This window comes from Streptomyces sp. P9-A2, assembly GCF_036634175.1.
Taxonomy (GTDB): Bacteria; Actinomycetota; Actinomycetes; order Streptomycetales; family Streptomycetaceae; genus Streptomyces; species Streptomyces pratens.
The window spans coordinates 6,184,600-6,239,937 of sequence record NZ_JAZIFX010000001.1; the positions used below are offsets into that span (position 1 = coordinate 6,184,600).

The following is a 55,338-nucleotide window of genomic DNA, read 5'->3' on the forward strand; positions in this document are numbered from 1 at the left end:
TTCCGCCGCGCAAGCTCCGTGACCTCCAAGTCCGCGTCCGGGACGAGCAGCAGACGCCTGAATGGAAGACCCGCTACGCGGTCCGCTCCGGAGTAGAGGGCACGGTCAACGAGTTCGCCCACGGTCACGGCATGCGCCGCTGCCGCTACCGCGGCCAAGAGAAAGCCCACGTCCAGCACGTCCTGACTGCCATCGCCGTCAACATCGAGCGCCTCAGCAGACTGCCACCGACCACGCAAGCGCCCCCGTCCCGCCAGCCGACCGCCTTCCAAAACTACCTCGACCAGCACAAAATCCCCCGGCCGAAGTCCTGGCGAAAACTCGGCAGTTAACCCCGGAAGTTCCAAGATCCCCGACAGAGTCAAGAGTAGGGTCGGGGGCTGGAAACGGAGCGGAAGCCACCGCGCCAGTCCCCGACCCTACTCAGGTGCCGGTGAGGGATGCTGTGCATGCGGGGTGCCTCGCTGCACCCTCACCGGCCTCAGCCGCGCTGCCGTCGTGTGTCGTCGACCAGAATCAGCCGCGGCGGTCGGCCCGTGGCGGCGGCTTCGGAGCCCTCAGCTTGGGAAGCTCGGGTTTTCCGGCGGTAGTTGCTGCGCTGACCTGCGGCGGATCGGCGTTGGAGCTCTGGTCGCTCCGGTGGCCGGTCCCCGTTGTTCCCCGTGGTTCACCGCAGGATCTGGCACGCCAATGGTATGACCCGTTCGCTCTGCCGCTCTCAGGGCTGAGGCTCGGGTTCGGGTGTCTGAGCCTCAGCCCACGAAAGTCAGCCACGATGATGGGTGCGTCGACGAATCAGGCGCGCGTGTGTCTCGCTGCACCCCCACCGGGTCTCAGCCACGCTGCTTGATGTCGTCCGTCAGGGCAAGCGGCGCCGGCGGAACCGTTGAGGGGGAAGGCATTGAGCAAATGACGTAGTTGTCCGCCACTGTTCGTCTGGGTCATCGTTGAATTAAAAGGCAACATTGCCACTGGTAAATCATTGCTGATTCTATCAATGAGTCTTTGCCAGTAACGGATCATGACGTTGCGTGATCGTTCAGATGGTGCGGTCGTACTCGAGCTGGAGCAGGACGAGGGCTGCAGCGGCGATCTGCGTGATCCGGCTGGGGTCGGGCTGACCCTGCGCAGGGCCTTGAAGGTGGTCTTGAGCAGGGAGTTGGCGCGCTCGCAGACGCCGTGGATGTCGCGGATGACCTTGTTGTAGGTCTGCTGGGTCTCGGTCGGCTTGCCGCCCGCGGGCTTCTTGTGCGGGTGGCGGAAGCCGTCGCCGGCGTTCTCGTAGCCGAGGTCGACCAGGGGCGGCATGTCCAGTTCGGCGGCGATGCGGCCCAGAGCGTCGATCAGGCCGTGGCGGCGGGCGCAGGTGGTGTCGTGCTCGCGGCCCGGCCGGACCGGTGAGACCCAGATCGGCCAGCCGTCCGGGGTGGCGATGACCTGCACATTTCCTCCGTGGTGCTTGTGCTTCCCGGACCACCACAGGTCCGCGCCGTTGGGGCCGGGGGCGGCGACGCGGTCGGTGCGGATGACGGTGCCGTCGAGGTTGAGATGCGTCAGCCCGGCCGCCTTCGCGCGCTCCAGCGCGGTCGCGAGGTCCGGTGCCCCGGCGGACAGCACGGTCAGTCCTTCGTGGAGGTAGCAATAGGCGGTGGAGGTCGACAGTCCGTTGTCGCAGGCGAGTTGGGACAGGCGGGTGCCGTCGATGAACCAGCGCAGGATGAGCACCGCCTGCTTGAAGCACCCCGGTGCACGCCGTCCCTTGCGGGTCCTGGCCGCGATCCGGTGGCCGTGCAGCAGTCGGGCCAGGTGCTCGGCGGTGGACCGCTTCACATCGAGCACGGCGGTGTATGTGACACTGGTCGGCACGTAAGGCCCCTCGGTCGGATCTTTCTGTCGCAAGATCGTTCCTACCAGGGGCCTTATGCCTGCCCGGACTTGGGGATGCCATGGGCCGCAGTGCCGGCATTGCGATCACAGCGAGCAACCACCGCTTACCGGGAAGGGCTCAATGCTCGCCGATGTGCTGATTGGTCCACCAGCGAGTAGCCTTAGGAATGCAGGTGCTAATTGCCGCCGCACCCAGCTGCCATCCACCCCTGTGAAAGTGACTTTCCTGGGTAGGATTGTGGTATACGACATGGCGGGCGAAAGTCGAGTGTAGCAGTTGGCTAGCGCCGTACCGCCATTGAATCGTAAACGCGATTTCCCGCAGGTTCAGGTATTTCATGGGCTCACTCGATTGGATGCAATATATCCATGCGAAGCCTGCCCTGGAATCATGTGGTAAGGAGAGCGTCATGGGCTTTACTCAACTCGCTTCGGGTGACATCGGAATTATCTATGGCATACATAACGATGGGCGTCTGCTGTTCTACAAGGACGAGTCGCGTGACGGAAGCAACGCAGCCGACGGGTCGACTGGATGGTCTCGCAACACCGGCCACCAAATCGGCCAGCACTTCGAAGGTGCCAGGCTGCTCACCGGCAGTGGCGACGGAACCCTGTACGTGGTGCACCAGGACGGGCGTCTGCTGTTCTACAAGGACGAGTCGCGTGACGGAAGCAACGCAGCCGACGGGTCGACTGGATGGTCTCGCAACACCGGCCACCAAATCGGCCAGCACTTCGAAGGTGCCAGGCTGCTCACCGGCAGTGGCGACGGAACCCTGTACGTGGTGCACCAGGACGGGCGTCTGCTGTTCTACAAGGACGAGTCGCGTGACGGAAGCAACGCAGCCGACGGGTCGACTGGATGGTCTCGCAACACCGGCCACCAAATCGGCCAGCACTTCGAAGGTGCCAGGCTGCTCACCGGCAGTGGCGACGGAACCCTGTACGTGGTGCACCAGGACGGGCGTCTGCTGTTCTACAAGGACGAGTCGCGTGACGGAAGCAACGCAGCCGACGGGTCGACTGGATGGTCTCGCAACACCGGCCACCAAATCGGCCAGCACTTCGAAGCGATCAAGCAAATCGTTGGCGGCGGAGACGGAGTTCTCTACGCCGTGCACCAGGACGGGCGCCTGCTGTTCTTCAAGGACGATTTCCGCGACGGGAGTAACGCACCCGACGGCTCAACAGGATGGTCGAAGGGCTCAGGAAACCAGGTTGGACAAGGTTGGGCTTAACATGGCCTTCGAGGTCGGGGCCTCCCGCCCCGGCTTCGACTGTGCCTTCGAACTGCCATTTCAACCGATGGCCTCTGTCGCGATGTAACCCCTCGATGGCATCAGGCGGCTGATTGTTGAGAGCGCGGCCCGGACGCCGGCCGGGCAGGAGCGGGGCGGAGACAGGAGTGCAGGCCTGGCCGGGGGCCGGGCCGCGCGCGGGGAGCGGAGCGAGCCGCCTTGAACCCGTAAATAAGGTTGTAACTCAGTCGTCGGATGTGATGCGCCACAAGGGAGCTGCGTACTGCTCCGGACGGTTGCTGATGAGCAGTTGGCGTAGGGCGTCCCTGTAAGAGCCACTGAGGTTCAGGGCCTCGGTGATGTGGCGGAACGTCGTGTGGGTGACTCCGCGGGTTCGGGCCTCGCTCTGGAACTGGTCGAGCCGAGACAGCGCGTCGTCGGGGTCCAGCTCCGTCGGTGGCCGCTCAGTGAGCCAGGATGCCTTGTTGCGTTCGTAGTCGATTTCCGAGAAGCCGCAGATCTCGCGGCTGTATGCCTCGGCCTGATCCAGGGTGGCGGTCGTCATGATGGCGCGGGCCAGGCTGTTGCGGCTCACCGCGTCGTCCAGGTCGACCTCGTGGACCGTGGGTCCTTCGTCGGTGAGGGAGACGGGAAGGCCGGCGTCGCGCACCTCGCAGATGCCGCGGGCTCCTCGGGCTGTTGCGGCGAGCATGGCGGTGGCCTCCGAGGGGTGCCACTCCAGGATGCTGCCGATCGCCTCCACGTCCTCGGCCGTGAAGGTATGGACGAGGGTGCCGAGCAGGGGGCGCAGATCGTCGGGAGGGATTTCGCCGTCCAGCCCGGGGCCTGCGACCAGGAGCCGGATCGGGGCGTTGACCTGGCAGCAGGCGGCGAGGGTGAGGGCGTCGGCGAGTGGGCTTTTGAGGGTGGGTTCGTCGCCCTGGGCGAGGATGTCGCCGCCGACGTCGAGCAGATCGATCGATGCCGGTGCGAGGTGGGACACCAGCTCTTCGAGTTGGCGGGTGATGCCCTCGACGCCGTGGTGAGGGTCGAGCAGGGCCAGCGTGTGCGGGAGCTCTGCCGCGAGGCGGGGGAGTGTGGAGCCCGCCGGGGCGATCGGTTGGGCCTCGGCCGGCACCGACCAGACGGACTGAGTGATGGGCTCGAGCCCTGTGAAGCTGTCGGCTCCTCGCGGTCCCGGGAGCGGGTCGATCAGGAGGCGGTCCCATGCGTACGTGAGGATCACCGCCTGGTCCTCGGCGCCGTAGAAGGCGGCGTGAAGCATGGAGGCGGCGACTGCGTCGCCCCCTCCTCCTGCTGCGACGATCAACCGCGTCATGCGTTCAGAGTACGGGTTCACGGGTTGGCCACTCACCCTATAGTGGCCAAAGGTCATAGCCACTTGGACGAGGAAGGGAGGGGAGATGCCTCAGATCGAAGAGGCTCAGCCGAAGTATCTCCAGATCGCCCACTACATCCGCGACCAGATCCTCCGGGGCGACCTGCGACCGGGGGACGAGGTCCCCTCGGAACGGCAGCTCGCCGCGGACTGGAAGGTGTCCCGACCCACGGCCGCGCGATCGCTGGAGGCGCTGAGCCATCAGGGCCTGGTCGAGAAGCGCCAAGGCTCAGGAACGTACGTGCGCAGCCTCGAAGTAAACCGGCGTGCACGCGAGTTGTACGGGCGCGCCCGGCAGACCGGGAAGATTTACACGCCCGGGGAGTACGCGGTGATCACTTCGGCCGGGTGGCTGGAGGCTCCGGAACATGTCGCCGAGGCCCTGGGTCTGGTGAAGGACCGCCGAGCCGTGCACCGCCGGCGCGTGACCAACAACCAGGACGGCCCGATCAACCTGTCCACCTCGTGGTTCGCTGCGGACATCGGCCAGCGCGCGCCCAAGCTCACGGACCCCGAGCGGATCCAGGAGGGGACGCTCATGTACGTCGAGCGGATGACTGGACGTCAAGGCAGTTATGCCGAGGACCGTATGTGTGCTCGGGCCGCCACGGACGAGGAGGCGGCCGACCTGCGGTTGGAGCCGGGATCCGCAGTTCTCATCGTCCATCACGTCGTCTTCGACCTCCAGGACCGCCCTCTGGAGTTCGCCGAAGCCACCTATCCGCCGCACCGCTGGGCGTTCGAGCAGGGCTACCCGCTCACCTGACGACTCGCCAGTTGCGGCGAACCGCTTGCATCCTTGAAGTGGCTAATGCCACTATCCACGAAGTGGCTAAGGCCACTCGGAGGGGAAGGGGGCACGACGTGACGAGTCGGCGGCCGGTGCAGGACGCGCGGTTAGCTTGCCGGGGGTGTCGGGGGCGCGGTTGGAAGCGCGTCGGTTCCCGGACGGCGCTGGCGCTCTCCACGGCCAACGACCGCAGCCGTGCCACGTCGAAGCGGCGCTGTCTCGACTGCGACGGCAGCGGCAAGGAGTGAGCACGCATGGCCTACACGATCGACCGTCACCCCTGCGAGGACTCACCTCGGCTCGGAGCGATGACCTTGCATCCGGAGCCCGAGTCCGTACCCCGCGCCCGGCGCTGGTTCCGGAAGTTCATCGCTCCCTACAACCCGGCCTGCTCGGTCGACGACTGCACACTGATGATCTCGGAGCTGGTGACCAACGCCATCCGCTACGGGAGGTCGGATGACCCCTGGCTGGTGCGGGTCGAGTGGTACCGCGAGGAAACCTCGCTCCGCGTCGACGTGCACAACCCGGGATTCCCGGCGAACGTACGGCTGCGGCACCCGGACGCCAACGAAGCTCACGGGCGGGGACTGCTCCTGGTCGATTCCATCGCCGACTCCTGGCACTCCGGGCCCAGCTGCCTCGGCGGAACGGTCGTCTCCTTCGTGGTCGCTGATGCCTGGCCGGCGTGATGGGATAGCCCACCTCTGTGAACCGCCCCGGGTTCGGTAGAGATCTCAGTTTGTGGTGATGACCTGTGGTTTTGCGGCTGTGAGGTAGTAAGCGGCCTCGTATTCGACGGGTGGGACGTGGCCGATCTCACCGTGGAGTCGGCGGTGGCAGTACCAGTCGACCCACTCGGCGGTGGCGAGTTCGACCTGGGAGAGCGTTGTCCAGGGGCGGCCGGGCTTGACCAGCTCGGTCTTGAACAGGCCGATCGTGCTTTCCATCAGGGCGTTGTCATAGGCGTCACCGACCGAGCCGATCGATGCCGCAATGCCGGCCCGGTCGAGATGCTCCGCGAGCGCGAACGATGTGTATTGCGACCCCGCGTCGCTGTGATGTATCAACTCGCCCTGCTGGTGCGGGAATCCGTCCCGGCCGCGTTGCCATAGAGCCATTTCCAGGGCGTCCAGGACGAGCCGGGTCTCCTTGGTGGTGGAGGCGGACCAGCCGACGATCCTGCGGGAGAAGGTGTCCACGACGAACGCGACGTAGACGACGCCGCTCCAGGTCGCGACGTGGGTGAAGTCGGCGACCCAGCACCTGTTGGGGGCTGTGGCGACGAAGTCGCGGTCGAGCAGGTCCGGGGCCCGCTCGGCGGCCGGATCGGTGATCGTCGTGACCACCTTCTTACCGCGGACGGCGCCGGTGATGCCGAGCTCGCGCATGAGCCGCTCGACGGTGCAGCGTGCTACGGCATGACCTTGCCGGTTCAGCTCCCGCCAGATCTTCCGGGCCCCGTACACGCGGTAGTTGGACGCGTAGACCTCTTGGATCCGCTCCATGAGTTCCTCGTCGCGCACGGAACGGGCGGAGGGCGTCTTGAGGCGCTTCTTGTGGGCGTAGTAGGTGGACAGGGCGATCTTGCAGTCGTGTTCGGTGAGGGTTCTGCAGATCGGCTCGACGCCGCCGAAGCGGTCCCGGTGCTCGTCGATGAAGGCTACGAGCGTGTGTGTGGCCGGTCGAGCTCGGCCGCGAAGAAACTGGCCGCGGCCTTCAGGATCTCGTTGGCCCGCTTCAGCTCGGCGTTCTCCTTCTTCAGCGCCTTGAGCTGGGCGGATTCCTCCGTCGTCGTCCCCGGACGCGTCCCGGTGTCGATCTCGTGCTGCTTCACCCAGTTCCGCAGCGTCTCCCGTGAGCCGATGCCCAGCTTCTCGGTCACCGCCTGCAAAGCGGCCGTCTCATTCGAGTAGTCGCCCCGTACCTCAGCGACCATGCGCACCGCACGTCGGCGCAGCTCAAGCGGGTAAGAGGAAGGTCATGCCATGACTCGGATCCTTACACGTGTTCGAGTCTCCACCAAACCCGGGGCGGTTCACCTTTCGCCCGCGCTGATCTCGGCGCAGCGTTGCCGTTCACGGGGTGGGAAGCAGCCCTGCGGCTCTCAGCAGTTGACGCAGTTGTTCAAGGGGGTCCGCGGTCGCTCCTGGAACTGTCGGGAGCAGGCCGGCCATGCGCATGGCTTCGCGCAACTGGGCGAGTTCCGGCGTGGCAGCAGTGGTCTCCGGTGAAGTCACCAGGCCGAGTGCCCGCATGGCGTCGGGCAGGCCGGCTCCGGTGCGACCGGGGTCGCCGAAGTCCAGCGGCGTACAGGAGGCGCGGATGAGTTGGAACAGGCGGTTGACGCGGTTGGCGTCTCGCCTGCTGTAGCCGTCGCGGAAGTCGGGGTGGTGGGCGAGTACCAGTGCGGCCAGGCCGGCGACGTGCGGGGTGGCCATGGAGGTGCCGTCCATCGCCTCGTAGTTACGGGCCGGGACCGTCGACACAATCGCCACCCCTGGAGCGCACACATCGACCTCGGGGCCGTGGGAGGTGAAGACAGCGGAGAAGTAGCCTTGCGCGTCCGGTTGACCCCAGACCTGTGTGGCGTGGTAGGTGTCGGGCGGAAACTGGCCGAGCCTGCCGATCGCGGCGACGGTGAGGACGGACGGAAGCTGTCCAGGGAAAGACACTGGGCCACTGGAGTTGCCCGCGGCCACGATGCAGGCGATCCCGGCCTGGCGGGCCTGCTCGATCTTCTGGGCGACGAAGGCGGAGGGTTGGTCGCCGCCGAGACTGAGGTTGACGACATCGATCTCGTTCTGGATGCAGTAGTCGAGGGCTTTGATGATCTCGCTGTACTGGCCGCCAGGAAAGATCCGGCAGGCGTGCAGCTCGGCTTCGACGGCGATGCCGAGCACCCCGATCCCGTTGTCGGCGGCGCCGATCACACCGGCGCAGTGCGTCCCGTGGCCGACGACATCCACCGACCACTGCGTGGCGTCGTCACCGACAAGGTTGATGCCCGCGGTGACACGATCGTGCAGCTCGGGGTGGGACGTCGCAGTCCCGGAGTCGATGATAGCGATCTTGATGCCCTGCCCGCGGTAGGTGGGCGGGATGCGGTCCAGCCCCATCGCCGACAAGCCCCAGCCGCAGACCTGGCGCTGGGGAAACCCGGGGAAGGTCTCGCTCAGGGGGTGCAGGACGATCACGTTGTCGGAGTCGGTGGAGAGCTTGGGACGGGCGATCCAGCGTTCCCAGTAGTCGCCGGCGGGTTTGACATAGACACCGTTCACGGTGGCCGGATCATGCATGGTCAGTGTCACCACCGCCCGCCCGTCCGGACCGGTGGTCGCCCGAAAGGTCCCCTCGCCGCTCAGCACGATGATCATGGCATCTGCGAGCGTGCCGCCATCACTGGCCGAGACCACGAAGGGCACCTGGGTCGGCGAGGCCGCGGCCAACTGCACACCGGGGTTGGAGCGGCGACGCACAGGATCTCCGGCGTACGGCTGCGTGGCCGCCTGCGTGTCGGCCACCGGATACGGAGAGGCCACTCGGAGGTGATGGTTCGGTTCGATGTGCAGCTGGGGGTCCCGGTCCATGGCCGCTGCACGGTGCGACGGCATTTCCACGACAGCCACCTCGGGGAACTGAGGCGTGCCCTCCAGGGAAGGATGCTCGGCCGGAACGATGCAGTCGTGCACGTTCACTTCTGGATCCTGCTGCAACTGGTCGAACAGGACGCCGCTTTCCACGGGCGTGAACCCGGCAGGCAGCAGACGTTCCGGGAGCGGAGCGACCAGGTACTGCTTCGGCCGGTTGCGGAGCCCTAGGGTTTGGCCGCAGTGGGCATCGTGTGGTGTGTCGGACATGCCTAGGTTCCTCCGTCATCTGTTTGCGGACTTCCGCCGCCGGTGTCGTAGTGCTCAAGTGGTTGGTCGGGCTCGATGACGATCTGGTCGGGGTACTGGGCGCGCAGTCGGTCGGCGCGCTCGGGTGGCATCGAGACGGCGAGGACGGAGGGCCGGGCGGGTGTTCCGCTGACCGTGCTGACGGTGATGCCCTCCTCCGCGCCGAGTTCCGCCGCGACGCGTGAGAGGAGTTCGGTGTCCGTTCCGCCCACCATGTACCGCGCGATCCGGGATCGGGGCTGGCCCGATCCCGGATCGCGGTTGCCGGGAGTCACCACGGCGGGAGCACGGGGGCCACGGCTGCGGCGAGAGCGATGCCTTGGCTGACACCGTTCATCACCGCATAGCACTCGGCGTAGTCACCGGTCCGGTAGAGCTGGACCGCTCGTGTCACCAGCGGGACGAGGCCGTTCATCTCAAGCATCTGCGGGACGACTCGCTCGAGCCACGCGTGCGCCCGCACGAGCAGCGCAGCGCACTGGGTGCGACTGACCTCACCCGGTGAGCTCGGCATGCCGACCCCGCCTCCCCATGGAGAGGACGTCGCTGCCTGACCGAACCTGTTGCCGTGTCCGGTGTCGGCGGCGCTGCTGGACCAGGCGCCAAGATCCGTCATTCTGACGTCCTGTTCAGTACTGTCGGCCGTACTGGCCGGCCATGCCGGGCTGCTGTCCGCCGGGGGAGGCGTTGAACATGCCGGCGATCTCGGAGATCGTCTTGATCACCTGGCCGACCTGCTGGACCGTCTGGGCCGCCTGCTGCGGCGAGCCGAGGCCGAGGTCGTCCCAGATGTCCTGCGGGCGAGTCTGCTGTTGGCCGTCCTGGCCGGCCATGCCGGATTGCTGTCCGCCGGGGGAGGCGCTCGCCAGTGCGAGCACGATGGGCAGGTAGGGGGCGACTTGCTTGGCCACGCGCAGGACATCCGGTGCGGCTGAGCTGACCGCCTGGCCGGCCGATCCGAATGCCGAGCCGATGGCGTCCCAGATGTCCTGCGGGCGGGTCTGCTGTTGGCCGTCCTGGCCGGCCATGCCGGATTGCTGTCCGCCGGGGGAGGCGCTCGCCAGTGCGAGCACGATGGGCAGGTAGGGGGCGACTTGCTTGGCCACGCGCAGGACATCCGGTGCGGCTGAGCTGACCGCCTGGCCGGCCGATCCGAATGCCGAGCCGATGGCGTCCCAGATGTCCTGCGGGCGGGTCTGCTGTTGGCCGTCCTGGCCGGCCATGCCGGGCTGCTGTCCGCCGGGGGAGGCGTTGAACATGCCGGCGATCTCGGAGATCGTCTTGATCACCTGGCCGACCTGCTGGACCGTCTGGGCCGCCTGCTGCGGCGAGCCGAGGCCGAGGTCGTCCCAGATGTCCTGCGGGCGGGCCTGCTGCCCCATCGTGGACGGCCCGTACGACTGCGCCTGCCCGTGTGTTCCCTGGCCGATGGTGCTGGCAGACTGGAACGGGGAATTGACCGACAAGGGTTCCTCCTCGGATGACGGCCGGTGCTCGGCGTGGTTGCCTCTGTGGGCACCGACCACGGAGCAAACATGAGCAAAGCGGACATTACGGCCGTCGTGTGACGCCGGCAAGTTGAGGCACCTGCTCGGAGAACAGCCGGAGTTGCCGTTGCGCACTCCGACCCGCTGCACCCCTTCTCCGACATCAGGCGGCTGTTTGCTGTGCGCGCGGCATGGGCGCCGGCCGGGCTGGAGCGGAGTGAGCCGCCTTGATCAGGTAAGAAGCTGTTGTCTTTCCGAGTGTGATCGCCGGGTTTCCGCTGGTCAAGCTGAGAAGCTGTTGTCTTTTCGATCTTGAGCGGTGGTGGTCGAACGCGGGTTCCCGGTCGGGTGATCCTGCCGGGGTGAGGGCATGGGTTCTACCGGTGGCTGAAGGGCGCCCCGGCCCGCATCGAGCGGGCGCGGTCCGATGCCCGCCCGGCCCGGCGGATACGGGAGATCCACAAGGAGTCCGACGGTACCTACGGCGTCCCGCGGATCACGGCCGAGTTGTGGGACGCCGGGATCGAGGTGAACCACAAACGGGTCGCGCGTGTGATGGCCCGGATCGGCCTGCAGGGCGTGCACCTGCGCAAGAAGGTCCGAACCACCGTCCCCGAGCCGTCCGCGACGCCGGTGCCCGATCTGCTGCGGCGTGACTTCACCGCGAGTGAGCCGAACACCAAGTACGTCGGAGACATCACCTACCTGCCCATCGGCGACGGCCAATTCCTCTACCTGGCAACGGTGTTGGACCTGTGCTCGAAACGGCTGGCGGGCTGGTCGATCGCCGACCACATGCGCACCGGGCTGATCACCGACGCCCTCAGATCCGCAGCCCGTACCCGCGGCGGAACCCTTGACGGGGCGATATTCCACAGCGACAACGGCGCCCAGCCCGGACTCAACCGGTCGTTGCAACACCGGCTTCCTGAATCGATAGTAGATGCCCGTTGAGGGCTTCGGCGGGTGTCTTCCAACCGAGGGTCTTGCGGGGCCTGCTGTTGAGTGCGAGAGCAACAGCCTGGAGATCTTCGGGATCCCATCGCGACAGGTCGGTGCCCTTGGGAAAGTACTGTCGCAGCAGCCCGTTGGTGTTCTCGTTCGTGCCTCGCTGCCAGGGGCTGTGCGGGTCGGCGAAGTAGACCTGCAACCCTGTGCCGAAGCGGAGTTGGGCATGCTGAGCCAGCTCCTTGCCACGGTCCCAGGTCAATGAGCGACGCAGCTGCTCGGGCAGCGTGGTAATCGTGGCGGCGATCGCGTCCCTGACGGCCTCGGCGCCCAGGCCTGCCAGCGCCGGCCCGTTCTTCACCCGCGGCTCGATACCGAAGCCTTCCATCCGGGGCAGATGCAGAAGCATCGTGAACCGCGTCGTGCGTTCCACCAGCGTGCCGATCGCGGACTTGCCGGTGCCGATGATCAAGTCTCCCTCCCAGTGCCCTGGGACCGCACGGTCTTCAGCTTCGGCCGGCCGCTGACTGATCATCACCTCGGGCGTGACGTGCCCGCCCGCCCGCCGTCGGGAGCGGGAGCGGGGAACCCGCAGCGCACGGCCGGTGCGCAGGCAGGCGACCAGCTCGCGCTTGAGCGCCCCGCGTCCCTGGACGTAGAGGGCCTGGTAGATCGCCTCGTGCGAGATACGCATGGACTCATCATCGGGGAAGTCCGCCTTGAGCCGGTGGGCGATCTGCTCCGGACTCCACGCCGTCGCCCACCGCCGGTCCTGACGCCGGGGCTTGTTGCGTCCTTTCCACCGCGGCGTCTGCGGCCCGGCCACCGGCGTCCCGTCCGGACGCCGGACCTCTCCGGCGAGCCGGTCCTGCACATACTCACGCAGCCGCTCATTGGCCACCAGCTTCGGCGTCTTGGGACGCCGCGCCATCAGCTCCGCCTTCCACTGCGCGATCGAGGCCCGGTAGGTGAGCTGTCCGCCGCGGGTGGCCGCGTTGCGCCGCAGTTCCCGCGAGACGGTCGACGGATCCCTGCCCAGCCGGCGTGCGATCTCGCGCACGCCCACGTCCTGGGCGTTGAGCAGCGCGATCTCCTCGCGTTCCGCGAAGGACAGGTACCGGCCTGATGGCGGGCTGAGCTGGATCGACGGCATGCCGCCACGCTCACGGAACCACCGGGATCCCACTACCGGGGATACGCCGCACGTGACGGCAGCGTCCTCGCTGGCCATCCCCTCGGCGATCTTCACCCAGAACGCCCGCTCCACTTCCCGACGGATCGGAGGCCGCCCCGGCGAACGCATCGCCGGACGCCCCGTCACCGCCGTCGCCCAGCCCTCTGGTCTTCCCACGCGACACCTCCGTGATCAAGGTGTTGCGACGATCAATTGAATCCGCCCAGTACGCATCGAAGGAGTTCGCGAACGTGTGCCGTGAACTCGGCGTCACCAGATCACGCGGAGCCGTCGGAACGTCGGCGGACAACGCCGCCGCCGAATCCTTCAACGCAAGCCTGAAACGGGAGACCCTGCAGAGAAGGAAACGCTGGTCAGGAGCGCGTGAGGCCCGCCTTGCGGTGTTCCGGTGGGTCACTCGCTACAACACGAGAAGGAGACACTCCGCACTCGGCCAGATCAGCCCGATCGCCTACGAACAACGATCGATTACGCTGACCACTGCCGCATAGCAAACGGTGTCCACGATCCAGGGTCAAGCCCCCCGCACCTTCACCCGCCGCTACGCACACGCGCTCCTCCCCGGTGGCCTGCCCGGCCCGGTCGGCACCACCGAGGTGGCCGACCCGGCGGCCCGCACCAAGCACGAGGTCGACGTCATCGCCCTGGCCCTGGGCGAGCGCCCGCAGGCCCCCCCCCGCGCTCGGATCGCCCTGATCGGCGAGGCCAAGGCCACCGCCGCTCGCCGCGGAACCGGCGATCTGCAACGCCTGGAGCATATCCGCAGTCTGCTCACCGACCAGGGCTACCACGCGACGGGCGCCACGCCGGCCCCGTTCTCCCTCCACGGCTTCCATCCGATCTCGTTGACGCAGCGGCGCGCCGCGATGATCTCCTGTTGGTCAACCTGCCGGGTCTCTACGGGATCGGGTAGGCCGAGCAACTTACTCGCCCCGGCCCTCCGGCGAGCACGTTCGAAGATCGTGAATGTCGCTTTCTGTGCGCGGAACGACGTGATCAATCGCCGCTGACCTGCGGTTTCTCGGTGATGTCGGCGGCCTGACCTGTTTTCTTGGCGGCGTCCCCTGTTCTTGGCGCGGGGGCGCCGTCGGGGGTTGTGGCGGCGCGGAGTGGAGGTCCCGGGGAGGGATTCGAAACCCGCCTCGTCAGAACCATTGACGGGAATATATATAACTTCGTATCTTCCTCGTGGCGCACGCCACAGCGCACCTGATCGCGGGGCAACACCGCGGAGCCGAAGGGAACTGCTATGAGCCGAGGTTCGATTCTGGTTGTCGGTGGAGGCATTGGCGGTCTTGCGACTGCCATCGCCGTTCAGCAGAAGGGCTTCGACACGACGGTCGTCGAGCTCCACTCCGACGTCCACTCGTCTGTCTACGGCGTCGGCATCATCCAGCCGATGAACGCTCTGCGGGCGCTCGACATGATCGGCTGCGCCCAGGACTGCATCGCGGCCGGCTACCCGGCCAAGCGCTGGGGTGGTCTCTACTCGACCGACGGCACCTTCATCAAGGAGATGCCGGGCACGCCCGTCCCCGGTGTCGACCTGCCTCCGATGAACGGCCTCACCCGTCCGAAGCTGCACGAGATCCTGACCTCTCACGCCGTCGAGGCGGGCGTGACCATCCGTTACTCGACGACCTTCACGGAACTCAAGGACGACGGCGCCGGCGTCGACGTCACCTTCACCGACGGATCCACCGGTCGCTTCGACATCGTCGTCGGTGCCGACGGCGTCTACTCCCAGACCCGCGGCTACGTCGTCGAGGGCGAGGTCGCGCCCTACTACATCGGCCAGTCGGCCTACCGCGTCAACATCCCGCTCCTGCCCGAGATCGACAGCATCATCCTGCAGGCCAGCTCCGAGGGCATGGCCGGTCTCGTCCCGATCGGCAAGGACCTGGCCTACCTCTTCTACAACGCCCACATGGAGAAGCAGACGCCTGACTCGGGCATGGACAGCGCCGAGAAGCTGCGCGAGTACCTCGCGCCGTTCGGTGGCTTCATGGGCCGCATCCGCGACGAGTTCATCACCGACGACTGCGACATCGTGCTGCGGCCGGAGGAGTCCCTGATCGTGGACGCCCCGTGGCACAAGGGCCGCATCGTCCTGATGGGCGACGCCGTCCACGCGATCACGCCGCACCTCGGACAGGGCGCCGCCCAGGCGATCGAGGACGGCGTCGTGCTCGCCGACTGCCTCGCCAAGCACGACGACCTCGAGGCGGCCTTCGCGGAGTACACCGACCGCCGCTTCGAGCGCTGCAAGCTCGTCGTCGACACCTCGCTCGACATCGCGGAGTGGGAGATGGGCCGCAAGCCGGGCTTCGACAACATCGCCGCCACCGATCACGTCCTCGAGGTCATGGCCCAGCCGCTCTGAGCTGTGCCGCCGCGCGCGGCGGTTCGTTACGATAAGCGGGATGAGCCTTCCCTCTCACCAGCGTGAGCTGGCCGACGTCCTGCGCGAGCTCGGGTGGACCGTCCACCGGCGGTCACCCGAGCGCGCGGGCGTCGGCCCGATCCCGACCACCGAACTGGCACTGCTCAAGCAGGTCATCGACGCACCGGGATCCACCATCGGCGAGCTGGCGCAGGCGCTGGGACTGCGCCAGCCCAACGTGAGCGCGGCGATCCGGGTCCTGGCCGGTCGCGGCTTCGTGGTCAAGGAGACCAGTCCCAAGGACCGTCGCATCACGCTGGTCAGGCCCACCGCACTCGGGCGTTCGGAGCACGAGGCGATCGCGGACAGCTGGGCAGCGCCGATCCGGGAGGCCCTGGAGGGACTCAGCGCGGATCACCGGGAGGCGATCGAGCGGGCGGCGGAGGCACTGGCGGCTCTCCACGAACGTCTCCGGGTCATCGAGCCGGGCGAGGCGCAGGTCGAGGCCTCGGTCTAGCCGCCGTAGCCACGCCCGTGTCCCGCCGCAGCTCAGGTGGACTCGCCTTGCAGCACGCGCGGTCTGTGCCGGGAGATCGCCGGCTCCCAGCCCCAGGACGGTGCGTGCGGTGTGGCCGTCCATGGGCCTCGGCATCGACGTGCACCGTCGTCAGGGCCGGCGTCGACAACTCGGCGTACTGCGTCGCGTCGTAGCCGATCGCTGCCAGATCTTCCGGCACGCGCAGGCCGAGATCGATCCCGGCCCGGAGCACCCGGACGGAGGGCCGTCTCGTCGACGAAGGCCGCGACCGCGGTGATGCCGCGATCCTCCGACAGCAGGGACTCGAGCGCCCGCGCCGCCTTGCGCCGGGAGGCGGGCAGGAGGAGCGACCGCAACGGAGAGAGTCCCAGGGGCCGGGCGGTCTCCTGGGCGAAGTGGAGCCTGACGGTACTCAACGGCGGGTGGTCGTCGGAGATCGCCATGGCGACGCGAGTGTGGCCGCGCTCGGCGAAGTGACGGATCTGGGTCGCGGTGTGAGACGCGAGTCCGGACTCCCAGCCACCGTCCTCGAGTTCGTGTCCGGTGAGATGGCGCTGGGCGAACCGGATGACAGCCCGAGGTGAGACGGTGTCCTGGATCTGCTTGAGCGAGTCGTCGGTGAGCTCTTGGTGCTGCGCCAGCAGCAGGTGATCGTGGCGTGCCGGAGCGGAGTCCTGGAGAGCCACGGGGTGCGCCGCATCAGCATCGCGGGCTACCCCGAGGGGCACCCCGACATCAGCAGAGAGGTGCTGTGCTCCGCCCCTCGAGGCGAAGGCCGCGGCCCTGCGCGAGGCGCGCATCCCCGGCGATGTCATCACGCAGTTCGGCTTCGACGTCGACGCCGTCCTGGGCTGGATCGCCGAGGCGCGTGAGCGCGGCGTCCACGTGCCCGTCCGGGTGGGCGTACCGGGCCCCGCCGGCGTCCGACGGCTGCTCCGTTACGCCGCACGTTTCGGCATCGGCACCAGCGTCGGCATCGCCAAGAAGTACGGCCTTTCCCTCACCAACCTGGTGAGCACTGCGGGACCGGACCGCTTCATACACGCCCTGGCCGAGCGGCTCCGGCCGGAGTGCACGGCGAGGTGAGGCTGCACTTCTACACGTTCGGCGGCCTGCGAGCCACATCGACGTGGATCCACGACTTGATCGGCCTCGATGTCGGGCAGCACCGCACTCAGGTGGTCGACCGCGAAGACGGTCCGCTGGAAGAAGGTGCCTCCCTCCGGATCGTCGGAGTGCTCTTGCCGAGGCACTGCGAGCCGGGTTCGACCTCGAGTTCACCCTGCGCGACATGTCGGTCCCCAAGCGGGAGGCGATCTCCGCCTCGAGGTCCGACCACTGCCTGCTCGACCTGCTCTGGCGTCACCGCCGCGGCGAGCTGACCGTCGACATCGCGATGGTGATCTCCAACCACCCCGAAACCGCCGAGGAGGTGCGCTCGTTGGGCATCCCGTTCTTCCACGTGCCGTCGGCCGGAGCGGACAGGTCGGCCGCCGAGGCCGAGCACCTGCGGCTGCTGCGGGGCAACGTCGACTTCGTCGTTCTCGCCCGCTACACGCAGGTCCTCTCCGGCGACTTCATCAGCCGGCTCGGCGTGCCGATCATCAACATCCATCACTCCTTCCTGCCTTCAGCGGCGCCGGGCCTTGTGCCAAGGCGAAGGAGCGCGGCGTGAAGCTGATCGGAGCGACCGCGCACTACGTGACCGAGGGCTCGACGAGGGCCCGGTCATCGAGCAGGACCTCGTCCGGGTGAACACGTGCGGACACGGCCGCCGACCTGCGGCGCCGTGGCGTGGACGTCGAACTGGCGGTCCTCTCGCGGGCGGTCGCCCGGCACGGCGAGCACCGCGTCGTGCGCCACCGGAACCACACCATCGTCTTCGCCTGAGGGGAACACCAGGGTGTCCTGACCATCGGGTGGCCCATGACGGGCGGCCCGACGATGGGTGTGCCCCACGAGTGGGTCGGCGCCGAGCCAGGTTCCGGTTCAGGGCTTCACGTAGACCTCCGGGACGTACCACCCGCCGGTCTCGAGCGAGGCGTCCTCGGTCGGTCGGTTCGACTCGAGCCGGCGTCGCAGGTGTCGGCCGTCCGGTCCGTGCTGCGCGTAGTGGTCGAGCAGCAGGTCGTGGCCGAGGTCGTTGTTGAGGTCGCGCCAGATCGCGTGCACGTGCTGGCCTGCGGCCACCGCGTTGTCGGCCTCGACGAGCAGGTCGCGCGTGGAGATCCGGTAGTAGTGGGCGGTGTTGGCCTCGCGTCCGCCGGCCCAGGCGAAACGGAGGTCGCGCGGGTCGGCCGCGAGCACCAGCTCGCGGTACTGCCGGGACAGCTCGTCGGGGCCGGTCTCCACGTAATAAAGGAGCAGGTCGCGTACGGCGTTGAGCTGGTCACCGGTCAGGTCGGCACCGCTGATGCCCGACGGGTCGGCCTTCATGAAGCGCAGGCGCTCGCGGTCCTCGTCGGTCGTCTCGTAGCCGACGATCCCGAGGTCGACCCAGTCGGGCCACTCCTCGGCGCCGACGTAGGGCACCTGGCGGGTGACGAAGTCGGCAGGCGCGACATCGTGGATGACGGCCTGCTCCTGGGCGTCGGGGGACAGCGAGTGCAGGATCGAGAGAGCCCGGCGCTCGTTCTCACCGAGCGCGTCCAGCACGCCGGCGCCGACGGGCTGGGCGCCCATTGCGAGTGGCGTGACGGTGAGGTAACGCTGCGCGACGATCGTGTAGTTGAGGGACAGGTGGTGGCCGATGACCCGCCAGCCCCACGTGTCCTCGAAGCCGGGCCGCCCCCAGAAGCTGAACCAGTAGCCCTCGGGGTCACGGAAGTTGCCGGCGAGGACGCCGAATCCGCGCTCGATCACCTCAAGTTCGCGCAGCATGTTCTCCGTGGCCATCACGGAGAGCGCCTGGCTGTAGCCGCGCATGCTCAGGCCGGCCTTCAGCAGCGAGTGCGCGATGACCTTCTGGTGCCGGTCGAGCGCGTGCATCGGGATGCCGGCCCGGTCGGGCTTCGGGATGAAGTCCCAGTCGACGCGGCCGGGAGCGTCCATGTCGGGCACGATCGCCGCGGCCTTGAGGTCGGGGCGCAGGGAGTCGAGCAGCGCCCAGGTGGCGAAGAGCATCCGCTTGATGGTGACGGGTGCCTCGTAGGTCATGGGGGCAGGTGGTGCGGGGGTGGTCATCGGCGTGTCTCCTCAGGCGAACGGGTTGGGGGTGAGTGTGTACTTCGTCTGCAGGTACTCGTGGATGCCCTCGTCGCCGCCCTCGCGGCCCAGACCGGACATCTTCCAGCCGCCGAACGGTGCGGCCGCGTTGGAGACGGCACCGACGTTGAGTCCCATCATCCCGGTCTCGAGGCGCTCGATCATGCGCTGGCCGCGGGCGAGCGACTCGGTGAAGACGTACGAGACCAGGCCGTACTCTGTCGCGTTGGCCAGTGCCACGGCCTCGTCCTCGTCGCGGAAGGGCGCGATCGCCGCGACGGGACCGAAGATCTCCTCGGTCAGCAGTGCGCTCCCCGGCTGTACGTCGGCCAGCACCGTGGCGGGGTAGAAGTACCCGTGGCCGTCGGCCGGAGCACCTCCGGTGCGGATGCTCGCGCCGCGCGTGACGGCGTCCCGCACGAGTTCGTCGGTCTTCGCGACGGCCCGGTCGTCGATGAGGGGGCCGATGGCGACACCGGGTTCGGTGCCCGGGCCCATGACCAGGTTCTCGACCCGCTCGGTGAGCCGGGCGGTGAACTCCTCCACGACGTCGACGTGCACGAGCATCCGGTTGGCGGCGGTGCATGCCTGACCGATGTTGCGGAACTTCGCGAGGATCGCGCCGTCGACCGCCTTGTCGAGGTCGGCGTCGTCGAAGACGATGAACGGGGCGTTTCCGCCGAGTTCCATCGAGGTGCGGAGCACACCCTGTGCGGCCTGCTTCAGCAGCTGCCGGCCGACCGGGGTGGAGCCGGTGAAGGAGAGCTTGCGCAGCCGGGGGTCGGCGAGGATCGCCTCGGACATCGGCCCCGGTACGGAGGTCGTGACGACGTTGACGACGCCGGCCGGCAGCCCGGCCTCCTGGAGCAACTGGACGAAATAGGTCGTCGTGAGCGGCGTGAGCGTGGCGGGCTTGATGACGACGGTGCACCCGGCCGCCAGGGCGGGCGCGATCTTGCGGGTCGCCATCGCCAGGGGGAAGTTCCACGGCGTGATGAGGTAGCACGGCCCGACCGGGTGCTGCGTGACGATCATCCGGCCCGAGCCCTCCGGGTTGGCCCCGTAGCGCCCGGTGACGTGCGCGGTCCGCTCGCTGAACCAGCGCAGGAACTCGCCTCCGTACGCGACCTCGCCGCGTGCCTCCCCGAGGGGCTTGCCCATCTCGAGGGTCATCAGGAGGGCGAAGTCGTCGGCGCGCTCGGTCAGCAGGTCGAAGGCGCGGCGGAGGATCTCCGCGCGCTCCCGGGCCGGCGTGGCCGCCCACGCGGGGAAAGCCTCGTCGGCCGCCGTGAGGGCGGCCAGACCGTCCCCCACTGAGGCGGAGGCGACGGTGCGGATGACCTCGCCGGTCGCGGGGTTCCGCACGTCGACGGTGGCGCCGTGCGATGAGCCACGCCACTGGCCGCCGATATGGAGGCCGTCGTTCACCGAGGCGAGGAGTTGCTGTTGGGCGAGCGGGAGCGTCATGGATTCCTTCTTCCATCGCTGAGCACGGCGAGCAGGTCGCAGTGGACGACGGCGCCGCGGTCGAGTCGGGCCGCGATCGCCTGCCGGGCGGGGCGGCGGGCCGGGTCCGGGAACATCGCGAGCCACTCGCGGTTGAGGGCTTCGCGGTCGCTCGGGTCGGTGAGGTGGAACGTCATCTTGAGGATGTCGTCCGTCGTGCCGCCGAGCTCGGCCATCAGGGTGCGGACGTGCGCGAAGACGTGCGCGAACTGCTGGTCGGCGTCGGGTGCCATCTCGCCGGTCACCGGGTCGCGGCCGGTGATGACGGAGGTCGCGACGAACGGGCCGATCCGGCTGGCGGCCGGGATCGGGTTGGCGTGGCTGAACCCCGGGAGGTCGATGCTGGTGCGGGTGCCCATGTCGCTCAGCCCTCGGCGATGACGCGGTTCTCGATGTGGCCGAGGCCCTCGATCTCCGCGCGGACGACATCGCCGACCTTGAGGAACTTGCCCTGCATCGCGCCGATGCCCGCCGGTGTGCCGGTGGCGAGGATGTCGCCGGGCATGAGGGTGAAGACCTGTGAGAGATAGGCGATCTGCTCGTAGATGTCGTAGACCATGTCGTTCGTCGGCCAGTCCTGGCGGACCTCGCCGTTGACGCTGAGGGTCATCCGCAGGTCGAGCGGGTCGGCGATCTCGTCGTCGGTGGTCAGCCACGGGCCGATCGGGCCGTGGGTGTCGAACGACTTGCCGAGCGTGAACGTCGGCGACCTCTTCTGCAGCCAGTCGCGGACCGACACGTCGTTGGTGACGAGGTACCCGGCGATGACCGAGCGGGCGTCCTCGACGGACACGTGCTTGCAGCGTTGGCCGATCACCACGCCGAGCTCGATCTCGTAGTCGAGAGCGTCGGAGAGGTCGGGCTTCACGATGCCGTCGTAGGGGCCGACGATGCAGGAGACCTGCTTGTTGAACCACATCTGGTTCTCCGGGATCGGGATGCCCGCGGCGCGCGCCTCCTCGGCGTGCTCCTTGTAGTTCATACCGATGCCGAGGTACTTCTGCGGGTTGTCGATCGGGGCCTCGAGGACCACGTCGGCGAGTGCGTGCGAGGTCCCGTCGACCGCGAGGATCTCCTGCTTCAGCGAGGGCAGCACGGACAGGATCGACCGCAGCGACGTGCCCCCGACGACGTCGGAGATGTCGATGATCCGGTCACCGTCGACACGCCCCAGCCGCGTCGGCCCGTCGGCGGTGTGGAAGCGCGCGATCTTCATTTCTGCTCCTCCTGAGCGATCTTGTCGAGGCCGGCCTTCTCGTCGGCGGTGGGGGTCCAGACGTGCTCGCCGTCCGGGGTCATCTGGAAGCTCACGAAGCGCCAGGCGCCGTCCTCGCAGCGCCGCAGCACCTGGATCACCTGGCCGGCGACCGTGCGCTCGGAGCCGTCCGGGCTGCCGAGGCGGTTGATCAGGCGGCCCGTCATGATCGCGACGTCGCCGATCACACGAATGGTGAGCTCGCCGCGAGTGGCGCCCTTGTAGGGCGCGCGGGTGGCGACGTGCTCCAGGAGCTGGGCCTTCGTGTGGGTCAGGCCGGGCGCGTGGGTGTGGATCAGCGAGTCGTCGTACAGGTCGCGCAGCGTGTCGAGGTCGATCTCCAGCAGCGCCCGCTGACGGCGCTCCTCCACATCGAGGATCGCCGCGCGCGTGGCCTCGTCGGCCAGGACGACAGGGGCGACGGTCATGCCTTGGCTCCGTACTCTTCGAGGTCGTTGGTGCGGTAGCCCGTCGCCTCGCCGGCCTCGAAGCCGGGACGGGGCGAGCCGACCAGCGCGTGGTACTTGCTGAAGATCTCGTCGGCCTCCGCGAGCGGGAGCACCTCCTCGATGTCGCTGAGGGGGGCGCCCTCGGTGCGCTCGGCGACCATGCGGCGGATGACCTCGTAGCCCTCGCCGCGCATGTTCATCACGATCCGGTTGACGCCCTCGCGGCGAGTCGCGTCGTACGCGACGAAGGCCGCGTGCGGGTCGTCCGGGGTCTCGGCGAGCTTGTCCACGATGACGCGGGCGTCGAGCATCGCCTGGGTGATGCCGTTGCCGCCGCGGGGGTACATCGCGTGGGCGGCGTCGCCGAGCAGGACGACCCGGCCGTCGACCCAGTTGTCGAGCGGGTCGTGGCGGATCAGGGGGAAGAGGTAGACCTCGCGGGCCTCGCGCATCATCTGCTGGACGTCGAGGAACGGCAGCTTGACGGTGTCGAAGAGCGGGATGACCTCGCTGATGTCGCCGACCTGGTTCCAGTCCTCGATGGTCTCCTCACCGTTGGTCTCGGCGACCCAGTTGACCAGCGTCTTGCCGGTGCCCTCGAAGTTGTCGGCGATGGGGTAGACGATCATCGAGGCGATGTTGGGGTCACCGATGTGCAGGATCGTGTGGCCGTTGCGGAAGGGTTCCATGACCGTGGTGCCGCGCCACATGGTGATGCCGGAGAAGTGCGGCTCGGAGAGCTCGGGGAACATCTGCTTGCGGATGGCGGACTTGATGCCGTCGGCGGCGATGACCGCCGCGTGGCGCACCTGCTCCGTGCGGCCGTCGGCGTGCAGGAGGTGGAGCGTCACACCGGTCTCGTCCTGCGAGTAGCCGGTGACACCGGTGCCGAGGCGGATCGCGTCCGCGCCGAGCCGCTCGAGCGCGACCTTGTAGAACAGCATCTGGAGGGTGCCCCGGTGCACGAAGCGCTGCTCGTGCAGGTAACCCATGTGTACGCCGCACTTCTCGGCGTAGATCTCCTGGCCGAAGTGGTTGTAGAAGATCGAGTCCTCCGCGTCGACGGAGATCGCACGGAACTCCTCGAGCAGGCCGAGGTCGTCGATCTCGGCCGTGCCGACGGTCTTGATGTCGACGCCGACGCCGAGCGGCTTGAGCTCGGGCACGAGCTCGTAGACGACCGGGCGGAAGCCTTTCTGGTGCATGCGGAGCGCGGTGAGCAGGCCGGCCGGCCCGGCGCCGATGATCGCGATGTCGAGATCGGTGGTGGTCATGTCGTTGTCCTCGTCGTTTGAGGGGGGACGGGTGGGTGGTCAGGAGGCCGGAGCGGAGAGCTCGGCGAGGAAGCCGGTGGTGGCCGCCCAGGCGCGCGCGGCGCTGCGCGCGTTGTAGGCGAACACCTCGGGCTCGGGGGAGGCGGCGACCTTCGGGCTGGTGAAGGCGTGGGTGGTGCCGCTGTAGAGGTGGAACTGGTGGTCCAGCCCGGCGGAGCTCAGGTGTTCCTCGAGCCGGTGCCGCATGTCAGGCGTCGCCATCGGGTCGTCGGCGCCGATCATCAGCAGCACGGAGCCCGATCCCGGAGTGCTCCAGTCCTGGTCGAGCAGGTCGAGCCCGGGGTGCACCGCGGCGACGCCGGCGACGACTGCCCCGGTGCGGAGGTACTCGAGCGCCGAGGAGCCGCCGAAGCAGTAACCGAGGAGGGCCAGCGGACGGCCGGCGAACTCCGGCTGCGCGTCGAGCGCCGCGTGGGCGGCGGCGACGCGCCCCAGCCACCGGTCGCGGTCCTGGGCCATGGCACCGATCAGCGGCCCGATCTCGGCGACCGAGGCAGGCGTGGCGCGCTCGCCCCATACGTCGGCCAGAAACACCGGATGTCCGGCCGCGGCGAGCCGCGTCGCGTGGCCGATCATCTCCTCGCTGACGCCGAAGGCGTCGTGGATGAGCAGGACCGCGGCGGCGGAGGAGTCGCCGGCCGCTTCGCCCTGAGGCGCCATGACCAGACCCAGCATGCGGGTCCCCTCGTGCTGGTACTCGACGTCACGGCCGGCTGCCTGGGTCACGGTTCCCTGCCTCTCTGCGTATGGGGTATGGCATGCGCCACACGGTGATCCGAAACCGTAGGCGAGATCGTGTACGATTTCAACCACGATTTGCGGCCACAGAGGGTCTTGCGTTACAGGCGATTCTGTATATGGTTTCGCACACGATCCTGAAGTGTTCGGCACCACAGCCCGTACGTACCAGCCAGGGAGCGCCCGATCCCATGTCAGAGATGCCCACGGCCGCCCGGCCGACCACCGGCGTGACATCGCCGCCCGCACCGGCCTCCGCCCCGGCCGCCCCTGTGAAGCACAGCAGTGGCGGGGCCTGGTTCGCCTCCCGCTTTGCCGTCATCGGAGTCTGGATCGGGCTCGCGGTCCTCTTCGCGGTCCTCCGTCCCGACGCCTTCATGGCGTCGGGCAGCCTCAAGGTGATCTTCGGCAGTCAGAACCAGGCGGCGCTCGTCTTTCTGACCGCCGCCCTGCTCTGCACGATCATCGTCGGTGAGTTCGTCGACATGTCGGTCGCCTCCAACTTCGGGCTCGCCGCCATCATGCTGACGGTCCTCAACGTCAACCACGGGTGGAGCGTGTGGGCGGCGGCGCTCGCCGCGATCGTCCTGTCCACCGCGGTGGGCGCCGTGAACGGCTGGCTGGTGGTCAAGGTCGGCGTCAACACCATCGTGGTGACGCTCGGCATGGGCACCTTCCTCCTCGGCATCGCGCTCTGGGTCTCCGACCTGATGCCGGTCAGCGGCCTCCCCACGGACTTCAAGGACATCGCGCTCCTGCCGGTCGCCGGCCTTCCCATCAGCTTCTTCTACGGGCTCGCGCTCATGCTCGGGTTCGCCTACGTCCTGCACTTCACGCCGCTGGGCCGCACCATGCGCTTCGTCGGTGAGAGCCGTGAGGTCAGCCGACTGGCCGGTGTGCGCGTGACACGTGTCCGCATCGGGGCCTTCACGACCGCGGGCCTCATCGCCGGCGTGGGAGGAGTGCTCTCCGCAGCGGCCACCGGCGGCTTCGACCCCAACGTGTCGCAGAGCTACCTGCTGCCGATCTTCGCGGCGACCTTCCTCGGCACGGCGATCCTGCAGCCGGGGCGGTTCAACCCGATCGGCACCCTCATCGCCGTCTTCTTCCTGGCCACCGGCGTGCTCGGGCTCCAGCTCCTGGGCGCGACCTCATGGGTCACGAGCGTCTTCTACGGCGGCGTCCTCGTCGTCGCCGTCACCATCTCGACCGTGCTGCGCAGCCGCTCGCGCTGATCACCCGCCGGTCGCTCTCCCGGATCAGCAGCCCCCGCCACCGTGTCATTCTCAGCAAACAACGGAGTTCGCCATGAGACCCGCACGTTCCACCCGTCGCGCCCGCACCTGGGCCGCGGCCGCAGGCGTCGCCCTCCTCGCCGGTTCCCTCGCCGCCTGCGGCGGTGACTCGAAGGACACCGCGTCCGCCGGCGCCGACGGCGCGACCGCCGCGGCCGACGACAAGCTGGCCGCCGCGATGAAGGCGCTGGACGCCTACCCCGTCCCGACGGAGAAGCTCGACAAGGTCGGCTCCGTCGCCGGAAAGACGGTCTACTACGTCCCGATCACCAAGCAGGCGCCGATGTTCACCACCACGGAGAAGACGCTCGCCGTCGCCGCCAAGGCCGCGGGCCTGCGCCTCCAGGTCTGCGACGGCAAGGGCACGCCGACCGACATCGGCGGCTGCATCGGCCAGGCGACGGACGCCAAGGCCGCGGCCATCATCGCGGACGCCATCCCGTACGGCCTGGCCGCCAACGGCTTCGACGCCGCGCAGAAGGCCGGCATCCCGGTCGTCATCAGCAACCAGGTGCCCGACCCCGCCCACCCGGCCTCCAAGACGCTCACCTGGGTGCACGTCCCCGGGACCGAGCAGCAGATCCGCATCTTCGACTGGATCGCCGCGGACGCCAAGGGCAAGGCCAACATCCTGGTCAACCAGAGCTCCGACGGCCCGTCGCCCGCCAGCTACGTCGCCGACGCCAAGGCCGCGCTGAAGAAGAGCTGCCCCGACTGCAAGCTGACGATCAACAAGGTCACGTCCTCCAACTTCGCGCTCGTCCCCTCCTCGACCAGCGCCGTGCTGCTCAAGGACCCGAGCATCAACTACGTCGACGCGCAGTTCGAGCAGTACCTGCAGCCGACCCAGGGCGGTGTCCAGCAGACGTCGCGCACGGACATCAAGGTCGTCACCGGCTCCGCCTCCCTCGGCGGCCTGAAGGCCCTCAAGTCCGGTTCGCTGGCGGCCGTCACCGCCCAGGCCGCGGCCTTCCAGGGCTGGGTCAACACCGATGCGGCGCTGCGCCTGATCCTCGGCCGGCCGGTGCCGGAGTACAACATCCCGACCCGCCTGTTCACGAAGGACAACATCGACGACGTCAAGCTGACCGAGGAGGCGGAGCTCTCCGGCGAGTGGTTCGGCCCGGCCACCTTCACCGACGACTTCAAGAAGCTGTGGGGCGTCGCGTGAGCGGGCTCCACAAGTCGGCCCCGGCGGGAGAGACCGTTCTCCCGCCGGCCCCCCGGCTCGCTGTCGAGGGGGTCTCGATGACCTTCGGCAGCGCCACGGTCCTGCGCGACGTCGCCATGGATGTGCGTCCCGGAGAGATCCACGCCCTCATCGGGCAGAACGGGTCGGGCAAGTCCACCCTCGCCAAGATCCTCACCGGTCTCCACTGCCCCGACGCGGGCAGCCGTGTCACGGTCGACGGCGTCGACCTGCGGCTCCCGATCCGGCCCGACGAGTCCCGTGCCGCGGGGGTCGCGGTCGTGCACCAGAACCTCGGCCTGGTGCCGGACGCCACCGTGCTGGAGAACACCCGGCTCGGCCGGTTCAAGGGCTCGCGCTTCCTGCGCCGGATCGACTGGAAGGCCGAGGCCGCGGCGACGCAGGCCGTCTTCGAGCGACTCGGCCCGCGGAGGATTCCGCTCGACAGCAAGGTCGCGGATCTGCATGAGGACGAGAAGGCGGTCGTCGCGATCGCCCGTGCCGTGCAGGACCTCGAGGACGGCCGCGGAGTCATCATCTTCGACGAGTCGACGCGTGCCCTCGGCCGTGAGGCGCTCGAGCGGTTCTTCGCCCTGCTCGACCGCATCGTCGCGACCGGCACCTCGGCCCTGCTCATCACGCACCGTCTGGAGGAGGTCGTGGAGGCCGCCGACCGGGTCACCGTGCTCCGCGACGGCCGGATCGTCGTGGCCGGCAAGAATGTCGAGGGCATGACGAAAGCCGACCTCGCTCACCTCATGCTCGGGCGCGAGGTCGAGGGCCTCGAGCACCGCACGGCGGCCGGCACCGCGAAAGACGCCGCCCCCGTGGTGGTCGACAGCCTCACGGGACGCACCGTGCGCGAGCTGTCCCTGCGTATCCGACCCGGTGAGGTCGTCGGCGTCACGGGCCTCAGCGGGTCGGGCCACGAGGACGTCCCTTACCTGATCAGCGGCGTCAGCGAGGCGGAAGGCGGCACCGTGACCCTGCCCGCGGGGCAGGTCGCGCTCAAGGGCCTGTCGCCGGCCTCAGCGATCAAGAGCGGCATCGCGCTCGTCCCGGAGGGCCGCGAGTCGGCCGGTCTCGTCGGCGGAATGACCGTGACGGAGAACATCTCGTTCCCGCAGACCTGCACCGCGACCGCCTCCGGCAAGGTGCGGCCGCTGCGGAACGCAGCCGAGAAACAGCTGGCGGCCGACTGGATCGAGCGCCTCGACGTGCGACCCCCGTGGCCGCACGCCGTGCTCAAGAACATGAGCGGGGGCAACCAGCAGAAGGTGCTCCTGGCCAAGTGGCTCGCGACCGACCCGGCGCTGCTGGTGCTCCACGAGCCCACCCAGGCCGTCGACGTGGGCGCGCGCAAGACCATCGTCGAGGCGGTCCGCGGGGCTGCCCGCGAGGGTCGCGCCGTTCTCGTCGCCAGCTCCGACGAGAACGAGCTCGCGCTGCTGTGCGATCGCGTACTCGTCTTCAGCAACGGTGTCGTCGGGCGCGAGCTCACGGGTGAGTTCACGCCGCATGACATCGTCGAAAGCATCTACACCGACAGCTCGCGCACCAAGCTGCGCGAGCGCAGCCCGCAAGGAGTGTCATGACCGTCGTCGACATCAACATCCACCACCTGCCCGAGGACCTGTTCACGAACGAGAAGATCCTCAACGGCTTCCTCAACAGCGCTCCGCGCGGCTTCGGCGAGATCGCCAGCGTCATCACCATGGAGGACGGCAAGAAGCAGCTGGTCCTGGAGAAGCCGAAGGGCTACCCCAACCTCAACTACGTCGAGGGCGACTACTCGACCGAGGCGAAGCTGAAGGCGATGGACGAGGCCGGCGTCGACTACGGCATCATGCGCGTCCCGGTCTGGCAGGAGTGGCTCGGCCTCGAGACCTGCAAGGCGGTCAACGACAACGCCGCCAAGATCGTCGCCGAGTCCGACGGCCGCCTGTTCTCGACCGCCTGCGTCCCGCCGTGGGGCGGCAAGGAGAACATCTACGAGCTCGAGCGCTGCCTCGACAACGGCGCCGTGGGCGTCCAGCTCGCCTGCCACTACGGCCAGCTCTACCTCGACGACGAGGCCTTCAAGCCCTATCTCAAGGTGCTCAACGACAAGAAGGTCCCGGTCATCGTCCACCACACGCCGCTCCCGGTGGAGTGGAAGTCGGTCATCGACTACCAGAACTTCCGTCGTGAGTACGGCCGCATCATGGACCAGGGCATCGCGGTCGGACGCGAGCTCTTCAGCGGCATGTTCGACGAGTTCCCCGACCTCAAGTTCACCCACACGATGCTCGGCGGCAACTGGTTCGCGGCCACGGCTCTGCTCACCCCGCGCGCTCCCAAGGCCGGCGAGGCGATGCAGCGCCTGTCGACGACCGGTGGCGACAAGATCAAGCAGTACCTCGAGAACAACATCTTCTTCGACCTCACCCACCCGCACTCCTGGGGCAAGATCCAGGTCGAGGCGGCACTGAAGATCAACGGCGCCGACCACTACATGTTCGGCTCCTCGTTCCCCGTCTTCCGCTCCTGGATGAGCCAGGGCGTCGACTTCGTCAAGAACGAGCTCGACATCAGCGACGCCGACCGCGAGGCCGTGTTCTACGGCAACGCGAAGAAGATGTTCAACCTCCCGATCTGACCCGCACCCGAGCAGAGTGAGACCGATGAGCGCCATACCTGACGAGGACATCGACGGCTTCTTCACGACCTCCCGCACGACGGGCCGTGAGGAGGCGGTCGAGCTCACCGACGACAGTTATCGCACCTTCCTGCTCGACCTCGACGACCACAAGCTCGCCGAGGTCCGCGGGATGACCTACGAGGAGTTCGCCCAGGACCGCTACCAGGCGCCCTTCCTGCGTGACCTCCTCGTCCACTGGGACGGCCTCTACCGGGAGCCGTTCGTCGGGATCACCTCCGACGGCACGGTGCGCGAGGGGCTCTACGCCCTGCCGGGCACCGCGCCGTCGGACACCGGGAGCGGGCCCTCCGAGGCCGCCGCTCGCTTCCTCGGGATGCTCACCCCCGGTGAGCTGGACGCGGTGCGCTACGACATCGACGCACCGCAGTGGCGAGCATGGAGCAACCCCGAGTTCATGGTCTACCGCGTGGGGCTGAGGATGGAGGTGCTCACCGACGACAAGAAGTCGGCGATCCACGACATCCTCCGCGCGTCGCTGAGCTCCGACGGCTACGCCCGGGTCTCGGGTGCGATGGAGCTCAACGGCCACCTCGGCGAACTGGTCGGCCTGCCCACGGTCATGAACCGGCACAGCTACTGGTTCTCCGTCTTCGGCGACCCGTCGGCGGGAGCGGCGGGTGAGCCGTGGGGCTGGCAGCTCTTCGGCCACCACGTGGCCCTCAACTTCGTCTCCGTGGGGGGCCGGCACGTCATCGCACCGGTCTTCCTCGGCGCCGAGCCCGCGCTCATGGACGACGGCGTCCACGAGCCGCTCTTCGCGGCGCGGGAGCGGCTCGCCCTCGAACTGGCCGGTTCCCTCACGGCCGCTCAGCGCGCCCGGGCCGTCGTCTTCGAGTCCGTACTCGACCCGGCGATGCCGGAGGGACGGCTGCACCCCGCCGACGAGCGGCACGTCGCCGGCGCGTTCCGTGACAACCGGGTGATCCCGTACGAGGGGATCCCGGCGGACGAGCTCGACGACGCCCAGCGCGACCTGCTCCGCCGCGTCGTCGCCGACTTCCTGCACCTGCTGGTCGAGGAGCAGCGCGAGCCGGCGCTGGCGGAGTACGACGCGCACGTCGACGAGACCTGGTTCTCCTGGTACGGCGCGACGGACGGCTCGCAGCCGTTCTACTTCCGGGTGCACAGCCCGGTGCTGATCGCCGAGTTCGACGACCACGCCGGGGTCTGGCTGAGCAACAAGCTGCCCGCGCGGTTCCACGTGCACACGACGCTCCGGCACCCCAACGGCAACGACTACGCCAAGGCGCTCATCGCCCGGTGGCGCGAGCGGGGCGAGTGATCCGTGTCCCCTTCAGAACCGCTGTTCGGGCAGGGTGGCCTCGTACTTCGTGACCGCCTCGATGGTGTTGATCTCGTGCTGCTTCGCGGCCGCCTCGATGGCCTCGGCCGACGCGCCCGACTCGATGAGCTGGAGGATGCCCTCGTGCTCGGCGATGGAGGCCTGGGCGCGGCCGGGGGCGTACCAGAAGGCCGACTTGCGGACGACTTCGAGCCGGGCCCACTCGTTGTCGACCATGTCGACGAGGCGGCGGTCGGGGCAGCGGCACGCGAGCAGCCGGTGGAACTCCCGGTTGAGCCGGCCGAAGCGGGCCGGGTCGAAGTCGGCGAGCGCCTCCTTCATCTGCCGGTCCAGTGTGTGGGCCGCCGTCAGGTCGGCCTCGGTCAGATGGGGCGCCGACAGCGCCGTCGCGTAGCCGCCGAGGCGCGCCACGATCTGCAGGCCCTGCTGCCACGCGTCGGTGTCGAACGTCGCCACCAGCGCGCCGACGTTGGGCACGATCTCCACCCAGCCCTCGGCCTCGAGCCGGCGCAGCGACTCGCGCCACGGCACCGAGCTGATGCCGTGCTCGCGCACCAGCTGATCGATGACCAGGCGGTGCCCGGGTCCGTAAGTGCCGTTCATGATCCGTTCCTTGAGGATCATGAATGCCTGCTCGGTCTTGGTCGCCATGAAGCAGATCCAACCACAATTCCGTACACGATAATTCCGTTCACGATATTGAAGCGAGCCCTCCCTTGAACACCACACCCCCCTCCCCCCTGACCCCGGCGCTGCGGGCGAAGCTCGAGTCGGCGCCCGTCGCCGGACTCTCGGCCCAGCTGCGCCGCCGTGGCCTCGAGGGCGTGTTCATCGACGGCGTCCGTCCCCTGGTGGCGGGACAGAAGTTCGTCGGCACCGCCCGGACGCTGCGCTTCGTCCCCTTCCGCGAGGACCTCTTCGCAAGCCACGGCGGCGGCTACAACGCGCAGAAGCGCGCCTTCGACTCCGTGGCGGAGGGCGAGGTCCTCGTCATCGAGGCGCGCGGCGAGAAGGGATCGGCCACGCTCGGCGACATCCTCGCGATCCGTGCCCATGCCCGCGGCGCCGCAGCCATCGTGACCGACGGCGGGGTGCGCGACGCCGAAACCGTCGCCACCGTGGGAATCCCCGTCTTCGCGGCGGGGCCGCACCCCGCCGTGCTCGGCCGCAAGCACGTCCCCTGGGACGCCGACCTCACCATCGCGTGCGGCGGTGCCACCGTGCAGCCCGGCGACATCCTCGTCGGCGACACCGACGGGGTCGTCGTGATCCCGCCGGGGATCGCGGAGGAGGTCGCCGACGCCACCATCGCCCAGGAGGAGGAGGACGGCTGGATCGCCCGGAAGGTCGCCGAGGGACACCCCGTCGAGGGGCTCTTCCCGATGAACGCCGAATGGCGGGCGAAGTACGAGGCCGAACGCTCCGCCCGGCCGGAGACGGCGCCGTCGGACACGGCGCGGGCCACCTCGTGACCCGGACCCGGCCGGCACCGGCCGCGAGCAAGTCGCGGGTCGCCTACGAGTGGATCCGGGAGCGGATCACGTCCGGGGCATTCGGTCCCGGCTACCGCCTCGTCCTGACGACGCTCGCCGCCCAGCTCGGCATGAGCGTGGTGCCGGTCCGTGAGGCCATCAGCCACCTCACGGCCGAGGGCCTGGTGACCTTCGAGCCCAACGTCGGCGCGAGCGTCTCCATGGCCGACCCGGACCGCTACATCCACGCGATGGAGGTCATCACCGTGCTGGAGAGCGCGGCGACGGCGCTCTCGACGCCGCACCTCACCCGGCGGGACCTGGCGCACGCCCGGGAACTCAACGCGGCGATGCGCGGCGGACTCAGCGACTTCGACTTCCGGCGCTTCAGCGCGCTCAACCAGGAGTTCCACCACACCCTCTACTCCAGGTGCCCCAACCCCCGGCTCCTCGAGATGGTCGACGCGGAGTGGTCCCGGCTGGGCCACATGCGCGACTCGATCTTCGGGTTCGTCCCCCACCGGCCCCAGGAGTCCGTGTGCGAGCACGACGACCTGCTCGACCTCATCGAGGGGGGCGGGACGCCCGACCGGATCGAGCAGGCCGTGCGCCGGCACCGCACCGGCTCCCTCGACGCCTTCCGCACCCACAAGACCCACGGCGCCCACGGCCCTCACCGCAGTGACAGCGTCAACCAAGGAGCCTGACGATGCTTTCCGACCAGACCCTCGCCGACCTCGCCGCCGAGCTCGAGCGGGCACACGCCGATCGCGCCGTGCTGCCGCGCATCACCGCCCGGTACCCCGAGGCGACGGTGGAGGACTCGTACGCCATCCAGGGGTTCTGGCGCGACCGGCGGATCGCGGCCGGCCGCCGCCTCGTCGGCCGCAAGATCGGTCTGACGTCCAAGGCCATGCAGGCGGCGACGGGCATCACCGAGCCGGACTACGGCGTGATGTTCGACGACACCGTCTGGGAGAACGGCGCTGTCGTGCCGTTCGACGAGTTCTCCAACGTCCGCATCGAGGTCGAGCTCGCCTTCCTGCTCAAGGCGCCGCTGAAGGGCCCCCACTGCACCGTCTTCGACGTGCTCCGTGCGACGGAGTACGTCGTCCCGGCGCTGGAGATCCTCAACTCGCACCTGGAACTCGAGGGACGCACGATCGTCGACACCATCGCCGACAACGCCGGCTACGGCGGCCTGGTGCTCGGCGGCACCCCCGTCGCACCCGACGCGGTCGACCTGCGCTGGATCTCCGCGCTGCTCTACCGCAACGAGACGATCGAGGAGACCGGCGTCGCCGCCGGTGTGCTCAACCACCCCGCCACGGGCGTCGCGTGGCTCGCCAACAAGCTCCACCAGCACGGCACCGGCCTCGACGCCGGCGAACTGATCCTCGCCGGATCCTTCACCCGGCCGATGTGGGTGTCGCGCGGCGACACGGTGCTCTGCGACTACGGAACGATGGGAACGATCTCGTGCAGCTTCCGGTGAACCTTCCGCCGACCTTCCGCGAGGCGCTCGCCGCCTCCGACCGCCCCCTGATCGGCATGTGGGTGTGCAGCGGCAGCCCGCTCGTCGCCGAGATCTGCGCGGGCAGCGGCCTCGACTGGCTGCTGATCGACATGGAGCACGGGCCCAACCAGCTCGAGTCGGTGCTCGCGCAGCTCCAGGCGGTCGCCGCCTACCCGGTCAGCCCGCTCGTCCGGGCGCCGGGCCTGCTGCCGGTCATGATCAAGCAGATCCTCGACCTCGGTGCCCAGAACATCCTGATGCCGATGATCGACACTCCGGAGCAGGCCGAGGCGGCCGTGCGGGCGGTGCGCTACCCGCCGCGCGGCAACCGCGGGGTCGGATCGGCCCTCGCGCGGTCGGCCCGGTGGAACCGCGTCGACGACTACCTGGCCAACGGGGACGACCATGTCTCGCTCTTCGTCCAGATCGAGTCGGTCACCGGAGTCGGGAACGCCGCCGAGATCGCCGCGGTCGACGGCGTCGACGGTGTCTTCGTCGGTCCGTCCGACCTCGCCGCGTCGATGGGCCTGATCGGCCGTCAGACCCACCCCGACGTGGTGGCCGCGGTCGAGCGGGCCTTCGAGGCCGTCCGCGGCGTCGGCAAGCCCGTCGGCGTCAACGCCTTCGACCTGGCTGTCGCGTCCGCCTATCTCGACCAGGGCGCGTCGTTCGTCCTCGTCGGCGCCGACGTCGCCATGCTCGCCCGAGGCTCCGAAGCCCTGGCCGAGCGGTTCATCGGCGCGCCCGGTCCGGGCCGCGCCGGCAAGTGAAGGAGCACCCCTTGTCCCTCCCCCCGAACTCCGGCCGCCCCCGAGGCGAAGGCCGTCCCCGAGGCGAAGGCCGTCCCGGTGGCCCGCGCCGCCGGCCGCCGCGCCAGGTCGAGGTCGTCGACGTCAGGCCGCTGACCCCGCGCATGGTGGCGGTGGTGTTCGCCGGCGAGTCCCTCGCCGGCTTCGCCGAGCCCGCCCCGACGGCGCACATCAAGCTCTTCCTGCCCGACGCCGAGGGCAACGTCGCGCGGCCGGTGGTCGGCCCGGACGGCCACCTCGAATGGCCCGACGGCCGGCCGACGATGCGGACGTACACACCCCGGCGTTTCGATGCCGAGGCCGGCACCCTCGAGGTCTGGTTCGTTCTGCACGGCGACGGGCCGGCCGCGCGGTGGGCCGCGCAGGCCGAGCCCGGCAGCCGTGCCGCCATCGGCGGCCCGGGCGGCCGCTTCTCCGTCGATCCGACGGCGACCTCATGGTGGATCGGCGGCGACGAGAGCGCCCTGCCCGCGATCGCCACCCTGCTCGAGGCGCTGCCGGACGACGTCACCGGTCAGGTGCACCTGGAGGTCGAGGGCCCCGAGGCCCGCATCGGCCTGCCGGCACCTGCCGGTGTCGAGGTGACCTGGCACGACCGGGTGGGCGAGCCGGGCGCCGCCCTCGTCGACGCGCTCCACCGGGCCGGCCTCGGGGACGACACGCACGTCTGGATCGCCTGCGAGGCATCGGCGGTCCGCAAGGCGCGGTCGTACCTCCTCGACGACCGGGTGCTGCCGCGCCCGCACGTAACCACGCGTGGCTACTGGCGCGTGGGCGAGGCCAACCACCCCGACCACGACTTCGGCGAGGACTGACGGACGTGCCCGTCGTGGGCCGGCGGGTGAAGCCGTCCGGCCCACCCGCTGATCGCACCCGGCCGCCCTGGCAAGGCCGTGCGAACAGTGAGGTCAGGCGCGTGCTGCCGGTGGCGCACCCGCTCGTCGAGCTCGGCGGCGGCTGGGATGCCCCGCCGGGCGATTCACGGTCCGCATGACGACGTCAGTGGGCGCGCGGCCGTGACGCTCATATGACGCTCCGGCCCGGTGCAGGCCGTTCCGATACCGGGGAAGTAGCCTCTGAACTGCTGTTTTTCCCGCCTGGAAAATCCGGACGTGTTCCCGATGACGCACCATGTGGAGTGCGTGGCGATTTTGGAGCCTCTCGCAAAGCGGGCCTGACCTGCGGTTTTGCGGCCCGGGTCGGTCGCCCGACCTGTTTCCCTCCATGTAACGGGTCGAGCGGACCGACTGACAGTGATGATGTTCGTGGTGACGCTGCGGGTGGGCCCACACCACTGTTCAGGTGGTTCCCGTCGCCGTGGTCGCTCAGTGGTCGGAAGAGCTGAAGTCGCCCACGGTCCAGGCGCTGACGTCCTCGATCGCAACCCGGTACATCCCGCCCGTCTCCGGGATCCCCACCGTGCCCTGCAGGATCCGGGCGACAAGGAAGTGCAGAGGAGTGGCTGCTTGAGCGGTGACGCTACCGGGTAAGGCAGGCGCTCACGGTCTTGCCGCCGGAGGCCCGGCGGGTGACCGCGGTGGAGCGGGCGAGGCGGTTGACCATGGGCCAGCCGAAGCCACCAGTGCCGCCGTTCAGGTCAGGGGTGCGCATCCGCGGCACATGCCGGCTGGGGTCGTGAACGGCCACCTCGATACTGTCGGGGTGCGCAGTCAGGTCCAGAGTGCAGGTGCCCCCGCCGTGGCGCAGGGCGTTGGTGACGAGCTCGGACACGACCAAGACCACAGTGTCAGCGATTTCCGGCGCCATGGCCGGCTGCCGCAAACCTTCGAGGAAGGCCCGTGCCGTATCGCGTGCGTCGGCAACGGCTGTCGTGAAACGGACGGTTGTGGCATTGACGGTCATCATGTTCATCAGGGTCACCCTGGTCTCTGCATCGTCGATGCCCGGCCTTTGCCTACCCGACCTCTGTGCCCCGCTCCTCCAGCTGCCAACCCGGCAGAGCCGTAGTGCTTGCCGGAGAAACTGACGACCACGGTCGACGTGTGACGGCAAGCTGCCGTGTGCCCGCGTCCCGCCCGTGTCAAGGTGCCGGCCCATGGCCTGATCGAGTCGGGTCCGCGCCGGGTTCGATCAGGCGGTCCATCCGAGGCGACGCCACCGGTCGGGCGAGCACGGGCAGCCGGGCGAACACGAGAGAGTGCCCGCGGGCTGAGGAAGCAGATCCCCGTTGTGGCGCTGACTCGGCAGCAGGAGCGCCAGTCTGCGAATCGTGGCACCAGCACCGGCGTGCACCGCTTCCACGAGCTGCTCGGTCATCGGGCCACGCCCGTCAAGACCGGCGCAGGCCCTCGTGCCACGCCCGTCACCGGCCGGCCTGTCGGTAGATACGGCCGGAAGCATGAATGCCCAGCGGTGGCCGGCACCTGCCGACGGTAGCCGTGGCGCAGTCGGCGGCGCCCCGGGAAGCCCGACGGGCTGCGCGGCTGTGGGTCACTCCGAGCGCCGGACCTGAGCTTCGGGGCTGCCCCGACCATCAAGAGACCGGTCGAGGCGGGTTACCTCATGTTCGAGCACGCAGAAACCTATGCCCGCCAGAGTAGACATTGGGTGGTGGTGTGGTTATGGTTTCTCTCGTAGCCGAGATCGAGCAGGGCCCGGCAGAGACGAACTGCCGGGCAGCAGTACACGCAGGTGCAGTGCGCAGGACGGTGCGGTGGTGGAGTTCCGAAGCCAGAGCGGTTGCAGGACGGCGACGGGACTGACGACCGCACCGGGTGGCCCGCAGTGATCAGGGGCCGCCGTGAGCAGGGCCGCGGTCAACGCGGTGGCAGTACCGGTAAGTGCAGTTCGCGGTACCCAGCAGTGAAGTCAGTGAGCAGCACCTCGGTGAAGGCGTCGGCTGCGGGCGCGCGCACCGGGAGGTTCGGCAGTGGGGTTCCAAGCCAGAGCAGACGCAGAACGGGCGACGGGGCTGGCTGCCGGAGAGTGGCGCTTCACGAGGCCACGGAGCAGTTCGCATCACCAGCAGTACGCAGGAGAGCAGTACCAGCAGTAGGTAAGTGATTGATCCCAGAGGGAAGAACGGAGGACTTCAGCGCCATCAGGATCGCCCGGGCGGAAGCCTTGAACCCGGGTACCGCAGGACATCGATAGTGAGGTGGTCTCCGGTCGAGCAACCGCGATCCCCGCGCCCCCGACAGCATCTCGGTCGGGTCAGCGGACACAGAAGGCCGGCGCAGCACTAGGGCCGGCAGATGGTGTAGCAGTTCCTTCGGGGCCCTGGCGCCAATGGCGCCAGGGCCCCTCCACGCGTTCCGAGAGAGGTGCAAGTGACAGCAGACGACTCGTACGGCCGTCTCGACGACGACTACCCCGCCTACACCATGGGCCGAGCCGCCGACATGCTCGGCACCACCCCGGGCTTCCTGCGCGCCATCGGCGAAGCCCGCCTGATCACCCCGCTGCGCCCCAAGGGCGGCCACCGCCGCTACTCCCGCTACCAGCTGCGCATCGCGGCCCGCGCCCGGGAACTCGTCGACCACGGCACCCCCGTCGAGGCCGCCTGCCGCATCGTCATCCTCGAAGACCAGCTCGAAGAAGCCCAGCGCATCAACGCCGAGCACCGCCGCGCCGCCGAATCACCCAAGCCCCCGGCCGCGGCATGAGAGGAGCGTGTCCGCCGGTATCGGCGGACACCGCCCGCACGGTCCCGGTCTGCGGCGTGATCGTTCCAGTGGTGACGCGGTGTGCGGCCGTGTAGCGTCTGCGTCAGCTGTCGTGGTTCGGAGTTCCCCTTTGCCCACGCCTTGGTGTGGGCGTTTTGCTGTGCTGTGCCGCAGGAACCAGGGCGATCACCTCTGCCTTCCACATGGAGTGGGAGGCGTTCATCGACTGGAAGGCATGACTATGGCTACGGGAACCGTGAAGTGGTTCAACGCGGAAAAAGGCTTCGGCTTCATCGCCCAGGACGGGGGCGGCCCGGATGTCTTCGCGCACTACTCCGCGATCAACTCCTCTGGCTTTCGTGAGCTCCAGGAGGGCCAGGCCGTGACGTTCGACGTCACCCAGGGCCAAAAGGGCCCGCAGGCCGAGAACATCAACCCGGCCTGACCTCGCAGCCTTGCCCGAGGGACCGGGCACTTCGCGGCCGGTGACTGCCGCGGCCCGTGCGGGCCGTGTTTTCAGCCGGACAAGGGGACCCGCTTTCGTGCCGGGCGCCGACAGGACCTGTCGTGCACAGGATCGGGGCCGCGCAGCAATGGCTGCGCGGCCCCGATCCGTTGAGGTGCATCCGGGGCGACGCGACCTCGGCCGGAAAATTCCTGAACTCGGTCGCTCCAAGCGTTGTCCCGGACTCGGCCGCCTCACCGTCGAGTTGCCGTTGAGCCGAGGGCCACGACGTTACGTCCAGGTCGCCGGCGCGCAGTTCGTCGGCGACCAGGGTTGCTCGCAAGGTGCAGCAGCACCGAGCCGGATGAGTACGGATACGGGGCCGGGTCTGCGCGCCACGTGCAGGCTCGGGTGCCGCGTGCCCTGCGTGGCTGTCTGGAGGAGCAGACGTTCAGACGCTGGTCCAGGCGTCGAAAAAGGCTTTCCGTCCAGCCGGATCGTCCGACCTGCGGTCTGCATGCAGGACGCGCCAGGCGGTGAGCTCGAGATCTCGGAGCCACAGTTCTCCGATGACCTGTGTCTTGAGGTCGGGAAGATCGTCGGACTCGGCGAGGGCTTGACCGATCACCTCCCCGGCCGCGACGCGCTGGGGTGGGGTCATCTCATAGACGGCCGAGAGGATCTGTCGGGCCAGGACGGTTCCTTCTCCTGCCAGGGAACGCAGCACCTGAGCCTTGATGTTGACGGGGAGCAGGTACGCGGTGCCCGATGACCTCCACAGGTCCGACCAGAAGCGTTCTCCTGCCTTGGTGGGGGTAGGCAGCGCGGCCAGCAACCCGAGGAGATGGCCGGTGGCCGCATAGCCATCGGAGTGGGCAGCTGCGACGACTGCGATGCCGGCGACGCCCTCCACATCGAGATGGCCGGCTTCGAGATGCGAAGCCAGACCCAATTGATGTTCCAGCTGGTGTGCCAGGGGGGCGGATACGTGGGGGCGGACCTCAGGAAGCATCGGCGATCCTTGTGCGTAGGCGAGCGGAGATGCCCGTTCTGGAGCCCTGATCGTTCCCATGACCAGCCGATCTATTCGGCTTCGGCAGGCCCTATCGGCGGCAGCGTCTACGGAGCTGGGGCTCACCCTCGCGAACCAGCCCATGCCCGGCGACGTGGCCCTGAGGTTCTGGACCGACCTCCCCTCATGCTGTCGGAGTGAGGTCTTTTAGCATGACCGCATGGCTGCCAGTCACGCCCAGGTGCCCGAGAGAGGACGAGAAGCTGTGTCCCGCGACGCCGCTGAAGTCGAGTATGGTCACGTCGCCTCAGCGCGTGGAGAGCGCCGTGAGGACGGATTACCCGGCGGATCACAAGGCGACCATGCAGGGGAGAAGGCCCACTCGGTTGCTGCTCTGGTGGAGCGGGCGGCCGACCTGGCCGAACCGATCAAGCCGAGGTTGCGTGGCTGGCTCCATGCCGGAATGGTCCCCGCCGCGCTGATCGCAGGCGTCGTACTCATCTGCCTGGCCCGTACTCCGCAGGCAGTCCTGGCCTGCGCCGTGTATTCGGTCACCGCCTGGCTGCTGTTCGCAACGAGCGCCATCTACCACCGAGGTACCTGGGGACCGCTGGGCGAGGCTCTTCTACGACGTCTCGACCACGCCAACATCTTCCTGATCATCGCCGGCACCTGCACGCCCCTGGCCGTGCTCCTCCTCCCGCCGGAACAGCGGTCCATGCTGCTGTGGATCGTGTGGGCGGGCGCGTTGGCCGGCATCGCGTTCCGGGTTCTGTGGGTGGGAGCTCCGCGCTGGCTGTACACCCCGTGTTACCTGGCCTTGGGGTGGGCGCCGGTGCGCTACCTGCCTGACTTCCTGCACACCGGCGGAGCGACCGTACTCGCCCTGATCGTGGCGGGCGGTCTCCTCTACAGCGCGGGCGCGGTCGTCTACGCCCTCCAGCGACCCGACCCCTCGCCCCGCTGGTTCGGCTTCCATGAGGTGTTCCACGCCCTGACCGTGGCAGCCTTCACCGCGCACTATGTCGCCATCTCCCTCACCACCTACTGACCCCGCGACAGTGTTCCGGCCCGTGCTGCTCATCGCCCATGTTGCCGTGCGCTGGACCGCGCCGGGCCGGGCGGTCGCTGAGGCATCACCCCGCGCGTGAAAGCCGTCCGCCGTCTGGCCCGCAAGTGGGCTGCTCTCCAGGGTGTGACGCTCCGTAGACAGGTAAGGAGGAAGGAGCGAGAGAAAGACGAGACAGCGGTCTTCAGCTGACCTGCGACGGAGGAGGCCCCGTGTTCGAGGCGGAAGACATCAGGGAATGGCGAGGCCACGACGTGGTCGACCATGAGCGGCACAAGATCGGCGTCCTGGAAGCGGTCTACGTCGACACGGCCACGGACCGGCCCGCGTTCGCGACGGTCACGGTCGGCCTGCCGACCCGGCACCGGCTGGTGTTCGTCCCCCTGGCCGACGCGACGGTCGGTCCGGGATATCTGAAGGTCGCCTACGACAAGAAGCAGGTCAAGGAAGCGCCCTCGATCGGCACGGACGGCGAACTGCTCGCGGAGGACGAGAAGACGGTCTTCGCGCACTACGAGCTCGCCTACCGGACGGGTGCGGGCGGCGAACGTCGCCTCGCCCGCCGCTGATGCCCCACCAACTTCCCCTCCCACGAGGTGACACGCATGGCCCTCTTCCTCCTGCTGGTCATTGTGGCCATCGTGCTCGGCGTCATCGGAGTGGTGGCGAAGGGTCTGTTTTACCTGCTGGTCATCGGTGTGGTGGTCCTGGTCGCCGACTTCGTTCTCCTCGGCCTGCGCCTGGGCCGCCGCCGCAGGCGCCTGCCCCGGTGACGCGGTCACCCGGGCAGAGCACCCCGCTTTGCCCGCCCAAGGGCCGGCCGAAGTGGGCTGCTGGAGCAGTCCTTGAGTCATCGTCGAGTGGTCCGCCCGGTCCGTGACGGTGCGGAGGCGTCGGTGAGGTCGGCGCCGGTGTCGGCGTCCCGCTGGGAGTGGTTGACGCCGTGCCAGTCCAGGCACATGACGGTCGCGTCGTCCTGCAGGTGACCGTGGTTGGCGTCGACGACCGCCGCGATGAGGGTGCGGGCGGCCTCACGGCGATGCAGCGCGCGGGTGCGGATGATCAGGTCCGACAGATCGAGGCTGTTGGCGTTGCGCTCCAGCATGCCGTCGGTCAGCATCACCAGCCGGTCGCCCGGCCGCAGGCCCAGCGACTGGACCCGGTAGCTGTGAGGGGCATGGAAGCCGAACGGCATATCGATCTTCGGTTTGATCTCCCGCACCTGTCCGTTCCGCATCCGCAGCGGCCAGGGATGCCCGGCCCTGCTGATACTTCCTGTTCACGGGTTCTGGGCGGGTGGGACCGACCTGTTTTCCGGGGTGCAGCAGGTGGACGCGGAGAACCCCGTCTGAGCTGCGGTTTCCAGCGGTTCGGGGGCGATTCGCGGGCCGGCGCCACCCAGCCGCGGTGCCTTCTTGACGCACGGATGACGCTCGTTTTGAACGGCCGTCAGATGCAGGGAGGCGTGTGCACGAGCGCGGGCGAGCCCAGCTGCGCGGGATCCGTCGATACCCATCGATCATGCTGAGGCCCTCACCCGAGCCGCACGTCAGGGCTCGGGGGACGAGCGGAGCCGACTTCAGGAGGAAGTACGACGGCTGTGCGGTGAAACCGACCTGCCTCATGCGCTGTTCCGGCTGTTCCACCCCAGCGGCGGGGTGAGTGCCGGGCTGCCCGGTGCGGCCGTGGCGGTGGAGTGAGAGGAAGCAGCCACGGACGCGGTGACCGTCAGCACGGCGGTCGCCAGGAGGTGGAGCAGTCGTCCGCCTGTTCGTCTGGGCACCTGGGGCTCCTTTTCCCGGGGATCACCTGAGAGGGTTCGAAAGTTCGGATGTCGTTCGGAAAATCTGGGTGTCCCGGATGCTAGAGACGTGGCCGACTGTGTCAACACCATCCGGGAAATCGACCCCGATCCGGCGCCAAATGATGGTCCAGCCCAGTCATTCGATGGCTCAACCTGCGCCGTTTCGTCCATGAAGCCTTGCGAATGTTTCGAAATTGATGGCGATTCATGCGAGAGGTATTGACGCCGTTCACCGGTTCCCTATCATTCGGGTTGCTCGACACTTCGACCTGTGTTCGATATCACGAACACATCAGAGCCGCTCCACTTGCACAGCAGGGCATCTCCGGGTCGCGCCCACCGAAACGCCGAGCCGCAAGGAGCACGCCGCATATGCATGCGTCATGGCCGCATCAATCTTTCTCCCGTCGTCGCGCGCTGGCGACCGCCACCGGCCTCGCCGCCGGCGCGGTCCTCCCACTGAGGGGAGCCTCCCGCGCCGCAGCCGCTCCCGGCCAGGGGCCGGCCCGCGTCACCGCCGGGGAGTACGCGAACCCGGTGATCTGGCAGGACTTCGCGGACATCGACGTCATCCGCGTCGGAAACACCTACTACGCCTCGGCCTCGACCATGCACTACTCGCCGGGCGCGCCCGTCCTGCGCTCGTACGACCTGGTGCACTGGGAGATCGCCGGCCACTCGGTGCCGGTCCTGGACTTCGGCGCCAAGTACGACCTGAACGGGGCCCGTGGCTATGTCAGAGGGATCTGGGCGTCGTCGCTGGCCTACCGTCCGAGCGACAGGACGTTCTACTGGCTGGGCCAGATCGACTTCGCCAGGACGTACATCTACACCGCAACGGCCGTTGAGGGGCCGTGGAACCGGCTGACGACGATCAGCGCGCCCTACTACGACGCGGGGCTGCTGGTCGACAGCGACGACACCCTGTACGTGGCGTACGGCAACACCACGATCAGCGTGGCCCAGCTCTCCCCCGACGGCCGCACCCAGGTCCGCACGCAGCAGGTGTTCACGACCCCGTCGAGCGTCGGCACCCTCGAGGGCTCCCGCTTCTACAAGATCAACGGGCAGTACTACATCTTCCTGACCCGCCCCGCGAACGGGCAGTACATCCTGAAATCGTTGGGCGGCCCCTTCGGTCCGTACACGATGCGGCAAGTGCTCCTCGACCTGCGCGGGCCGATCCCCGGCGGAGGCGTCCCGCACCAGGGCGGCCTGGTCCAGACGCAGAACGGCGCCTGGTACTACCTGGCATTCGTCGACGCCTACCCCGGCGGCCGGGTGCCCGCGCTGGCACCGGTCACATGGACCTGGGACGGGTGGCCCGTCGTCCAACTGGTGAACGGCGCATGGGGCACCTTTTATACCAGCCCGGCCGTGCCGCCACCGCCCCGCCAGGTCACCCCCATGACCGGCGTCGACATCTTCGACGGCACGACCCTCAAACCGAGATGGGAGTGGAACCACAACCCGGACAACACCAAGTGGTCGGTCGGCAACGGTCTGACCCTGCGTACCGCGACGGTCACCGACGACCTGTACTGGGCCCGCAACACCCTCACGCACCGCATCCAGGGCCCCACCTCCACCGCCACGGTCCAGCTCGACCACTCCGCGATGCGGGACGGCGACCGGGCCGGACTCGCGCTGCTGCGTGACTCCTCCGCGTGGATCGGTGTCAAGCGCGAGGGCGGCGCCACACGGGTGGTGATGGTCGGCGGGCTGACCATGGACAGCAGCTGGAACACCACCGGCACCGGCTACGAGCTCGCGAGCGCGGCCGCCTCGGGCAGCCGCATCTGGCTGCGCGCGAGCGCGGACATCCGCCCCGGCGCGGCACGTCCGGGGACTTTCTCCTACAGCACCGACGGCATCACGTTCACCCGACTCGGACCCGACTTCTCGATGGGCAACGACTGGCGGTTCTTCATGGGACACCGGTTCGCCCTCTTCAACCATGCCACCCGGGCGCTCGGCGGCTCGGTCCGCGTCACGCGGTTCGAGCTGTCCACGCCCTGAACCGAGCCGATGGCGGCCAACCGCCCACCGCACCCGGCCGTACGAGGAGAAGCATGAACCCGCTCCAACGCTTCGGACGTCGCCGAGCCTCGGTCTCGGGCCTGCCGGCCGCGACAGTCCTGACGACGCCCGGGACCGCGACGGGCTCACCCGACGCCGTCCAAGCCTCCACCCCGGGCGCCCATGCGGCCCGAAGGCGCCGGGCGCCACCGGTCTTTCAGAAGGTCGCGAAGGACCGGGAAGCCACAAGCGGTCTGCCGTGGTGCTCACAGACCGCTGCACACCGCACTACACCGACAGTCCGGACAACCTCTGACGAGGCCAACCGGAACCGCCTACTCAAGGTTGGGGAAGTCCCCATGCACAGAGGAAGTTTCAGCCGCAGGCATCCGTCTGTGGTGCTCGCCGCCGCGGTTGCGGCCCTGGCCGCGTTGGCGGCGATGCTCGTGGCCACCCCGGCTCAGGCGGCTACCAGTGGCGCCTTGCGCGGTGTTGGTTCGGGCCGGTGTCTCGATGTGCCGGGCGCCAGCCAGACCAACGGCACGTACCTGCAGATCTACGACTGCTGGGACGGGACCAACCAGCAGTGGACGTTGACGGACGGCAACCAGCTGACCGTGTACGGCGACAAGTGCCTGGATGTTCCGGGCCACGCCACCGCGGCCGGTACCCGGGTGCAGATCTGGACCTGTTCCGGCGGTGCGAACCAGCAGTGGCGGGTGAACTCCGACGGCACGGTCGTCGGCGTGGAGTCCGGGCTGTGCCTGGAGGCTACGGGCGCCGGTACGGCCAACGGCACGGCGGTACAGATCTGGACGTGCAACGGCGGCAGCAACCAGAAGTGGACCGGCCTGCCCGGGACGCCGCCGACGGACGGCACGTGTTCTCTTCCGTCGGCGTACCGGTGGACGTCGACGGGTGTGCTGGCGCAGCCGGCGAACGGGTGGGCCGCGGTGAAGGACTTCACCACCGTGACGCACAACGGCAAGCACCTGGTCTACGCGTCGAACGTGTCGGGATCGTCGTACGGCTCGATGATGTTCAGTCCCTTCACGAACTGGTCGGACATGGCGTCGGCCGGCCAGACCGGGATGAGCCAGGCCGCGGTGGCGCCCACGCTGTTCTACTTCGCGCCCAAGAACATCTGGGTGCTGGCGTACCAGTGGGGTGCGTGGCCCTTCATCTACCGCACGTCGAGCGACCCCACCAACCCCAACGGCTGGTCCTCTCCGCAGCCGCTGTTCACCGGGAGCATCTCCGGCTCCGACACCGGCCCGATCGACCAGACCCTGATCGCCGACGGCCAGAACATGCACCTGTTCTTCGCCGGTGACAACGGCAAGATCTACCGGGCGAGCATGCCGATCGGGAACTTCCCGGGCAACTTCGGCTCGTCGTACACGACGATCATGAGCGACACGAAGGCCAACCTGTTCGAGGGCGTACAGGTCTACAAGGTTCAGGGCCAGAACCAGTACCTCATGATCGTCGAGGCTATGGGCGCGAACGGGCGCTACTTCCGCTCCTTCACGGCCTCCAGCCTGAGCGGCTCGTGGACCCCGCAGGCCGCCAGCGAGAGCAACCCCTTCGCGGGCAAGGCCAACAGCGGCGCCACCTGGACCAACGACATCAGTCACGGTGACCTGGTCCGCAACAACCCCGACCAGACCATGACCATCGACCCCTGCAACCTGCAGTTCCTCTACCAGGGCAAGTCCCCCGCCGCGGGCGGCGACTACAACCAACTGCCGTGGCGGCCGGGTGTCCTCACCCTGCAGCGCTGACCTTCCCGATTCACGATGACCGTGATGTGGTGCGGTCCGCCGGCGTGTGGGCGAGCGGTTTACGGCGTGGGCGATTCCGCCTGCTGAACTGGCGGAGTCCAGCTCGGACCCGGTGGGCCGCGAGGAGATGCGTACCTACCACAGCGTCGCCGTCCCGGCCTCGTCCATCGGCGCGGCCATCTCGTTCGCCATCGACCAGCCCGCCGAGGTCGACGTCAGCGAGATCATCGTCCGCCCCACGACCGGCCCGTCCGAGCCGGTCACCTGCCCCGTCCCCACCGCTCATGGGGGACGGGGCGGCGTCGTCCACCACGTGGCCATACGGACCGGAGACCGGCCGTTCCTCGTCGTCGGGTACGTCCGGCGACGCCGACCCGCACGACAGCCAGGGTCCGGAACCGCTCGTGCGAGGCATCCCGCCCCTCCGGAGTGAGCCGAGGCGGACCCTGCCGGTGCGCTGGTTGTCGTAGCCTCCTCTGCTCTGAGCCGCAGGGGCGGGCTGTCGGCCGTGCGGAGAGTGCCGTCGGCGCGTTCGGACTCCAGGTCCAGTTCCTCTGCCGTCCCGATCTTCTGCAGGTCCGAGTCGTTCCAGGTGGTCATGGTCCTCACCTTCTGTGTCCTCTGCGCGGAGAGGAGGTGATGTCAGGCTTCGGGGATGGCGCGGCCGAAGTCGGCGAGGGTGACGTTCTCCGGCTCGGGACCTCCGCGGCGGCCGGTCTCCAGGCCGTCGAGGGCCTTCAACTCGTCCGCGGTGAGTTCGAAGTCGAAGACGTCGATGTTCTCGGCGATGCGGTGGCGCTTGGTCGACTTGGGGATCACCGAGCGGCCGTGCTGGAGGCCCCAACGCAGCAGCACCTGGGCCGGGCTCTTGCCGTGTGCCTCGGCGATGCCGATGACCACCGGATCCTGCAGGACGCTCTTGCGGTTCTCGCCGTAGCCCGGGTAGAAGGTGATCCCGCCGATGGGGGACCACGCCTGGTTGAGGATGTGGCGCCGGTCGTCGAAGTCGAGGACGGCGCGTTGCTGGAAGTAGGGGTGGATCTCCAGCTGGTTGACGGCCGGCACGACGGAGGTGGCGTCGAGCAGCGCGGTCAGGTGATCGACCATGAAGTTGCTGACGCCGATGGCGCGGACCTTGCCGTCGGCCAGGAGCTTCTCCAGGGCGCGGTAGGCCGCGAGGGTCTTGTCGAAGTCCGACGGCAGCGCCTGGTGCAGGATCAGCAGGTCGATCCGGTCGACGCCGAGCTTGGCGGCGCTCTTGTCGAAGCTGTGCAGGGTCTCGTCGTAGCCGTAGTCGCTGATCCAGACCTTGGTCTCGACGAAGATCTCCTCGCGGGGCACCCCGGAGTCGCGGATGGCCTGGCCGACCTCGCGCTCGTTGCCGTACGCGGCGGCGGTGTCGATGTGCCGGTAGCCGAGGTCGAGCGCCGCCGTGACGGCGGTCCGGGTCTCGTTCGGCGGGGTCTGGAAGACGCCGAGCCCGAGGGCGGGCATCTCGACGCCGTTGTTGAGGGTGAGGGTCTGCATCACAGGGACCTTTCGTTCCGGGTGGCCCGTGCGGGCACGATCAGGGTGAGTACGGTCATGATCGCCAGAGTGAGCAGGACGGCCGAGCCGGTCAGGGCCGCGCCCGGGCGGGACGCGATGTCGGCGGCCGCATGGCCGGTGGAGACGGCGGTGGCCACAGCGGTCAGGATGCTCAGGCTCAGCGCTGCCGGCCTGGTGAACGGTGTTGACCGGACCCGAGCCGGCCCCCGCGTCCTCGGGGGCGACGCCGTCGACGCCGTCGACGCCGCTGGAGGCCGGCGGGGCCGGCGCCGGCCCCTGGCCGGTGCCTGTGAGCACCATCGGCAACGCACTCCCGTCAGGTAGGGCGTGTGCAGGTCGATGCGGCTCAGCCAGGCCATGCCCATTGTCCAGGATGACCATGAAATAGCTGACGCAGATGATCGCGAGGGTCAGCGTCGAGCGGGCCTGGGCCCCGCGCTGCTCGCGCCGGTCCGGGCGCGTCGGCGGGGACGGCGTGGTGCCCCCTGCGTCACTCGGCACACGGGTGGTGCCCGGACGGCTCGGGTCGGCGACGCGCCCGGCACGGACGTCGCCGGCCCCGTACCCGTAGGCGGGTGCTGCGCGCACGGTGTTCCTTCGAGTCGGCTGTGAGTTCGGGCCCGGTCCTGAACCGCCAGTTTCTGGCTTCTCCCAGGTAACCGCACGTCGGCCCACGCGTGGGAGTCACTGCTCTTCCAGGTACTGGCAGTACCTCGCGGGCCCGTTCGGACAGACCTCACGTGAAGATGTCGGCACGACACACAGGATGATCAAAAGGAGGTCGCAGTGCCCCCGGCTCCGGTATGCGCACCAGCCTGGCGGCTGAGCCGCACCGTCCGTCCCGCGCCGCCCTCCCCCATCGGCGGCGTCCTGCCCGCCACCGACGCCACCCTCCCGGCAGACGTGCTCGACGCTGTCGATGACATCGTCGCGCCCGGGGTCACAGTCAACCCGGTCGACAACAGCTACGGCGACTTCGAGCTGCGGGCCGACCAGCGACGACGCTGACGCGCGGTCGGCCCGCCGGGCCACGGCCGCTCGACTCCACACGCCAGGGCCACCGCGACAGTTCGCCGGCGCGGTGGCCGACCGGGGGCATCGTGCGTGCTGGTGGCGTGTCGGCTGCCATGGGAACCACGTGTGACGCTCGTTTGACGCTCCGAGCGCCGGACAGCTCTGGAGAACCGTGGCAAATGCCCTTTGGCCTGCACATATATGTGACCAGCCTGGCCTTGGTACTTCGCTTCCGGGGATCCCGTTGTCATCCCCTGTGGCGATGCCCATTCCTGGACCGTCAGGAGGTGGGTCGCCGTAAGGCCGGTGTACGGATCCGGCTGGACGAGCAGCGTCGGGTGGCCACGGGTGGTCCGTTCGGCGGCCCAGGTGTGGCCGGACTCGGAGAAGTCGTCGTCGATCCAGGCGACCGCCGATTCCCCCCGCCACGGTTCAACGTGGTCTCGCTGTCACAGGTAGCCGTTGGGGCGGCTGGTGATGATCTGGGGGGCGGGGAAGAACGAGGTACCGGAGCTCCGGCAGTCCGAGGAGCGGCCCGACGACGGTGGTGGTGTCCCTGCGCCGGCCCGTCACCACACGGGGACGACGAGACCGCTGGTCAGGAAGCCGGTGGGCAGGGGGCCACGGGTGACATTGAGCCAGATGGGCTTCCGGTACCACTTGAGGGAAGGGATCGGGTCATGTCCGTAACCCCGAGCGAAGCCCGCAAAGCTCTCTGAAGTGCCACTTGCCCAGGGCGTGGTCGAGGCGGATCGATGACGAGCATCGCCTCGTCCGCCTGGTCACGGAGACGGACATCATCGTCCTCGCTGCCCGCTGCCCGCTGCCCGCTGCCCGCTGCCCGCTGCCGGTGGGATGCTGGGACGTCCGCGCGGCGACCCGCACTGCGGCGCCCTGGCGCCGACTCGGCCGAACCTGCGCGCGCACCCAAGTCCGGCGGCCGCTGTCTGCCAGGCTTGCGGACCTCGAAGAGGGAAGCCGTACGCCCGTCGGGCCCTCGTCGTACCGCCGCCGTACCCCCGTCGTACGACGGGGCCGCTCTCCGGAAACTCCGGACGGTCCGTTCCCGTCAATTGCGGAACAAGCCCTGCGAGGACGGACGAGGGGCGGCGATGATGACCGGCATGTCGGAAGCTCTCGAGATTTTCGCCCTCATCTGCACCGGGCTGTACGCCGGATACATGCTCGCCTTTCTGTCGGGTGTCATGCCCGCTCTGAAAGAGATGGACGACGACGCCTCGTTCACCCTCGTCATGCGGGCGGTGAACCGAAAGGTCCCCGGACCGCTTTTCCTGCTGCTCTTCCTCGGTTCGCTCGCCTTCCCCGCCGTCTCGTTCTTCGTGGCGCCGGAGGAGCGCGACGGGAGCGGGTCGATCCTCGTGGGGGTCGCCGCCGTCTGCGCGCTGGTGGGGCACCTGATCACCTCGGGCGGCAACGTCCCCCTCAACAACGCGCTGGAGTCCTCGCGCAGCCGGGGCGACGAGCGGGCCGCCCGGACGGCTTTCGAGGGACGGTGGAACGCCCTGCACGGCGCGCGGACCCTGTTCGCCGTCGCCGCCTTCGTCCTCGTGGCCGCGGCCCTCGCCCGCTGAACCTCCGGCGGGGCGCTCCGGGCCGAACCCCTCCGGTCCTCGAGTGTCCCGTTCGGGATATGGGGACCTACGTCTTACGCTCGCAGATCGAGACGATGACGTATGAAAGTGAGCGCTGGAGCTATGTAACGTCTGCAACGAAGAGACTTCAATGAAGCTATGAGCACTCAAGGACAGAACATCGCCCCCATCCTCGTCATCGGCGACACCGGTAAGACCGGACGGCGCGTGGTCGAGCGCCTGCAGGGGCTCGGCCGCCCGACCCGGGGCGGCTCGCGCAGCAGCGACATCCCCTTCGTCTGGGAGGACGAGAGCACCTGGGAGGCCGCGCTCGACGGGGTCTCCGCCGCCTACGTGACCTACTATCCGGACCTCGCCTTCCCTGGCGCGAAGGAATCCGTCGGGCGGTTCGCCGCGTTCGCCGTGGAGCGGGGCGTCCGCCGCCTGGTGCTGCTCTCCGGCCGGGGCGAGGAGGGCGCCGTCGCCAGCGAGGACGCCCTCAAGGCGTCCGGCAACGACTGGACCGTCGTCCGAGCCAACTGGTTCAACCAGAACTTCAGCGAGAGCTTCTTCCTCGACCCGGTCCGTTCCGGCGAGCTGGCGCTTCCCACTGGCGACGCAGTCGAGCCGTTCGTCGACGCCGACGACATCGCCGACGTGGTGGTCGCCGCCCTCACCGACGACCGGCACATCGGCAAGACCTACGAGCTGTCCGGCCCGCGGCTGCTGAGCTTCCACGACGTGGCCCGCGAACTGTCGGCGGCCACCGGCCGGACCGTCACCTACATCCCGGTCAGCGTCGACGACTACCGCGCGGCGCTGCGCGAGCTGGGCGAGCCGGAGGAGTTCGCGGACCTCTTCACCCTCATCGTCGACGGCCGCAACGCCAGCCTGGTGCACGGAGTCCGGGAAGCGCTCGGGCGGGAGCCCAGGGACTTCGCGGACTACGCCAAGGAGGCCGCGGCCACCGGCGTCTGGGACGCCTGACGAATCGGTGTCCCGCAGCGGTGGTCCGCCGGACCGGGCTGTCCGGCGGACCACCGCGCCGACCGTGGATCGTCACAGACCGACCGAGCCGGGCGCCCCGGCGGCGAGCGCCGGGGCCAGAGGAGAGAGGAACGCGATGGACGGGCTGCTGTGGGGAGACAAGGGTGTGGACGCACTGCCCCCCCACCTCCGTGGATTCGCGCAGACGCACCTCGCGCTGCGGCGCGACTCCAGGCGACTGGTGGCCGCGGCGCCGCTTCTGACGTCCGCCGGTCTTCCCCGGGCCGCTGAGTGGTGGCAGCAGCTCAGGGCCATCGTGGACTGGCATCACCGCACGGAGGACGAGATTCTCTGGCCGGGCCTGATCGAGCACGTGCCGGAGATCGCCGCCGGTTCACACCGCATGGTGCAGGACCACGTGGCGCTCGACGACTCGATGTTCCGCGTGACCAAGGCGCTGGAGAGCGGACGCGCCGAGCTGATCGGCGGCCACGTCGACACCTTCGACACCGTCCTCCACCGGCATCTGCACGAGGAGGAGGCGCTGACCTTCCCGGCCTTCGCCCGCGTACCGGCCGACGTGTTCGCCGCTTTGGAGCGCCGCGTCCTCGCGGCGGCGCCTTTCCGCGTCAAGCGGGTCCTTCCACCGTGGCTGCTGGACGGACTCCCGCAGCCGGACAGGCTGATGCCCGGACCGGTGCGCCTGGTCGGGCGCACCCTGCTGGAAGGCGCCTACCGCCGCTCACTCGCCGGAATCCTGGAACCCCGGTGAACGGCCGCCGCCGGGGCGGTCGCGGTCGACGACCGCCCCGGCGGCGCCGCATACCCGCCCCACAGAACCGACCGGAGGAACACCCATGAGCACTGCCGCCGCCCGCCACGAGGCCACCTCCAAGGACCCCGTGCTCGTCGCGGCCACCCTCGGCACCGGCCTGATGGCCGGTCTGTACCTCGCGTTCGACGTCGGTGTGATGCCCGCCCTCGCGCGCCGCGAGGACGAGGGATTCGTCTCCGCGATGCGCCAGGCCAATGACGCCCTGGACGACAACGCCGTCTTCGGGGTGCTTTTCCTCGGTGTGTTCGTGGCAACCGGCGTGGCCGCTCGCAGACTCGCCCGTGCGGACCGGAGCGACGCCGCCCGGCGGGCCCGGGCCGCCGCGGTGCTGTACGGCCTCAGCGTCGTGGTGACGATCTGCGCCAACCTGCCTCTGAACCGCCGGCTGCGCACCGCCCCTGGCACGTCGGCCGCAGCCCTGGCCGCTGTCAGGAAGGCGTACGAGCGCCCTTGGCGTCGGGCCAACGCGGTGCGCACGGCAGCCTGCCTGGGTGCCCTCGCCTTGCTGGGCGACACGGCGAGGCGGGGGGCGACCTCACGGACGCGGTGACGGCCACGACGAACGGACGTGGTGCCGGTACGAGGTGGCAGGAAGCGTTGACAGACTGGACACGGGAACCACCGCGGGTCCGGAACTCCCCACGGGAGCGTCCGGACCCACGGTCGCGCCTCCTTCCGGGAGCCGCGCCGCCCGGCGGCGCGGCTTCACGGGACGGGCACGGCCGGGGCCGAGAGCGCCCCGCGAGAAACGACGGCGAGACGGTGCGAGGTGAAGGTTGTGGATACGCTCAGCGGTCTGCTGGAAAGCCCCAAGGCGCGGGGTGCCTTTCTGTTGAAATCGGTGTTCAACCCCCCGTGGGGACTGCGTATCGAGGACCGCGCGCCCCTGTCGGTGTTCACCATGCTGCACGGCTCGGCATGGGTGCTCCGCGAGGGGGCCTCCCCGGTGCGGATCGCGGCGGGGGACGTGGCGGTCCTGCGCGGCCCCGAGCCTTACACGCTCGCCGACGACCCGTCGACGCCCCCGGGCATCACCGTCGACCCCGAGCAGCGCTGCAACACCACTGACGGCAAGGACGTCACCGAGGCGATGTCCTTGGGCGTACGCACCTGGGGCGAGCCGCGCCGCACCGGGTCGACCGTGATGCTGAGCGGCACCTACCAGGCGCCCAACGAGGTCGGGCGCAGACTGCTCGCCAGCCTGCCCGCGCTGCTCGTCCAGCCCGCCTCGGCCGCGCGGACCCCGCTGATCGGCATGCTGGCCGCCGAAATGGACAAGGAGGACATCTGTCAGGAGGTCGTCCTCGACCGGCTGCTCGACCTGCTGCTCATCAACGTGCTGCGCTCCTGGCTCATGGAGCCGGGCACGGGTGCGCCGCTCTGGTTCCGGGCGCAGAGCGACCCGGTGGTGGGACGGGCGCTGCGGCTGCTGCACGAACGGCCCGGCGAGTCGTGGACGGTCGCCTCGCTCGCGGCCTCGGTCGGGGTCTCCCGGGCGGTGTTGGCCCGGCACTTCACCGAGCTCGTCGGCGAACCGCCGATGTCCTACCTGACCGGATGGCGGCTGACGCTCGCCGCCGACCTGCTGCGCGACCCCGACCTGTCGGTCGCCAAGATCGCCCAGCAGGTGGGCTATTCGGGGCCGTTCGCGCTGAGTGCCGCGTTCAAGCGGGAACGGGGCGTCAGCCCGCAGGAGTTCCGCCGGGGCAGGCGGTCCGAGGAGACCCTGGCCATCGGCTCGGACGGGCGGACAGTGGTCCTCAGATGCTGAGACGCCTCCGGCCCGCGGGCTCCGGCCCGCTGAGTCGAGGGAGGGCGGGTCACGGATCCGGGCGCGGCCCGGCGGCCCTTCGGGGGTGGTCACCGGACGGCGTCCGGAGCCGTCGCGGGAGCCCCGGCGGCGCCGGCAGCCGCGTCCTGGTGCCGTGGCAGGCAACGTTCGCCCTGTCGCGACGCCCGGCATCAGGGCCTCTCGTCCGGATCAAGCTTGGCTCGCGTGCCCTGCACCGCACTCCCCCAGCTACCGCTGGCAGGTGTCCCCAGAGCAGGGGAGCCCCCGATCGACTCCCTTTTGCGCCTGGCGGTGCTCCCCACAGTCAAAACGAAAGACTCTGGTCCTCCACGGACACGCGGGCCCGCGCCCCCGTCCCCACCGGAGCCGCGGCCGGGACCGCCACGGCGGTGAGCAGCAGGCCCCCTTCGACGTGCCAGCGGCCCGTGTAGTGGGCCGTGACGCCGCCGGCCCCGGCCGGGGTTCCGTCCTCAGGGCGTCGCCGCGCCGGGGGCGGCGGCGTGCGGTCCGAGCGGACCTCGGCCGTCAGCCGGCCACCGGTTGTGAAGGCGACCGCGACGGCGCCCGTGCCGATCCACTGGCGGGTGGCCGGGTACCAAGCCTTGTAGACGGCTTCCTTGGCGCTGAACAACAGCCGGTCCCAGGGTAGTTCGGGGCGCTCCCCGGAGAGCCGGGCCACCATCCGCCGCTCGCACTCCGACGCGATCAGACCGAGGACGCCGTGCTGAAGGGGGAGCGCGGGTTCGGCGTCCACGCCGAGCGCCGCCCACACCTCCGCGCGCGCCGCCACCGCCCCCCGGTACCCGACGCAGTGGGTGAGGCTGCCGACGAACCCGGCGGGCCACGCCGGGGCGCCGCCCGCCGTGCGCAGCAGCGGCCCGGGCGGCGCCCCGAGGACGTCCAGACAGCGGTGGGCGCAGGCGCGCGCAGCGGTGAACTGCCGGACGACCCGGTCCGGCCGGCCCCGTACGAGGGCGAGTTCCCGGCGGTCCGGCAGGTGGGGGAGCGCGTCGTCGAAGGCCTCCGCCCCGGCGACCCCTGCCGGCAGGAGCCGCTCGATCACGGTGCGCCCACCGGAGTGAGCCGCGGAGCCGCGCCGTGCAGGGGCTGCGGTGTGCCCGCCCGCACGAGACGCGGTCCGTCGGCTCCTGCGGTACAGGGCGCGTCGACCCGTACGAGATCCGGCACACCGGCCTGGACGGGGAGCGCCCGGCCGTCCCGTACCCGGCGCTGCGCACCGCCCCTCGTACCGATCGCCGCACTGCCCACGAGC

At 69.1% G+C, this 55,338-nt stretch carries 55 protein-coding genes and 6 pseudogenes (2 of these 61 cut by a window edge); 34 read left to right on the forward strand and 27 right to left on the reverse strand.

Annotation, left to right across the window (positions count from 1 at the left end):
• A protein-coding gene (locus V4Y04_RS28025) for an IS1182 family transposase (protein WP_332431124.1) crosses the window boundary here: on the forward strand, positions 1-332 show its final stretch. 1,330 nt of this gene lie to the left of the window's left edge; only the last 332 of its 1,662 coding nucleotides appear in the window; its start codon lies beyond the left edge, outside the window; the stop codon is at positions 330-332.
• A gap of 707 nt (positions 333-1,039) precedes the next feature.
• Here V4Y04_RS28025 and V4Y04_RS28030 read toward each other — a convergent pair.
• Positions 1,040-1,866, reverse strand: a pseudogene (locus V4Y04_RS28030) (HARBI1 family protein).
• Positions 1,867-2,297: 431 nt separating this feature from the next.
• Between V4Y04_RS28030 and V4Y04_RS28035 the strand changes: the two are divergent.
• The gene (locus V4Y04_RS28035) at positions 2,298-3,128 is read left to right on the forward strand and encodes a tachylectin-related carbohydrate-binding protein (RefSeq protein ID WP_332431125.1); all 831 of its coding nucleotides are present in this window, start codon (positions 2,298-2,300) and stop codon (positions 3,126-3,128) included.
• Positions 3,129-3,372: 244 nt separating this feature from the next.
• On the opposite strand, the gene V4Y04_RS28040 is transcribed toward V4Y04_RS28035, so the two are convergent.
• Positions 3,373-4,467: a DUF1152 domain-containing protein gene (locus tag V4Y04_RS28040; RefSeq protein ID WP_332431127.1), complete on the reverse strand. Its 1,095-nt coding sequence runs from the start codon at positions 4,465-4,467 to the stop codon at positions 3,373-3,375.
• Positions 4,468-4,552: 85 nt separating this feature from the next.
• Here V4Y04_RS28040 and V4Y04_RS28045 point away from each other — a divergent pair, with 85 nt between their 5' ends.
• Positions 4,553-5,293: a GntR family transcriptional regulator gene (locus V4Y04_RS28045; RefSeq protein ID WP_332431128.1), complete on the forward strand. Its 741-nt coding sequence runs from the start codon at positions 4,553-4,555 to the stop codon at positions 5,291-5,293.
• Between the two features lie 278 nt (positions 5,294-5,571).
• On the forward strand, positions 5,572-6,009 hold the full coding sequence (locus tag V4Y04_RS28050; protein ID WP_332431129.1) for an ATP-binding protein: 438 nt from the start codon (positions 5,572-5,574) through the stop codon (positions 6,007-6,009).
• A 45-nt stretch (positions 6,010-6,054) separates the two neighbouring features.
• Here the strand turns inward: V4Y04_RS28050 and V4Y04_RS28055 are convergent.
• The 5 genes from V4Y04_RS28055 to V4Y04_RS28075 form a co-directional block, all read right to left on the reverse strand.
• Positions 6,055-7,256 (reverse strand): IS3 family transposase gene (locus V4Y04_RS28055; protein ID WP_332431130.1). Its coding sequence is split into 2 segments (ribosomal slippage): positions 6,055-7,025 and positions 7,025-7,256, totalling 1,203 coding nucleotides; the frame shifts between segments, so codons are not numbered across the junction.
• Positions 7,257-7,395: 139 nt separating this feature from the next.
• Complete coding sequence (locus V4Y04_RS28060; RefSeq protein ID WP_332431131.1) at positions 7,396-9,177, reverse strand: S8 family peptidase; 1,782 nt, start codon at positions 9,175-9,177, stop codon at positions 7,396-7,398.
• Positions 9,178-9,179: 2 nt separating this feature from the next.
• Positions 9,180-9,431, reverse strand: coding sequence for a hypothetical protein (locus V4Y04_RS28065; RefSeq protein ID WP_332431132.1), 252 nt, complete (start codon positions 9,429-9,431; stop codon positions 9,180-9,182).
• A gap of 56 nt (positions 9,432-9,487) precedes the next feature.
• The gene (locus V4Y04_RS28070; protein WP_332431134.1) at positions 9,488-9,832 is read right to left on the reverse strand and encodes a hypothetical protein; all 345 of its coding nucleotides are present in this window, start codon (positions 9,830-9,832) and stop codon (positions 9,488-9,490) included.
• Positions 9,833-9,845: 13 nt separating this feature from the next.
• The gene (locus V4Y04_RS28075) at positions 9,846-10,682 is read right to left on the reverse strand and encodes a hypothetical protein (RefSeq protein ID WP_332431135.1); all 837 of its coding nucleotides are present in this window, start codon (positions 10,680-10,682) and stop codon (positions 9,846-9,848) included.
• Positions 10,683-11,075: 393 nt separating this feature from the next.
• Here V4Y04_RS28075 and V4Y04_RS28080 point away from each other — a divergent pair.
• Positions 11,076-11,597 (forward strand): annotated as a pseudogene (locus tag V4Y04_RS28080) (IS3 family transposase); the annotation flags it as partial.
• Positions 11,598-11,604: 7 nt separating this feature from the next.
• Here V4Y04_RS28080 and V4Y04_RS28085 read toward each other — a convergent pair.
• Complete coding sequence (locus V4Y04_RS28085; protein ID WP_332432693.1) at positions 11,605-12,954, reverse strand: IS30 family transposase; 1,350 nt, start codon at positions 12,952-12,954, stop codon at positions 11,605-11,607.
• Between the two features lie 80 nt (positions 12,955-13,034).
• Between V4Y04_RS28085 and V4Y04_RS28090 the strand changes: the two are divergent.
• The 4 genes and pseudogenes from V4Y04_RS28090 to V4Y04_RS28105 form a co-directional block, all read left to right on the forward strand.
• Positions 13,035-13,337 (forward strand): annotated as a pseudogene (locus tag V4Y04_RS28090) (integrase core domain-containing protein); the annotation flags it as partial.
• Positions 13,338-13,370: 33 nt separating this feature from the next.
• Positions 13,371-13,759 (forward strand): annotated as a pseudogene (locus tag V4Y04_RS28095) (ATP-binding protein); the annotation flags it as partial.
• A gap of 336 nt (positions 13,760-14,095) precedes the next feature.
• Positions 14,096-15,229, forward strand: a complete 1,134-nt coding sequence (locus tag V4Y04_RS28100) for an FAD-dependent monooxygenase (RefSeq protein ID WP_332431136.1) — start codon at positions 14,096-14,098, stop codon at positions 15,227-15,229.
• Between the two features lie 40 nt (positions 15,230-15,269).
• Entirely contained in the window at positions 15,270-15,746 is a 477-nt protein-coding gene (locus V4Y04_RS28105; protein WP_332431137.1) for a MarR family winged helix-turn-helix transcriptional regulator, read from the forward strand.
• Here the strand turns inward: V4Y04_RS28105 and V4Y04_RS37835 are convergent.
• Entirely contained in the window at positions 15,706-15,999 is a 294-nt protein-coding gene (locus V4Y04_RS37835) for a substrate-binding domain-containing protein (protein ID WP_443080099.1), read from the reverse strand. The two genes, V4Y04_RS28105 and V4Y04_RS37835, sit on opposite strands and share 41 nt — an antisense overlap.
• Positions 16,000-16,502: 503 nt before the next feature.
• Entirely contained in the window at positions 16,503-16,652 is a 150-nt protein-coding gene (locus V4Y04_RS28115; RefSeq protein ID WP_332431139.1) for a hypothetical protein, read from the reverse strand.
• On the opposite strand from V4Y04_RS28115, the gene V4Y04_RS28120 reads away from it, so the two are divergent.
• Together V4Y04_RS28120 and V4Y04_RS28125 are read left to right on the forward strand one after the other, a co-directional pair.
• Positions 16,653-16,853: a hypothetical protein gene (locus tag V4Y04_RS28120; protein ID WP_332431140.1), complete on the forward strand. Its 201-nt coding sequence runs from the start codon at positions 16,653-16,655 to the stop codon at positions 16,851-16,853.
• Positions 16,854-17,058: 205 nt separating this feature from the next.
• A pseudogene (locus tag V4Y04_RS28125) lies at positions 17,059-17,522 on the forward strand (formyltransferase family protein).
• 234 nt (positions 17,523-17,756) lie between these two features.
• Here V4Y04_RS28125 and V4Y04_RS28130 read toward each other — a convergent pair.
• From V4Y04_RS28130 to V4Y04_RS28160, 7 genes are read right to left on the reverse strand one after another with little or no spacing between them, the layout of a single operon-like run.
• Positions 17,757-18,950: a DUF3500 domain-containing protein gene (locus V4Y04_RS28130; protein WP_332431142.1), complete on the reverse strand. Its 1,194-nt coding sequence runs from the start codon at positions 18,948-18,950 to the stop codon at positions 17,757-17,759.
• A gap of 12 nt (positions 18,951-18,962) precedes the next feature.
• A complete protein-coding gene (locus V4Y04_RS28135) occupies positions 18,963-20,438 on the reverse strand; it encodes an NAD-dependent succinate-semialdehyde dehydrogenase (protein ID WP_332431143.1) in 1,476 nt (491 codons plus the stop codon).
• Positions 20,435-20,836, reverse strand: coding sequence for a RidA family protein (locus V4Y04_RS28140; RefSeq protein ID WP_332431144.1), 402 nt, complete (start codon positions 20,834-20,836; stop codon positions 20,435-20,437). The genes V4Y04_RS28135 and V4Y04_RS28140 overlap by 4 nt, the downstream gene beginning before the upstream one ends.
• Before the next feature lie 5 nt (positions 20,837-20,841).
• Positions 20,842-21,693 (reverse strand): fumarylacetoacetate hydrolase family protein, encoded by an 852-nt coding sequence (locus V4Y04_RS28145; protein ID WP_332431145.1) that lies wholly within the window; start codon positions 21,691-21,693, stop codon positions 20,842-20,844.
• Positions 21,690-22,160: a nuclear transport factor 2 family protein gene (locus tag V4Y04_RS28150; RefSeq protein WP_332431146.1), complete on the reverse strand. Its 471-nt coding sequence runs from the start codon at positions 22,158-22,160 to the stop codon at positions 21,690-21,692. The genes V4Y04_RS28145 and V4Y04_RS28150 overlap by 4 nt, the downstream gene beginning before the upstream one ends.
• On the reverse strand, positions 22,157-23,455 hold the full coding sequence (locus V4Y04_RS28155; RefSeq protein WP_332431147.1) for an FAD-dependent monooxygenase: 1,299 nt from the start codon (positions 23,453-23,455) through the stop codon (positions 22,157-22,159). The genes V4Y04_RS28150 and V4Y04_RS28155 overlap by 4 nt, the downstream gene beginning before the upstream one ends.
• Positions 23,456-23,494: 39 nt before the next feature.
• A complete protein-coding gene (locus V4Y04_RS28160; RefSeq protein ID WP_332431148.1) occupies positions 23,495-24,241 on the reverse strand; it encodes a dienelactone hydrolase family protein in 747 nt (248 codons plus the stop codon).
• A gap of 203 nt (positions 24,242-24,444) precedes the next feature.
• On the opposite strand from V4Y04_RS28160, the gene V4Y04_RS28165 reads away from it, so the two are divergent.
• The 5 genes from V4Y04_RS28165 (at position 24,445) to V4Y04_RS28185 (ending at position 30,720) form a co-directional block, all read left to right on the forward strand.
• Positions 24,445-25,488 carry an ABC transporter permease gene (locus V4Y04_RS28165; protein WP_332431149.1) on the forward strand — a complete coding sequence of 348 codons (1,044 nt, stop codon included), beginning with the start codon at positions 24,445-24,447 and terminating at the stop codon, positions 25,486-25,488.
• 73 nt (positions 25,489-25,561) lie between these two features.
• Positions 25,562-26,719, forward strand: a complete 1,158-nt coding sequence (locus V4Y04_RS28170; protein WP_332431150.1) for a sugar ABC transporter substrate-binding protein — start codon at positions 25,562-25,564, stop codon at positions 26,717-26,719.
• A gap of 77 nt (positions 26,720-26,796) precedes the next feature.
• Positions 26,797-28,332 (forward strand): sugar ABC transporter ATP-binding protein, encoded by a 1,536-nt coding sequence (locus tag V4Y04_RS28175; RefSeq protein WP_332431151.1) that lies wholly within the window; start codon positions 26,797-26,799, stop codon positions 28,330-28,332.
• Positions 28,329-29,375, forward strand: coding sequence for an amidohydrolase family protein (locus V4Y04_RS28180; protein ID WP_332431152.1), 1,047 nt, complete (start codon positions 28,329-28,331; stop codon positions 29,373-29,375). Before V4Y04_RS28175 ends, V4Y04_RS28180 begins: the two co-directional genes overlap by 4 nt.
• Before the next feature lie 25 nt (positions 29,376-29,400).
• Complete coding sequence (locus tag V4Y04_RS28185) at positions 29,401-30,720, forward strand: DUF3500 domain-containing protein (RefSeq protein ID WP_332431153.1); 1,320 nt, start codon at positions 29,401-29,403, stop codon at positions 30,718-30,720.
• 12 nt (positions 30,721-30,732) lie between these two features.
• Here V4Y04_RS28185 and V4Y04_RS28190 read toward each other — a convergent pair whose 3' ends face one another.
• A complete protein-coding gene (locus V4Y04_RS28190; RefSeq protein WP_332431155.1) occupies positions 30,733-31,392 on the reverse strand; it encodes a GntR family transcriptional regulator in 660 nt (219 codons plus the stop codon).
• 65 nt (positions 31,393-31,457) lie between these two features.
• On the opposite strand from V4Y04_RS28190, the gene V4Y04_RS28195 reads away from it, so the two are divergent.
• From V4Y04_RS28195 to V4Y04_RS28215, 5 genes are read left to right on the forward strand one after another with little or no spacing between them, the layout of a single operon-like run.
• The gene (locus tag V4Y04_RS28195; protein ID WP_332431156.1) at positions 31,458-32,213 is read left to right on the forward strand and encodes a hypothetical protein; all 756 of its coding nucleotides are present in this window, start codon (positions 31,458-31,460) and stop codon (positions 32,211-32,213) included.
• The gene (locus tag V4Y04_RS28200; RefSeq protein WP_332431157.1) at positions 32,210-32,920 is read left to right on the forward strand and encodes a GntR family transcriptional regulator; all 711 of its coding nucleotides are present in this window, start codon (positions 32,210-32,212) and stop codon (positions 32,918-32,920) included. The genes V4Y04_RS28195 and V4Y04_RS28200 overlap by 4 nt, the downstream gene beginning before the upstream one ends.
• A gap of 2 nt (positions 32,921-32,922) precedes the next feature.
• Positions 32,923-33,708 carry a 2-oxo-hept-4-ene-1,7-dioate hydratase gene (gene hpaH, locus V4Y04_RS28205; protein WP_332431158.1) on the forward strand — a complete coding sequence of 262 codons (786 nt, stop codon included), beginning with the start codon at positions 32,923-32,925 and terminating at the stop codon, positions 33,706-33,708.
• Positions 33,693-34,499 (forward strand): HpcH/HpaI aldolase family protein, encoded by an 807-nt coding sequence (locus tag V4Y04_RS28210; RefSeq protein WP_332431159.1) that lies wholly within the window; start codon positions 33,693-33,695, stop codon positions 34,497-34,499. Before hpaH ends, V4Y04_RS28210 begins: the two co-directional genes overlap by 16 nt.
• An 11-nt stretch (positions 34,500-34,510) precedes the next feature.
• Entirely contained in the window at positions 34,511-35,353 is an 843-nt protein-coding gene (locus tag V4Y04_RS28215; protein ID WP_332431160.1) for a siderophore-interacting protein, read from the forward strand.
• Positions 35,354-36,017: 664 nt separating this feature from the next.
• Here V4Y04_RS28215 and V4Y04_RS28220 read toward each other — a convergent pair.
• Positions 36,018-36,410 carry an ATP-binding protein gene (locus V4Y04_RS28220; protein WP_332431161.1) on the reverse strand — a complete coding sequence of 131 codons (393 nt, stop codon included), beginning with the start codon at positions 36,408-36,410 and terminating at the stop codon, positions 36,018-36,020.
• 1,418 nt (positions 36,411-37,828) lie between these two features.
• On the opposite strand from V4Y04_RS28220, the gene V4Y04_RS28225 reads away from it, so the two are divergent.
• Positions 37,829-38,164 (forward strand): helix-turn-helix domain-containing protein, encoded by a 336-nt coding sequence (locus tag V4Y04_RS28225; RefSeq protein ID WP_332431162.1) that lies wholly within the window; start codon positions 37,829-37,831, stop codon positions 38,162-38,164.
• A 241-nt stretch (positions 38,165-38,405) separates the two neighbouring features.
• Complete coding sequence (locus tag V4Y04_RS28230) at positions 38,406-38,609, forward strand: cold-shock protein (RefSeq protein ID WP_019072426.1); 204 nt, start codon at positions 38,406-38,408, stop codon at positions 38,607-38,609.
• A 451-nt stretch (positions 38,610-39,060) separates the two neighbouring features.
• Here V4Y04_RS28230 and V4Y04_RS28235 read toward each other — a convergent pair whose 3' ends face one another.
• Positions 39,061-39,621 carry a hypothetical protein gene (locus tag V4Y04_RS28235; protein ID WP_332431165.1) on the reverse strand — a complete coding sequence of 187 codons (561 nt, stop codon included), beginning with the start codon at positions 39,619-39,621 and terminating at the stop codon, positions 39,061-39,063.
• A gap of 397 nt (positions 39,622-40,018) precedes the next feature.
• Here V4Y04_RS28235 and trhA point away from each other — a divergent pair, with 397 nt between their 5' ends.
• From trhA to V4Y04_RS28250, 3 genes are all read left to right on the forward strand, one after another.
• A complete protein-coding gene (gene trhA, locus V4Y04_RS28240; protein WP_332431166.1) occupies positions 40,019-40,672 on the forward strand; it encodes a PAQR family membrane homeostasis protein TrhA in 654 nt (217 codons plus the stop codon).
• A gap of 230 nt (positions 40,673-40,902) precedes the next feature.
• Positions 40,903-41,259: a PRC-barrel domain-containing protein gene (locus tag V4Y04_RS28245; RefSeq protein WP_055593775.1), complete on the forward strand. Its 357-nt coding sequence runs from the start codon at positions 40,903-40,905 to the stop codon at positions 41,257-41,259.
• 36 nt (positions 41,260-41,295) lie between these two features.
• Positions 41,296-41,463 carry a hypothetical protein gene (locus tag V4Y04_RS28250; protein WP_332431168.1) on the forward strand — a complete coding sequence of 56 codons (168 nt, stop codon included), beginning with the start codon at positions 41,296-41,298 and terminating at the stop codon, positions 41,461-41,463.
• A 77-nt stretch (positions 41,464-41,540) separates the two neighbouring features.
• Here V4Y04_RS28250 and V4Y04_RS28255 read toward each other — a convergent pair.
• Positions 41,541-41,954, reverse strand: a pseudogene (locus V4Y04_RS28255) (PP2C family protein-serine/threonine phosphatase); the annotation flags it as partial.
• Between the two features lie 357 nt (positions 41,955-42,311).
• Entirely contained in the window at positions 42,312-42,473 is a 162-nt protein-coding gene (locus V4Y04_RS28260; protein WP_332431169.1) for a hypothetical protein, read from the reverse strand.
• Positions 42,474-42,866: 393 nt separating this feature from the next.
• Here V4Y04_RS28260 and V4Y04_RS28265 point away from each other — a divergent pair, with 393 nt between their 5' ends.
• Positions 42,867-44,513: a glycoside hydrolase family 43 protein gene (locus V4Y04_RS28265; RefSeq protein WP_332431170.1), complete on the forward strand. Its 1,647-nt coding sequence runs from the start codon at positions 42,867-42,869 to the stop codon at positions 44,511-44,513.
• Between the two features lie 359 nt (positions 44,514-44,872).
• Entirely contained in the window at positions 44,873-46,297 is a 1,425-nt protein-coding gene (locus V4Y04_RS28270; protein WP_332431171.1) for a non-reducing end alpha-L-arabinofuranosidase family hydrolase, read from the forward strand.
• A gap of 135 nt (positions 46,298-46,432) precedes the next feature.
• On the opposite strand, the gene V4Y04_RS28275 is transcribed toward V4Y04_RS28270, so the two are convergent.
• From V4Y04_RS28275 to V4Y04_RS28285, 3 genes are all read right to left on the reverse strand, one after another.
• Positions 46,433-46,561 (reverse strand): hypothetical protein, encoded by a 129-nt coding sequence (locus tag V4Y04_RS28275; protein ID WP_332431172.1) that lies wholly within the window; start codon positions 46,559-46,561, stop codon positions 46,433-46,435.
• Between the two features lie 378 nt (positions 46,562-46,939).
• Positions 46,940-47,824, reverse strand: a complete 885-nt coding sequence (locus V4Y04_RS28280; RefSeq protein ID WP_332431174.1) for an aldo/keto reductase — start codon at positions 47,822-47,824, stop codon at positions 46,940-46,942.
• Entirely contained in the window at positions 47,824-47,982 is a 159-nt protein-coding gene (locus V4Y04_RS28285) for a hypothetical protein (protein WP_332431175.1), read from the reverse strand. The genes V4Y04_RS28280 and V4Y04_RS28285 overlap by 1 nt, the downstream gene beginning before the upstream one ends.
• Positions 47,983-48,631: 649 nt before the next feature.
• Between V4Y04_RS28285 and V4Y04_RS28290 the strand changes: the two genes are divergently transcribed.
• The 6 genes from V4Y04_RS28290 to V4Y04_RS28325 all read left to right on the forward strand — a co-directional run bounded on the left by V4Y04_RS28290 (position 48,632) and on the right by V4Y04_RS28325 (position 54,044).
• Positions 48,632-48,853, forward strand: coding sequence for a hypothetical protein (locus tag V4Y04_RS28290; RefSeq protein ID WP_332431176.1), 222 nt, complete (start codon positions 48,632-48,634; stop codon positions 48,851-48,853).
• Between the two features lie 1,130 nt (positions 48,854-49,983).
• Positions 49,984-50,451 carry an anthrone oxygenase family protein gene (locus V4Y04_RS28305; protein ID WP_332431177.1) on the forward strand — a complete coding sequence of 156 codons (468 nt, stop codon included), beginning with the start codon at positions 49,984-49,986 and terminating at the stop codon, positions 50,449-50,451.
• Positions 50,452-50,610: 159 nt separating this feature from the next.
• Positions 50,611-51,438, forward strand: a complete 828-nt coding sequence (locus tag V4Y04_RS28310; protein ID WP_332431178.1) for an NmrA family NAD(P)-binding protein — start codon at positions 50,611-50,613, stop codon at positions 51,436-51,438.
• Between the two features lie 136 nt (positions 51,439-51,574).
• Positions 51,575-52,210, forward strand: coding sequence for a hemerythrin domain-containing protein (locus V4Y04_RS28315; RefSeq protein ID WP_332431179.1), 636 nt, complete (start codon positions 51,575-51,577; stop codon positions 52,208-52,210).
• Between the two features lie 85 nt (positions 52,211-52,295).
• Positions 52,296-52,823: an anthrone oxygenase family protein gene (locus V4Y04_RS28320; RefSeq protein WP_332431180.1), complete on the forward strand. Its 528-nt coding sequence runs from the start codon at positions 52,296-52,298 to the stop codon at positions 52,821-52,823.
• Between the two features lie 228 nt (positions 52,824-53,051).
• A complete protein-coding gene (locus V4Y04_RS28325) occupies positions 53,052-54,044 on the forward strand; it encodes an AraC family transcriptional regulator (RefSeq protein WP_332431181.1) in 993 nt (330 codons plus the stop codon).
• A gap of 325 nt (positions 54,045-54,369) precedes the next feature.
• Here V4Y04_RS28325 and V4Y04_RS28330 read toward each other — a convergent pair whose 3' ends face one another.
• The gene (locus V4Y04_RS28330; protein ID WP_332431182.1) at positions 54,370-55,128 is read right to left on the reverse strand and encodes a 4'-phosphopantetheinyl transferase family protein; all 759 of its coding nucleotides are present in this window, start codon (positions 55,126-55,128) and stop codon (positions 54,370-54,372) included.
• Positions 55,125-55,338 carry the 3' portion of a hypothetical protein gene (locus tag V4Y04_RS28335; protein ID WP_332431184.1) on the reverse strand. Its footprint extends 23 nt past the window's final position, so only the last 214 of its 237 coding nucleotides appear in the window; its start codon lies off the right edge, out of view; its stop codon occupies positions 55,125-55,127. Before V4Y04_RS28335 ends, V4Y04_RS28330 begins: the two co-directional genes overlap by 4 nt.

Excerpts from the sequence above, each read along its gene's own strand:
- V4Y04_RS28130 (WP_332431142.1), bottom strand. The coding sequence starts at position 18,950 with ATGACCACCCCCGCACCACCTGCCCCCATGACCTACGAGGCACCCGTC.
- V4Y04_RS28165 (WP_332431149.1), top strand. The coding sequence starts at position 24,445 with ATGTCAGAGATGCCCACGGCCGCCCGGCCGACCACCGGCGTGACATCG.
- V4Y04_RS28320 (WP_332431180.1), top strand. The coding sequence starts at position 52,296 with ATGAGCACTGCCGCCGCCCGCCACGAGGCCACCTCCAAGGACCCCGTG.
- V4Y04_RS28050 (WP_332431129.1), top strand. The coding sequence starts at position 5,572 with ATGGCCTACACGATCGACCGTCACCCCTGCGAGGACTCACCTCGGCTC.
- V4Y04_RS28155 (WP_332431147.1), bottom strand. The coding sequence starts at position 23,455 with ATGACCACCACCGATCTCGACATCGCGATCATCGGCGCCGGGCCGGCC.
- V4Y04_RS28045 (WP_332431128.1), top strand. The coding sequence starts at position 4,553 with ATGCCTCAGATCGAAGAGGCTCAGCCGAAGTATCTCCAGATCGCCCAC.
- V4Y04_RS28185 (WP_332431153.1), top strand. The coding sequence starts at position 29,401 with ATGAGCGCCATACCTGACGAGGACATCGACGGCTTCTTCACGACCTCC.
- V4Y04_RS28190 (WP_332431155.1), bottom strand. The coding sequence starts at position 31,392 with ATGGCGACCAAGACCGAGCAGGCATTCATGATCCTCAAGGAACGGATC.
- V4Y04_RS28070 (WP_332431134.1), bottom strand. The coding sequence starts at position 9,832 with ATGACGGATCTTGGCGCCTGGTCCAGCAGCGCCGCCGACACCGGACAC.
- V4Y04_RS28035 (WP_332431125.1), top strand. The coding sequence starts at position 2,298 with ATGGGCTTTACTCAACTCGCTTCGGGTGACATCGGAATTATCTATGGC.
- V4Y04_RS28180 (WP_332431152.1), top strand. The coding sequence starts at position 28,329 with ATGACCGTCGTCGACATCAACATCCACCACCTGCCCGAGGACCTGTTC.
- V4Y04_RS28170 (WP_332431150.1), top strand. The coding sequence starts at position 25,562 with ATGAGACCCGCACGTTCCACCCGTCGCGCCCGCACCTGGGCCGCGGCC.
- V4Y04_RS28230 (WP_019072426.1), top strand. The coding sequence starts at position 38,406 with ATGGCTACGGGAACCGTGAAGTGGTTCAACGCGGAAAAAGGCTTCGGC.
- V4Y04_RS28265 (WP_332431170.1), top strand. The coding sequence starts at position 42,867 with ATGCATGCGTCATGGCCGCATCAATCTTTCTCCCGTCGTCGCGCGCTG.
- V4Y04_RS28040 (WP_332431127.1), bottom strand. The coding sequence starts at position 4,467 with ATGACGCGGTTGATCGTCGCAGCAGGAGGAGGGGGCGACGCAGTCGCC.
- V4Y04_RS28065 (WP_332431132.1), bottom strand. The coding sequence starts at position 9,431 with ATGGTGGGCGGAACGGACACCGAACTCCTCTCACGCGTCGCGGCGGAA.
- V4Y04_RS28270 (WP_332431171.1), top strand. The coding sequence starts at position 44,873 with ATGCACAGAGGAAGTTTCAGCCGCAGGCATCCGTCTGTGGTGCTCGCC.
- V4Y04_RS28060 (WP_332431131.1), bottom strand. The coding sequence starts at position 9,177 with ATGTCCGACACACCACACGATGCCCACTGCGGCCAAACCCTAGGGCTC.
- V4Y04_RS28135 (WP_332431143.1), bottom strand. The coding sequence starts at position 20,438 with ATGACGCTCCCGCTCGCCCAACAGCAACTCCTCGCCTCGGTGAACGAC.
- V4Y04_RS28145 (WP_332431145.1), bottom strand. The coding sequence starts at position 21,693 with ATGAAGATCGCGCGCTTCCACACCGCCGACGGGCCGACGCGGCTGGGG.
- V4Y04_RS28220 (WP_332431161.1), bottom strand. The coding sequence starts at position 36,410 with ATGAACATGATGACCGTCAATGCCACAACCGTCCGTTTCACGACAGCC.
- V4Y04_RS28105 (WP_332431137.1), top strand. The coding sequence starts at position 15,270 with ATGAGCCTTCCCTCTCACCAGCGTGAGCTGGCCGACGTCCTGCGCGAG.
- V4Y04_RS28315 (WP_332431179.1), top strand. The coding sequence starts at position 51,575 with ATGGACGGGCTGCTGTGGGGAGACAAGGGTGTGGACGCACTGCCCCCC.
- V4Y04_RS28235 (WP_332431165.1), bottom strand. The coding sequence starts at position 39,621 with ATGCTTCCTGAGGTCCGCCCCCACGTATCCGCCCCCCTGGCACACCAG.
- V4Y04_RS28310 (WP_332431178.1), top strand. The coding sequence starts at position 50,611 with ATGAGCACTCAAGGACAGAACATCGCCCCCATCCTCGTCATCGGCGAC.
- V4Y04_RS28085 (WP_332432693.1), bottom strand. The coding sequence starts at position 12,954 with ATGCGTTCGCCGGGGCGGCCTCCGATCCGTCGGGAAGTGGAGCGGGCG.
- V4Y04_RS28280 (WP_332431174.1), bottom strand. The coding sequence starts at position 47,824 with ATGCAGACCCTCACCCTCAACAACGGCGTCGAGATGCCCGCCCTCGGG.
- V4Y04_RS28250 (WP_332431168.1), top strand. The coding sequence starts at position 41,296 with ATGGCCCTCTTCCTCCTGCTGGTCATTGTGGCCATCGTGCTCGGCGTC.
- V4Y04_RS28100 (WP_332431136.1), top strand. The coding sequence starts at position 14,096 with ATGAGCCGAGGTTCGATTCTGGTTGTCGGTGGAGGCATTGGCGGTCTT.
- V4Y04_RS28305 (WP_332431177.1), top strand. The coding sequence starts at position 49,984 with ATGTCGGAAGCTCTCGAGATTTTCGCCCTCATCTGCACCGGGCTGTAC.
- V4Y04_RS28150 (WP_332431146.1), bottom strand. The coding sequence starts at position 22,160 with ATGACCGTCGCCCCTGTCGTCCTGGCCGACGAGGCCACGCGCGCGGCG.
- V4Y04_RS28140 (WP_332431144.1), bottom strand. The coding sequence starts at position 20,836 with ATGGGCACCCGCACCAGCATCGACCTCCCGGGGTTCAGCCACGCCAAC.
- V4Y04_RS28175 (WP_332431151.1), top strand. The coding sequence starts at position 26,797 with ATGACCTTCGGCAGCGCCACGGTCCTGCGCGACGTCGCCATGGATGTG.
- hpaH (WP_332431158.1), top strand. The coding sequence starts at position 32,923 with ATGCTTTCCGACCAGACCCTCGCCGACCTCGCCGCCGAGCTCGAGCGG.